The following is a 57,671-nucleotide window of genomic DNA, read 5'->3' on the forward strand; positions in this document are numbered from 1 at the left end:
GCTATTTCAGGACAAGACAAACAAAACACTAAGAACGATTTCAAATTTCTTTCCAGGCTAAAGCCTTCCTTTCTACTTATTTTCAGTGATAGTTACGCTATTCAGCCTGCCCACAGATTGAGGTCTGACAAATTACATATCCAAAACCCCGTTCAAAAGCCATCAGAACGCTTTTAAAATGAGAATTAAAGCCAAGACCTGCCTTCAGCTCCAAACTAGGCCCTGAGGCTTTCATTTTACTTTAAGTTTTTCCAGAAAACTGTAAAGTTATAGGCGTATAAGACCGAGTATTCTTCTAAAAAAGCTTCGACCTGCTGCCATGCCCACATCAATCCAACCTGCCACAGCAAATGAAACAAAATATAATCCGCCTGGATCATGAAACCTATATTTAGTACTCATAACTAAATATAAATGGATTAGAACAGATAATCAATTTGTTTAGTTGGCCTATTATTTAAAAGCACAAGTCAGCCCTGAAACACTATCCTGCCCGCTAAGACTTGCGCTAGTGAGGGCTCTGGTACAAGTCTTAGCACCTATAGCCTGCGCAATGGACTGAATGTACTTCATTAAAACCAATTCCGATCCTACAAAGTACAAGTCAGGCAGCACCATTATCCTACCCGCTAAGACTTGAGCGAGTGAGGGAAATCAAAAAACAGTAACCAATGTAATTGTATCCTTTTCAGCAGAAAACTGAATATGTAAAGTAATTCCATCATAAAAATACTTATCCCACTCAGGTGTTTTCCCATACAAAAAACTAAAATCTCCTCCCCCCATCTTATCTGGAATTCCCAAAAGTTCTCTAGTTTCTTTTTGTGAATAATTAAATGATAAATTATGTGGTAACTCTCCTTTATATTGACTGATATCTTTTTCTGTTCCAGAATAAAAATGTACAGCTTTTACATCATGATTTTCGGTCATAATAATATCTATCCCTAAATCTTTATTAAGTTGCATAAACGTACCAATTCCTGTTTCGACATCAATATCTTTAAAGTATTGCTTATACAGAGCTTCCTTTTTTATCTCCTCTATATTTTTATTTATCCAATTCAAAATCTCCATCTTAATTTTTCTTTTGCTGAAATGGAATAGATAATTTCTTTATCACATTATCTATTTCACTTTGCGTGTGACCCTCTTTTAACAATTGAGGAACATATTTATTTACATTACTTTTAATTGCATCTACAGGATTTTTAGCATCATTTTTCTGCATTACTTTATTGTTCCTTCCTCCATATGTCTCCGAAGACTTTTGATGTAATGATGTACTCACTGTTAGTGTTAATGAACTATTTTTTAACTCTTTTTCTTCTTTTACGGTAAGTGGGCGACCTAATCGTTCTTCTTCTGCAACTTTCAATGAAGCGAAAGATGGTATATGATCTGCAGAATTTCCTGATTTTAAATTCTTTTTTGTTGCTTCTTTATATGTTGTAACTTTTAAAGCTGCTACACCAGCCTCCTCCTCAATCTCAACATGTGGTTGCTGAGGAACTCTTGTATTGATTCTATTAAAAGTTGGGGCATAAGTCGACCCACCTCTATACATATATGCTGTTAACATTGAGGCGGCCGCTGCCTCAAGTCTAGTCACTCCTTGGTAATCTGTTGCCGAGTAAACTTCTTTGGGTTGAATAGCATTTTCTTGCATTGCAAGTGTGTTCTTCATCCAAAAAGGGGCAGGTTCATTAAAATAACTAATGATTTTCCGTGCTTGATCGGGTGTAATTACATTTTGTCCACCCATGGGAGACGCTATCCCCCCCTCTAAACCATCAATATCTATAGCCCAAATCGGCGTATTACTTGCAAACTGATAAGGCGTCAATTCAGGATATTCTGCCGTTATCGGATCCACACTCAGAAACTTCCCTATCCTCGGGTCATAGATCCGCATCCCGTAATCCTGTGTACCCGTTTCGCTGTCGTTTTCTTTACCGTTAAATCCGTAACGGTAAGGCGTATTAGCTAAGGTAGAGCTCCGGCCTGGCATTTGCCCGCCAAAGGCATAATAATCGGTACTGTTAATCACCTCAGGATCGTAACTACCATTAGCAGGAACCTGCTTATCGTTAATTACGGCCATTACATTGCCCAGGTGGTTGTTTAACTCAAAGAACTTTTTGCCGTAAGTACCCCAATCGGCACTGGCATTACCATCAGCTAAGTTAAGGTTCGGGCGCCACATTCCCAAACGGCTGCCGCCGTACAAACTTTGTTCCTGCCAGTGCATGGTTCCGCCCTGGTTATCGTACACTGCTAAATTGTTACCCTGGGCATCGCGTACGTAATAGGTATTTAAGGTATTGGGGTTTTACTTACCCGGTTGCCCGATGGGTCGTAGCTATACGTAATGCTGTCGTTATTGTTCTTAACAATCTGCCTGATTTTGCCATAAACAGACCAATCGATATTGTTAATATCACTTTGTTTATCACCTATCATATTACCTATCAGGTCATAGCGGTAATTATTGTCCGACTGTCCGGCTGCGAGATCAAAATCACCGGCACTTCCACCTACGTCATCAGCAACCTGCTTTAAACGGTTTGATAGTAAACGGCTGGTTTTTAAATCACGCTCGTACTGATACCTTAAGAAATCCATGGCAATACCATTCTGATTAGCGCGCTTTAAAGTATCTATGTTTCCATTTCCATCGTAGCTAAAATCTTCTTTGTATTTACTACCCGCACTACCCGAGTTCCATGGGTTTCCTATGGCTTCGTTATGCCTGAAAGTTTTAATCCGGTTTGGTTCTTTCCTACTTTTGGTTGGACAAGCCAACTTATTTGCCCCTCCTCACCAATCTCTAATTATCTGTAATTTCATTAATAAACAATGCGTTTGAGGAAAATATATTGGTAAGAAGGGGTCAATTGGCTTTGGTTTATCCAATCTTAACCGTAAAAAAGTTTAATTATGTTCAGCCATTTGATGAACTAAGAGAAGGAAAATTTTATCTGTTCTAAACCTTAGAGTTTGTTGCTTACAAAGAATTATTTGAAAAAGTACGGTATTCCCTTAGGAATACCGTACGAATGGGTCGCTGATGGGGCTCGAACCACCCAAATAAATCTTTATGAATACATCAAGTTCTTATAGAATGTTCTTTCTACTTATTTATAGAAATCTGAAACTCTCTTTAATTTTCAATAAAAATAATTCAAAACTGAGAAACAAAATTTCACACCATTCAAATAGTGCGAAAAATTTTTATGAAAGATCTACATAAATCGAAAAACAAATAGTCTTTTTCAATTTATTAGACTCTAAAGGAGAAAAAATAACGGAATATATTGTGGCATTTACAGCCAAAACAAAATAATTCATCTAAATCTTCTCTTACTTCTTGAAAGGAAAAAATCGTTCACAACACCTCAATGTTGTTAAATCTATTTAAACAAATTCAGCAAATTTGTATAAATCAATTGCAATGAAAACGAAGATCAAATTTATCATCAGAAATAAGAGCCCGGGCTGCAATTTTTGACAAGGCAACAGAGAACCTATTAGTCCATGAAACATTGGACGAGCTAGAAACCCTTGATGAGGTTTCAGCAAAAAAGTTTTCCACATCTGTGAAGTCCAAAACTCAAATTTGTCTATAAACATACTTTAAACTGTTTAAACCTGTTTTTTGCTTTACAGGCATAAAAAGTGCTTAAATTTTGATTTCAGGCACATTTAACTAAATTTGGATTATACCAAATCCAAGTTTATGTATCAATTAACAGTACCTGCAAACCGCGTTAGTGAATCTTTAAGTAAGCACATTTTAGCTGATGGTTTCGATCTGACTTACGATATGGAAAAGAGTCAGGGCGCCTATATTTACGATTCGAAACACAATAGAACCCTGCTCGATTTTTTCACCTGTTTTGCATCTGTTCCTTTAGGATACAATCACCCCAAAATGATCAATGATGAGGCTTTTAAGAAAAGTCTTTTCCAGGCTGCTTTGGCCAACCCATCTAACTCTGATGTTTACACACAGCAATACGCTCAATTTGTAGAAACTTTTTCCCAAGTGGGTATCCCCGATTACCTGCACCACGCTTTTTTTATAGCAGGCGGCGGTCTGGCAGTAGAAAATGCTTTAAAAGTGGCAATGGACTGGAAAGTGCAAAAAAACTTTGCCAAAGGTTACACCAGCGAAAAGGGCTTTAAAGTATTGCATTTCGAAAGGGCTTTCCACGGTCGCACGGGTTATACCCTGAGTTTAACCAATACCCTGCCCGATAAAACCAAATGGTTTGCCAAATTCGACTGGCCAAGGGTCTCGGTTCCCGAGGTTAAATTCCCGCTATCGGGCAACAACCTAACCCATGCCGTTGAAACCGAAGAAACATCCATCGCTCAGATTAAAAAGGCTTTTGCCAATCATAAAGACGATATCTGTGCCATTATTGTAGAGCCTATCCAATCGGAGGGTGGCGACAACCATTTACGTGAGGAATTCTTAATCCAGTTAAAAGCCCTTGCCGACGAAAATGAAGCTTGTTTAATTTATGATGAAGTACAAACGGGTGTTGGCTTAACGGGTAAATTCTGGTGTCACCAGCACTTTAGCGAAAAAGCACGTCCTGACATTCTCGCATTCGGCAAAAAAATGCAGGTATGCGGTATTTTAGCAGGAAAAAAAATAGATGAAATAGAAACCAATGTATTTAAAGTACCAAGTCGTATCAACTCTACCTGGGGTGGCAACCTGGTTGATATGGTACGCTCAACTCAAATCCTGCAGATTGTAGAAGAAGATCAGCTTTGCGAAAATGCAACCAAAGTGGGTGCTTATTTAAGAGATCAATTGGAAAGCTTATCGCAAAGGTTTGATCAGATGGCAAATGTACGCGGAAGAGGATTGCTTTGCTCTTTCGATTTCCCAAACAAAGAGATTCGTAATACTTTTATAAGCAAAGGACTGGAAAACAATGTGATGTTTTTGGGATGTGGCGAAAAAACAATTCGCTTCCGCCCGGCACTTTGCATTGAGCAAAAACATATTGACGAAGGCTTGACCATTATGGAAAAAATATTGCCTTTATTGTAGGCATGAGTAGAAAATTTCTTATCTATAGCATTGCAGCAATTGTTTTAATCCTTATTTTCTTTATGGTTAAAGATACTTTTAACCAACCGGGAATTGAGGGAATGAAAGCTGGTTTTAAAGAAATTGCCAAATACAGAAACGATAACAATACCGGACCTGTACAGCGTATTTATGTGGTAACGGTTAAAGACTCGGTTTGGAAAGAGCTGGAAGATTATGGTAATTTAATGCCACATACTAAGTATGGCAATACCAAAGTATATTTCTTTATGCAAAAAGCAAGCGTTCCGCAAAGTTTACAGCCGGGTGAAGTTAATTTCGATCCGGTTTTTAATAAAGCCTGTATTGCTTTGTACGAAAAAAGTGCCATGAGCCAGGTAGCTTTTAACAAACATCCTTTTTAGCCGCCATTGGTCTGTCCGTAGAGTTCTGAAAGGCTCTACGGATTATTGAATGGAAAAGAGTCTTTGACTCGCCTTTGGCCTTAATCCTACCGGTTTGTGTCTTCACAGACCGACCATGATATTTCAATTGACAGAATCGAATCTTGGTTTATAGTAGGTGGTTTGTGAAAAAACAAACCATTAGATCCAGGAACTAACAACCATCACACAAAAGCCGAAAAGCCCGTTATTGCCCGTCCAACTATCAATGTATTGATTTCCTTCGTGCCCTCGTAAGAATAAATGGCTTCGGCATCGGCAACGAAACGGGCCACATTGTATTCCAATAAAATGCCATTGCCACCCATTACCTCACGTGCCCTGCTTACCACATCACGCGTGCGCAGCGAGCAAAAAACCTTGGCCAGCGAAGCATGTTCATCTTTCAGCAAACTCTGATCCTGTAGCTGAGATAAACGAAAACATAACGTTTGCATCGCTGTTAAATTCGATAGCATTTCTACTAAATGGTTTTGGATCAATTGAAAAGAGGCAATCGGTTTACCAAACTGTTTCCGGGTTCGGGTATAATCGAGGGCATTCTCGTATGCACCACGGGCACAACCTACAGCTTGCCAGGCCACACCTGCTCGTGTCATCTGTAAAACCTTTGCAGTATCTTTAAACGAGTTGGCATTTTGCAAACGATCGGCCTCTTCTACTTCGCAATTGGTTAAGGTAATTAAACCATTCTGAACAATCCGGAGTGCCATTTTATTCTGCATTTTTTCTACTGCAAAACCCGGATTGTCTTTTTTAACAATAAAGCCTTTTACCTCACTACTTTCCTCATCGCGTGCCCAAATCACCAATATATCGGCAAAGGTTGCGTTACCAATCCATTTCTTCTGACCGTTTAAAACCCATTTGTCACCTATTTTTTTACAAGCTGTAGTTAAGCCACCTGCTGCGGCCGAACCTACTTCGGGCTCGGTTAAGCCGAATGCTCCGATAATTTTAAACTGCTGCATGAGGGGCAGCCATTGTTGTTTTTGTTCCTCCGATCCACATAAATAAATCGAACCCATGGCCAAACCACTTTGCACACCAAAAAAGGTCGAAATAGAGGTATCAATTCTGGCCATTTCCATCGCTAAGATCCCTTCCATCACGTTCGATTTACCAGGACAGCCATAACCTTTGTAAGTTAACCCGCAAATGTTTAGCTCGGCAAGTTTGGGTATAATTTCGAACGGAAATTCTGCTTTGTTCCAATATTGGTTTACAATAGGCTTAACTTCCTTTTCTAAAAAAGCACGTACTTTTAATTGCAGCTCGCGGTCTTCATCTTTTAAAGCTTCATCGCCCAGGTGATAAAAATCGCCTTCAATAGGTGGCAGTTCTTTCTTTATATGCGATCCACCCATCATCTTCATCATCCCCTGAATCTGTTTATCATCCAGATTTGAGATCGTTTCCACCATTTTAGGCAGATCAACTTTTTTCGACAAGGCATCTAACTTATCGAAATCTACATGCTTAAAGAGCTTATATGCGTTTTTGAGAGAAGAGAATATGTTCGCCATTATGATTTGTTTTTAGCGTAACAAATAAATGGCGGTTTTGTTCAGATGTAGAAGCCCAATGAGGCTCACCGATATATTGTAGTATTATAACAACTTAACCACATAAGTCATAAAAGAACATATAAACTTATGTTACCTTATGTTTCTTATATGGTTAAAATCTGCTTTACTACCGCAAATCAAACAGGTTATCAACACCTAATAATTTCCTCGAGGTAAAGCCCTCGCCGAAAGTTGTGCCAATGCTCTTGCCAAACTCTCTTGCACGAGCGATCACACTCTCAAAAAACTCAGGCGATGAAATATAAGTTTGCAATCCATCAACATCAGGGTTATAAAACTGTGTTTTAAATGCTTGGATCGATTTAATTTTGGCATCCATGTGATCAGAAATATCAACAATAATATCAGGTCTTAAATAACGGTCCTGAATATATTGCAAAAGTAACCTCGGGCGGTGTGCTTCTTGTTTAACACCATTTAAAACTGTCTCCACTTTTGGTAAACCCGATAAAAATACCGAATCAAAAACCAAATCTCCTGCGCGGCCATGATCCGGATGACGATCTTCTAAGGCATTACTTAAAATAATTTCTGGCTGATATTTACGGATAACTTTAACTATCTCTAAACGATGAAACTCATCGTTCTGGAAAAAGCCATCTCGCATACCAAGGTTCTCGCGTACATGCAGCCCCAGTACTTTGGCCGACTGCGCAGCTTCTTCATCCCGGGTTTCGGCGGTACCGCGTGTACCCAATTCGCCACGGGTAAGGTCAACAATGCCAACCTTTTTACCCAATGCAATATGTTTTAAAATTGTTCCTGAACAGCAAAGCTCAGCATCGTCAGGATGAACGGCTATAACTAAAATATCTAATTTCATAGGTTTTATCGGGCATTTTCATTCAGCAACTGCTGAATTTTCTTTTTGATTTTTGTACTTAAAGGTTTGGTAAAAGGCAGATAAAAATCAACTAGTTCACCATTTCTGTTTACCAGGTATTTGTGAAAGTTCCAGCGGGGTTTCGAACTTAATTTACGATTTTGTTTTTTATCGCTCAAAAACTGATAAAGTGGGTGCATAAGCTGTCCACGTATCATAATTTTATCAAAAACCGGGAATTTAACGCCATGGTTAATCTCGCAAAAGGAAGCGATGTCAGTACCAACAAGAGGCTCCTGTTTACCAAAATCGTTGCTGGGGAAGCCTAATACTTCGAAATCGGGATGGTTAATTTCGTCTTTAAGCTGTTGTAATTCTTTTAATTGCGGCGTAAATCCGCAGGCTGATGCTGTATTTACGATAAGTACTACTTTATTCCTGTAGGCAGATAGCAGCTGATCGTCGCCATTGATTTTCTTAACCTTAAACGGATAAATATTCGGAATGCTTTCCTGCATTATTTTTTATTGATAAAAACCCGATGTGCGGATAATAGATTCTATATCCCTATCCTCTGTCGGGTCGTAAGTGCTTTTTAAATTATGGCCAACTACGCGGGCAACAATCTGATATGAAAACGCAGCAAAACCTCCTTTGGTTTGTTTCACAATATCGTAGGTGGTACGCCCAACTTCACGGTCAATCAGTTTCGTTAAAATCTGTCCCTGAGTAATTGTTAGTTCCTTTATTTCTCGGTTAAACATGTCTTTAATTTCTTTATCACATTGTTTAACCAGTTGTTTTTGTTCCTTTTTTTCCGGTGTACGGGCCAGGTCCTGTTCCAGTTGCTCGTATCTGCGTTTGGCAAATAAAGCGTAAGGCATTACTTTTAACACATTGTATCTTAAACGGTTGTAAGCAGCCTGCTCAGCAGGCGACTTCCATATTCTGGCCGCATAAATAGAAACATCTTCCAGCTGCATCCACGGAATCATTACGCCACTATCGTTAGTAGAGGCTACTCTAATTGTATCGTTTCTACCTAATTTAGGAAATACTGGAGCCACCGGTTCCTGCGCCTGCAGTGAAACACCATAAATCATTACAATACAAAGAAAAAAGAGCCCTTTAATTTTCATAAATTTATACTTTTACAAAGTTAGGTGTTATTTCATATATTAGTTGTTTCACAGAACTAATATAAGTTTTATTCATAAATAAGACGCAATTTTTACGCAAAAAATACAAATGAAAACAGAGTTAGTGATTGATTTAGAGGCAGAAAAGCAAGAGATCCTTAAAAGATACAGGGCATTATTACGCGCCAGTAAATCTACTTTACAGAAGGGCGATAAAAAGGAAATCCGCAAAGCTTTTGATATGGCACTCGAAAGCCATAAAGATATGCGCCGTAAATCGGGCGAACCTTACATTTATCATCCTATTGCTGTGGCACAAATTGCCGCCGAAGAAATCGGCTTGGGCACTACCTCTATAGTGTGCGCTTTGTTGCACGATGTGGTAGAAGATACCGATATCACTTTAGAAGATATTGAACGCGAATTTGGCAAAAAAACCGCCAAAATTATAGATGGTTTAACCAAAATTTCAGGTGTTTTTGATACCAACAGCTCTTTACAGGCCGAAAATTTCCGTAAAATGCTGCTTACCCTGGCCGACGACGTAAGGGTAATCCTGATCAAACTTGCGGATAGGTTGCATAACATGCGTACCATGGATTTTATGCCGCGCCACAAGCAGCTTAAAATCGCATCCGAAACCATTTATTTATATGCCCCCCTCGCCCACCGTTTGGGTTTATATGCGATAAAATCAGAATTAGAAGATCTTTCTATGAAATATCTTGATCCTGACACCTATAAATTTATTGCCAAGAAACTGAACGAGAAAAAAACCGAACGGGCGCTGTTTATCAAAAAGTTCGTTGAGCCTATTGATGAAATTGTGCACGAACAAGGACTGGTTGCTGATGTATATGGCAGGCCAAAATCAATCCATTCCATCTGGAACAAGATGAAAAAGAAAAATATCCCTTTCGAAGAGGTGTACGATCTTTTTGCTATCCGAATTATCCTGGATTCGGCACCTGAAAATGAAAAGGCTGATTGCTGGAAAGCTTATTCAATAGTTACAGATTTATACCGCCCTAACCCCGACCGTTTACGCGACTGGGTTTCATCGCCTAAAGGAAATGGTTACGAAAGCTTGCATACTACAGTAATGGGGCCGCGTGGCCAATGGGTAGAAGTACAAATCCGTACGCAAAGAATGAACGAAATTGCCGAAAAAGGTTTCGCTGCACACTGGAAATACAAAGAATCGAGCAATGATAACGGACTTGATCAATGGATCCAGAAAGTACGCGAAATGCTGAATAATCCGGAAGCCAATGCTTTGGATTTTCTCGACGATTTCAAAATGAACCTTTTTTCGGATGAGATTTTCATTTTCACACCAAAAGGAGCTTTAATTCAGTTGCCGTTGGGCGCTACCGCTTTAGATTTCGCTTTCGAAATCCATACCGACGTAGGTGCAACCTGTATTGGTGCCAAGGTTAACCACAAACTTGTACCCATTTCTTACAAGTTGCAAAATGGCGATCAGGTAGAAATCATTACTTCCAGCAAGCAAACACCAAAAGAAGACTGGCTCAATGTAGTGGTTACGGCAAAGGCCAAGTCGAAAATCAAGTCATCATTAAAAGAAGAAAAGCGAAAAATTGCCGAAAATGGCAAGGAGATTTTAGAAAGAAAGCTGAAATCGCTAAAAATCACCTACAATACCGATAACCTTCAAAAACTGAGTTATTTCTTTAAACTGTCTTCAACACAGGAGCTTTTTGTTAATGTTGCCCTAGGCAAAATAGAGCTTAAAGACATCAAGGAATATCTATCAAGCGAAAAAGAAGTAGAAAGCAGGGCACCTGAACGACCAGAAAACCTAACGGTTGATATGGTTAAAACCAAAATTAAAGGCTCTGAAAACGATATTTTATTAATTGGAGAAGACCAGCAAAAAATAGATTATACCCTGGCCGCCTGTTGTAACCCGATTCCGGGCGATGACGTTTTTGGTTTTGTTACCGTAAGTGAAGGGATAAAAATTCACCGTACCAATTGTCCGAATGCAGCACAGCTGATGTCGAATTATGGCTATAGAGTAGTTAAGGCTAAATGGAATAAACAACAGGAACTTACCTTCTTGACTGGCTTACGCATTGTAGGTATTGATGATGTTGGTTTAATTAACAACATTACGAGGGTTATTTCTACTGATTTTAAGGTGAACATGCGGTCGATTACTGTCGACACTAATGAGGGGATATTTGACGGTTCGATTATGATTTTTGTAAACGATACAGAACACTTAGAAAACCTGATTAAAAATTTATTAAAAGTTAGAGGAGTTACCGGGGTTACCAGGTTTGATGCATAATTAGTCCGGAAGTCAGGAGTCCGAAGTCTAGATGGTAAGCTACATGCTATTTTCAGATTGAACTTCGGACCTAAGTCTTGACGACCTCCGGACTTATTACAACATTTCAACAATCTAACCCTCGAACAATCAAACTAATTGACTACCTTTGAATGGAGTTTAAAAACTATGTCTGAACAAAAAACAAATGAGCTCGTTCGCAAGATTTTTGAGGCTTATTTAGAGAACAAAAATCTACGTAAAACACCAGAGCGTTTCGCTATATTGGAAGAAATATATTCAAGAAACGACCACTTTGATGTAGAAACCCTGTACATCCACATGAAAAACCAGAAGTACCGCGTTAGCCGTGCAACGGTTTATAACACGCTGGAGTTATTGGTTTCGTGTGATTTAGTTACCAAGCACCAGTTTGGTAAAAACATGGCGCAATTCGAAAAATCTTATGGTTACCGCCAGCACGATCACGTAATCTGTATCGAATGCGGTAAAGTAGTAGAATTCTGCGACCCCCGGATACACCAAATCCAAACCATGGTTGGTGATCTCTTAAAATTTGATGTTAAACACCACTCGTTAAACCTTTATGGTTTCTGCTCTGATTGCAGTATGGCCAACAAAGTAAACGAGAGTGCCGCTACAACAGCAAATCTGGAAACAAATTAAATTATAATACAAATAAAACCAGCTTAATTTATTAAATAATGACGCAAGTAGATGTACTTCTCGGCCTGCAATGGGGCGATGAAGGAAAGGGAAAAATCGTTGATGTACTAAGTCCAAAATATGATCTTATTGCCCGTTTCCAGGGCGGCCCAAATGCCGGACATACTTTAGAGTTTGATGGCAAAAAATTCGTTTTAAATACCATCCCATCAGGAATTTTTAACGAAAAAACCATGAACCTTATCGGAAATGGTGTAGTAATAGACCCTATTATCTTAAAAAGAGAATTAGATAATTTAAAAAAAGCTGGTCATGATCCGGTTGCCGATGGTAAACTGGTAATTGCCCGTAAAGCACACTTAATTTTACCTAGTCATCAGTTATTAGATGCGGCCAACGAGGCACGCATGGGTAAAAACAAAATTGGTTCTACCTTAAAAGGTATTGGTCCAACTTACATGGATAAAACCGGCCGTAATGGTTTACGTGTTGGCGATACTACCCTACCTGATTTTAAAGAGCGTTATACTAAACTGGTAGAAAAACACACTGAGATTCTTTCTCACTACGAAGGTTTTGAATATGAACTGGCTGAGAAAGAAGCTGCTTTCTTCGAAGCAATTGAGTTCTTGAAAACCATCCCTCATGTAGATAGTGAGCATTTTGTAAACGGTTACCTGAAAGAAGGTAAAGCTGTTTTAGCAGAAGGTGCACAAGGAACTTTACTGGATGTTGATTTCGGATCGTATCCTTTCGTAACATCAAGCAACACCACAACTGCAGGTGCATGTACCGGTTTGGGTATTGCCCCAAATAAAGTTGGTGCTGTTTACGGTATCTTCAAAGCTTACTGCACCCGTGTTGGTGGTGGTCCTTTCCCAACTGAGTTAGACAACGAAGTTGGAGAGAATTTACGTGCCTTAGGTCATGAGTTTGGCGCAACCACAGGCCGTGCCCGTCGTTGTGGCTGGATCGATCTACCTGCATTAAAATATGCCATCATGTTAAACGGTGTTACCGAATTAATTATGATGAAAGCTGATGTTTTAGATACTTTCGATACCATTTATGCATGTACACACTACGAATACAATGGCGAAACGATTGATTATATGCCTTATGATATCATTTCTATCGAACCAAAACCAGTATTAAAAGCAATTGACGGCTGGGCAACTGACGTAACTAAAATTACTTCTGTTGATGAAATTCCGGCTAAATTAACTGAGTACATTGCCTTCTTAGAAAAAGAATTGCAAGTGCCAATCAAATTCCTTTCGGTAGGACCAGACAGGGCACAAACTTTAGAATTACATTAATTAATATCGCCAAACCGATAGATTTCTCCCTGCCTGAACGGGCAGGTACTTCCTTCGAAATGACAGAAATACATTAAAAAGCAATCCAAAACGGATTGCTTTTTTGTTTTACAGTAAGCTAACTCAATTATTTGCTTATCATTTGATTATTTTTGATTAGAAACATTTTATTATGGCAACTACCTTAGAAAACGAAATGCTCAATTATTTTACTCAGCTAGACAATGTTGAAAAAAATTCTGTTGTTAAAATGCTTAAGGTCTTTATGAAAGGCAAAAAAGAAAATTTGAACCTAAGCACAGAGCAATACAATAACGAGCTGTTAGCCGCAGAAAAGGAATTTAAAAATGGCAATTGCATAACCCACGATCAATTATTAAATTCGATTAAAAATTGATAAAAAGCAGTTTGGAAATTGTCTAGACCAAACCAATGCAGAATCAATTATAAGAAATTTTCGAATATATTAGCAATATAATCACTGTCCTCATCAATCCTCGTTGCAACGAAGATTATAGCTTTTCAAAAAGATAAAAATTAATTGCTTACAATTACCAGCGCTATTTTTACCTTTGCCGCAGCTTGGAAACCCTACAAAACATATCAGATTTTAAACAAAAAGCACTACACTGGGCTAACCAGTTCGATGTTTGCTGCTTTCTTGATTCCAATCAATATAAAGACGCTTACTCGGCCTATGATTTTGTTATTGCAGCAGGAGTGCAAAGCGAACTAAAATGCACCTCAGGCACTGCTTTTGATCAATTAAAAACATTTCAATCGATCAATAAGCAATGGCTTTTCGGTTTTTTCAGTTACGATCTTAAAAACGAAACGGAAAATCTGCAATCTAATCATGCTGATCAATTAAACTTCCCGGATTTATATTTCTTTATTCCAGAATACCTGATTGCTTTTAAAAATGGTAAAACTGAAATACTAATTGGTGATCGGACCATTTTAGATGAAATCAGTATTTTTCAGCTCCAAACAGAAAATTCTCCTGTTATATTAAACATCCATCAAAAAATTTCAAAAGCGCAATATATCAGCAAAATTGAAAGCTTAAAAAGCCACATCATTCGTGGCGATATTTATGAGGTTAATTTTTGCCAGGAGTTTTTTGCAGAAAATGCGCAGATCAATCCTATTGGAACTTTTGAAGCGCTGAACCAGCTTTCGCCAACCCCATTTGCCGGTTACTTTAAAGTGTACAACCAGTATATTTTATCGGCTACGCCAGAAAGGTTTATGTGCAAACGCGGCAATCGATTAATATCGCAACCAATTAAAGGAACAGCAAAACGCAGTGCAAATCCCGATACAGATGAGCAGATTAAACAGGCTTTAAGAAACGATATTAAAGAGCAGGCCGAAAATGTAATGATTGTTGATTTGGTACGTCACGATCTTACTAAATCGGCTGTAAAAGGCACGGTGAAGGTTGATGAGCTTTTTGGCATATACAGCTTTCCGCAGGTGCACCAGATGATCTCGACCATTAGCTGTGAGCTCGATCCGGATATTCATTTTATCGATGCCATTAAAAATGCCTTCCCAATGGGCTCTATGACCGGCGCTCCTAAAGTTAAAGCCATGCAGCTTATTGAACAATACGAAGAGGCCAAACGCGGTATTTATTCAGGTTCTTTTGGCTGTATAAGCCCGGATGGAGATTTCGATTTTAACGTGGTTATCCGCAGCATATTATTTAATGCCGAGTCAAAATACCTATCCTTTCAGGTGGGTGGAGCCATCACCTATCAATGCGATGCCGAGAAAGAATATGAAGAATGTTTACTTAAAGCTAGTGCCATTTTGAAGGTTTTAGGTGGGTAGTTGGTTTATTGGCTCAATTGTTCATTAGTTCATAGCTAACTCCAGTCTAATCTGTCAACCGACGCTAAACGCCAAACGAATTAATAAACGCCATTTTTCCCTAAATAAAAAAGGTGGAAAGTTTATGCATCATGCCAAACCTTCCACCTTTCTATCTTCGACCTTAAGCCTTATACCTTACTTCTTATAGTACTGTTGTGCTTCGGGCAAATATTTTTGAATCTGTGCAATACGCGTTTCATCACTAGGGTGTGTGCTTAAAAATTCAGCCGGCTTTTGTGCTCCAGCTGAGGCAGCCGACATCCTGTTCCAGAAACTGGTTGCACTTTGTGGATTATAACCGGCCATAGCCATGAAAATTAAACCTAAACGATCGGCCTCCAACTCCTGGTTACGACTAAATTTAAGCATGGCAACCGGTGTACCTACACCATAAAGCGTATTGAAGATGGATTGTGTTTTTGGATTTTTAGATAAGGCCACACCTGCCGCTGCACCTATACCTTGTGCTACCATTTCCTGCGACATACGCTCGGCCGAGTGACCAGCAATGGCGTGCGCAATTTCATGCCCCATTACCGTAGCTAAACCGGCATCATCTTGCGTTACTGGTAAAATTCCGGTATACACCACAATTTTGCCACCGGGCATGCACCAGGCATTTTTTTCATTGTTTTGTACCACATTCACTTCCCATTGGTAATCGGCAATTAAATTACCATAGTTATTACTGTTCATGTATGATTTTACAGCCGTAATTAAACGGCTACCTATGGTTTTCACCTTTAAGGCCTGCGCATTAGATGCTGGCAAAACCGTCGTTTTATTTTCTGTTAAAAAGGTATTATATGCTTGAAATGCCATTGGCAAAACCTGATCGTTGCTTACCAGATCAAACCTGCTACGACCGGTTAAAGGCACTGTAGAACAAGAGTTAAACAGTAAAACACCAGCTACACTTGCTGTTAAAAATAGCTTTTTCATTTGTTATAAATTTAGTTTTCAATGGTTATTGAACAATCATTCCACTTCCCTTTTTAAACGGGAGTAAGAATTGTTTCAAAAATCTGTCGTTAATGATACCCGTCCCTTATCTGTAATATCCATATTAACAGGAATATTGAAAATAAGTTTTTGATTATGTACTTGTTAATTAATTAGCTTTTTTTCTTAAACAGATACACTTTAGATTCTTTGCCTTTAAGCAATCTTTCGAGGTTTTTTTGGTGGGTGACTAAAATGAGTACACAAACTACCATTCCGTATAGTACTTCCGATTTTATAGAAACCTGAAAAAGAAAAACTACACTGAGCGGAAAGGTAAACCCTGCACAGATGGAGCTTAATGAAACATATTTCGTAATCAGCAATACAATAACAAAAACCAGAACACAAAGCATAGATGCTTCGAAGTTAACTGCCAAAATCATTCCAAAAAGTGTGGCAACTCCTTTCCCTCCGCGAAATCCGGCAAAAACAGGAAATAAATGTCCCATTACTGCGGTTACGCCTAAGGCAAGCTGGTAATTTACAAATGGTGCAGAATTTTGTGGCCCGGTTACAGATAAACCGATTAAGTAAGCCAGATTGGTTGCAGTATAACCTTTTGCAATATCGATAATCATTACGGCAATACCGGCTTTCTTGCCCAATACCCTAAAAGTATTGGTAGCACCCGCATTACCGCTGCCATATTCCCTTACATCAACGCCATAAAAGGCCTGACCAAGCCATACAGCTGTTGGTATCGATCCAAAAAGGTAAGCTAATAATAAAGCACTGAGCGAATAAACCGTAACCATAGCCTACAATGATACAAAAAATAAGCTTTTAATTTTAGCGCAAATCACTTTAGTATGCTTTTAAACTCATATCCAGGCTCTTTACAGAGTGTGTCAGTGCGCCCATTGAAATAAAATCTACTCCGCATGCCGCATACTCGGCAACATTCTCTTCGGTTATGCCTCCTGATGCTTCAGTAGTGAATTCACCATCAATTAATGCTACGGCTGCCCTAAGGTTTTCGAAATTGAAGTTATCGAGCATAATGCGGTCTACACCACCAATGGCTAAAACCTGTTTCAGCTCGTCTAAATTCCGTACTTCAATTTCAATCTGGAGGTTTTTATTTTGATTGGAAAGATATTGTTGAGCTGCCTTAATCGCGTTCGAGATCCCGCCTGCATAATCAACGTGGTTATCTTTAATCAAAATCATATCGTAAAGGCCTATACGGTGATTTACACCTCCACCTATTCTCACAGCCCATTTCTCTAAATAGCGCAGGCCAGGCGTAGTTTTACGGGTATCTAAGATTTTTGTTTTGGTAGCTTTCAGTAAAGCAACAATGTGATTCGTTTTAGTAGCAATGCCACTCATACGTTGCATGCAATTTAACACCAAACGCTCGGCAATCAGGATTGCATGGGTACTTCCGGAAACGGTAAGCGCAATATCTCCAACTTTAACTGCATCGCCGTCGTGCAACAATACATCAACTTTTAATTCAGCATCTACCTCCTTAAAAATGGCTAAAGCAAGCTCTATCCCTGCCAATATACCATCTTCTTTAATAATCAGTTTTGCTTTTCCCTGTGTGCCCGAAGGAATGGTTGATAAGGAGGTATGATCACCATCGCCAACATCTTCAGTAAGGGCGTTTTTTATGAATTGATGTATAAGTTGAGTATCCAAAATGTAGATTTTAATGTCGCAAAAATAAGAATTATTTGTTAGCAGACAATTTACTGATGGATATAAAGATATTCTGAATGGTTGAAAGCAGGAATTTAATCCTTGGCTGGCTCAATTCTCAGCTCAGTAATAGAAAACGCAGTATTAAACTTTTTCATGGTAATCGAAACCCTGAAAGTTTCTTTGGGGGTACTCAAAATAACTACGCCAAAACGGTAATTGGGGTTGGTATTAATTTTATGAAAAATACTTGTTTTGGTGGGCGGATGCTTGATAAAAAAGTCTCTTAAAATCTGTTCACCCTGTGCTTTTGAGTATACATCTTCTTCATCAACAATAATCAGTTCGATGGTAGAGGCAAAATTTTTGGCAATTTCTTTCGCATTGCCCGCCTTAAAATACGACGACAAATCATCAATAATATCAGCCTGCATAGCTGTGGGACGGTATAATGATGATAAACTAAAGATTAATAAGAATAAGCTCCGGATCATTTCTGTATTTTATACAGAAGCGTACAGCTAAAATTATGCCATTAGCATATCAAAAAAAGGATTTCTTAATTTGTATAACATCCAATAAAGTTATATTTGCCATATAAACAAAACACTAAAACAGGTTTAAGGTAAAAATGTTTTAAGCTGATCAATAATTTTTTAAATAAAGATGGTAAACAATAAAAAACTCGCGCTTATAATTCTAGATGGTTGGGGCTACGGAAAACAAGATAATTCTGATGCTGCCTATGCTGCTAACACTCCTTTTTTCGATTCGTTATTACAGAATTATCCAAATTCTAAGCTTGAAGCATCTGGTGAGGCCGTAGGTTTACCAGCCGGACAAATGGGAAACTCGGAAGTGGGTCACATGAATTTAGGTGCCGGCCGCGTGGTTTACCAGGAACTGGGCAGAATAAACAAAGCAATTGCCGACCGCGAGCTGCACAACAGCCCTGTTTTAGTAAACGCATTCGATTACGCTAAAAAGAACAACAAAGCAGTGCATTTTATCGGTTTGGTATCAAACGGTGGTGTACATGCACATATCGAACATTTAAAAGCACTTTGCGATGCTGCGAACGAATCGACCGTAAAAAGTTATGTACACGCCTTTTTAGATGGCCGCGATACTGACCCGAACTCAGGTTTAGGTTTTATTGCCGATTTACAAAACCACATTCAAAATACAGGTGCCAAATTAGCTACTTTAGTTGGCCGTTATTACGCTATGGACCGCGACAACCGTTGGGAACGTGTTAAACAGGCTTATGATGTAATGGTTAACGGTATTGGCGAAAAAACACAGGATGCTTTGGCTGCCATCAAAAAATCGTACGATGAAAATATTACCGACGAGTTCTTAAAACCTGTTGTACTTACACAGGATAACGGTGCTCCGGTAGCTACTATCCAACCTGATGACGTAGTGATTTGCTTTAACTTCCGTACGGATAGAGGTCGTGAAATTACCACTGCGCTAACGCAAAAAGATTTCCCTGAGCAACAAATGCACAAACTGCCATTGTATTATGTAACCATGACTACGTATGATGAAAGTTTTGAAAAAGTAAATGTAATTTTCACCAAAGATGACCTGACCAAAACCATTGGCGAAGTTTTGGCCGATAACAATAAAAACCAGATCCGGATTGCTGAAACAGAAAAGTATCCACACGTTACTTTCTTTTTCTCTGGAGGCAGGGAAGCTGAATTTGCAAACGAAAAACGCATTTTAATTCCTTCGCCAAAAGTGGCAACCTACGATTTACAGCCAGAAATGAGCGCTGCAGGAATTACCGATGCCATTACCAAAGAAATGGAAACCGGTTGGGCAGATTTTATCTGTTTAAATTTTGCAAACCCTGATATGGTTGGTCATACCGGTGTTTTCGAAGCTGTAGTAAAAGCAGTAGAAACTGCCGATAAGTGTGCAGAAACTGTAGTCAAAACCGGACTTGCAAATGGCTATTCATTTATCCTTTTGGCAGATCATGGCAACTCAGAATATATGGTAAATGGCGATGGCTCTGTTAACACTGCCCACACGACTAATCTGGTTCCATGTATTTTAATCGATAATGACTACAAAACCATTGCTGACGGTAAACTAGGCGACATCGCCCCTACTGTCTTAAGGATTTTAGGTGTTGACATTCCTGCAGAAATGACTGGAAACGTTTTAGTATAATGACTAAAAAACGATATATCGCGGTATTTGCCTTGGCTTTGCTTTCCTGTAACCAACGGAAAGCTGCCGAAGCAAATACCAGCTTTTTATATTTTGATATTAAGGGGTATTTTGGAAAGGAAATAGTGCGTTTGCAAAAACTCAATCCAACTGTACAAAAAACAGTAAGTATAAATGGTGAAGCCGAAAATAAATCGACCACTATTACCGACTGGCAGAAAGAGCTGGCTATTTTTGTAAATGCCGATATCAATAAAACATCGTGGAAGGGAAGTTTTAAAATTGTACAGAAAAATCGTGCAGATGTCTATACTTCAGACAATAAAAAGATTCCGGTAAAAAAAATTGTGGTTGAAAAGAGTGATCTAAAAATTAATAAGGTCGAAATTATTATCGATAATAAAAACATCTTATATCGATCGCAGGATACCCTAACCTACTTTCCCGATAGTCTGTACCAGATAAAAAAACAACAAAAAATCAGGCTGTTAAAACTGAAAAAATACCTGATTATTGGAAAACTGAAATAAAAAAGGAGCCTTGATCGAATCGAGGCTCCTTTTTTTACTTTAAAAGCTTTTTTATTTTAAAGTGGCAATTTGTGCCTTATCATAAGTTACCCAATCGATAATATCTTTTCTAAGTGGTTGCAAAGTGAGTACTTTCTGAAAATCGGCAATTGAATTATTAAAAAGAGCTACGCATGCGGCTTTTTCGTCTTTTTTCTTGGCTTTAAACGATTTAAATATTGCATAGTCTTTATAGGCTAAACCACGGTTCTGAAACATCTGGGTATCTTCTTCACCACTAATTTCAATTGCCTTTGTAAAATCTTTAAGCGATGCCTGATAAAAATTGTCGCGCATGGCACTTAACGATTCTTTCGGATCGTTGGCAATTTTTAACCTGGCTATTCCACGGTAGTAGTAAGCCGAAACCTCATTTGGTTTTATCACTAGTAAGCGGCTATAAGTATCAATACACTTTTCATACTCCCGGTTCTGGAAATACGAATAACCAAGCATCTGCAATACATTTGCATTGTCGGGAGTCTTGGCACTGGCTTTTTCCAATTGTGCAGCGGCTGTTTTATAATCACCTTTCATCATTGCCTGCATGCTTCTTTCGTAGTTACCCTGTGCAAAACTGCCTGTTGATGAAAAAATAATAAGTGCTAAAATCGCCTGTTTAAAATAGTTCATGTATGATTAATAAGTTTAACAAATCTAACGCCCAATACAATATATAGGAGAAATTTTTTGCAATATAATCCTATTCTGATAATTTAAAAGTTTTAATTTCTTTTGTTCAGGCACAAAGTGACCAAACATTAGCTTAAACGCAAAAAAATACATTATATGATATTGAGGGAAATATTTAAATTGCCCTGCCTTTTTAACATAACATTAATATAATTTTTACTTTGGCACAAGAGTTGAAATTGTTAACTTAATATAAAAATTAAACAAAGTGAATACGATCAAGCTGCCAGTTTGTCGTTAGCGGAAAATGTGATAATGAGTAAACAAGATATATTTGATTTCCATACAGCTATGCCAATAATCAATGAAGATACAGAGTTTTTTCCCCTAATGTCTCAACAAGACGAGGAGGAAATGAACAATGAGGAAACGCCCGAAACGTTGGCCATATTGCCTTTGCGAAACACCGTTTTATTTCCAGGAGTAGTGATTCCGATTACAGTTGGAAGAGATAAATCGATTAAACTAATTAAAGAAGCTTACAAGGGAAACAAAATTATTGGCGTAGTTTCTCAAAAAGACGTATCGATAGAAGACCCGACTTTTGAGCAGCTAAACACTGTTGGTACCGTTGCAAACATCATTAAATTGTTGCAAATGCCCGATGGTAACACCACCGTAATTATACAGGGCAAGCAACGTTTCAGCTTAATTGAAGAGGTCCAGAACGAGCCTTACATTAAAGCTGTTGTTAAAAAATTCGAAGAGCAGAAGCATAAAGCAGACAAGGAGTTTAAAACCCTTATTGCGTCTATACGCGAGATGTCGGCACAAATTATTCAGCTTTCGCCAAATATTCCGAGCGAAGCCAGTATTGCGCTTAAAAACATCGAAAGCAATTCATTTTTGATCAATTTCATTTCATCAAACATGAATGCCGAAATGGCCGATAAGCAGAAAATCCTGGAAATGGACAAACTGCAGGAAAGAGCACAAAAAGTGATGGAGCTTTTAATGGTAGAGCTGCAGATGCTGGAACTGAGAAACCAGATCCAATCGAAAGTACGTACCGATTTAGATAAGCAACAACGCGATTATTTCTTAAATCAGCAATTAAAAACCATTCAGGAAGAATTGGGTGGTAACTCTGCCGATTTAGAATTTGATGCTTTACAAGAAAGGGCTAAAAAGAAAAAATGGACCAAAGCTGTCGCTGCACATTTTGACAAAGAATTAGACAAGCTGGGTAGAATGAACCCTGCCGCACCAGATTATTCGGTACAGTTAAATTATTTAGAACTCCTTTTGGATTTGCCATGGAGCGAGTTTACCAAAGATAATTTCGATCTGAAAAGAGCACAGCGTATCCTGGATAAAGATCACTTTGGTTTAGAAAAAGTGAAGCAGCGTATTATCGAATACCTTGCTGTACTGAAACTAAAACAAAATATGAAGGCCCCTATTTTATGTTTAGTTGGTCCTCCGGGAGTTGGTAAAACATCATTGGGCAAATCGATTGCAAAAGCTTTAGGCCGTAAATACGTACGTATGGCGTTGGGTGGTATCCGCGATGAAGCTGAAATCCGCGGTCACCGTAAAACCTATATTGGTGCTATGCCTGGACGTATTATTTCTTCTATCAAAAAAGCAGGTGCAGATAATCCAGTATTCGTATTGGATGAGATCGATAAGGTGGGAACCGACCATCGTGGTGATCCATCGTCGGCTTTACTTGAGGTTTTAGATCCTGAACAAAACAATGCTTTCTACGATCATTATGTAGAAATGGATTACGATTTATCGAACATCCTTTTTATTGCTACAGCAAACTCTTTGAGCACCATACAGCCTGCTTTGTTAGATCGTATGGAGATTATTGAAGTAAATGGTTATACTATTGAGGAGAAAATTGAAATCGCCAAAAAATACCTTTTGCCTAAGCAGAAAGAAAATCATGGCTTACAAACCAAAGATATTACCCTTAAACCTGCGCTGATTGAGAAGGTGATTGAAGATTACACCAGAGAATCGGGTGTGCGTGGCTTGGAGAAAAAAATAGGTTCACTGGTTCGTGGTGTGGCTACAAAAATTGCCATGGAAGAAACTTACGATGCGAACTTAAATCCAGAAGATGTAGAGCGTATTTTAGGTGCGCCGATTTATGATAAGGATTTATACGAAGGCAACGAAGTAGCTGGTGTGGTTACAGGTCTGGCCTGGACAAGCGTTGGAGGTGATATTTTATTTATCGAATCGAGCTTAAGTCCCGGAAAAGGCAAACTTACCTTAACCGGTAACCTTGGCGATGTAATGAAAGAATCGGCTGTAATTGCCCTGGCTTACCTACGCGCACATGCTGCAGAATTTGGCATTGAGTATACCTTATTTGATAATTGGGATGTACACGTGCACGTGCCTGCCGGCGCTACGCCAAAGGATGGTCCTTCGGCTGGTGTAACTATGCTTACGGCATTAACTTCGGCCTTTACCCAACGCAAAGTTAAACAACACCTGGCCATGACCGGCGAAATTACTTTACGTGGAAAAGTCCTTCCTGTGGGGGGTATTAAAGAAAAAATCCTGGCTGCAAAAAGAGCAAACATCAAAGAAATTATCCTTTGCAAAAGCAATCGCAAAGATATTTTAGAGATTAAGGAAAGCTATATCAAGGACCTAAAATTCCACTACGTAAGCGAAATGAGCGAAGTGATTGATTTGGCCTTAACAAAAAACAAGGTGAAAAAACCTTTGGATTTAAGTGTTAAAGTTGCACCGATTGTAAACTAATTTATAATCTTTTGACAGAGAACGATTAAAAATCCAATTACAATAAATACTTTTATAGTCCCGATAATCATCGGGACTTTTTTATGAAATCACTTTTAGCTGCTTTAGTTTTTTGTTTGGTTGTATCAACCGGTTTTGCACAATCATTTAAGAATGAATTTGGTTTTAAAACCGAAAATGATGCCTATCTGGCTACTTTAAACGACCGTTATTACACCAATGGGCTATTTATTTATTTCCGCAGGGCTTTAAACACCGAAAAGCTATCGGATAAAATAGAGAAAAAAACCTACGAAATTTCTGCCGGGCAAAAAATGTATACACCTTACTAGGGGCAGGTACCAAACAAAGAGGATCAGGACCGTCCATTTGCCGGTTATTTATACGCAGGTGCGGCCTATTCGGTATTTTATAAAAACGAAAGTGTTTTAAAAACCAGTGTAGAGCTGGGTACAGTAGGCCCTAATTCGCTAGCACAAACGGCTCAACGTTTTTTACATAAAACGGTTGGTTTTTACACTCCGGCTGGTTGGGATTACCAGATTAAAAATGAAGTAGCTGTAAATTTAGCAGCAAATTACAGCAAGCTAATTTTCAGACCCGAAGATCCGATTGCCGATATCAGCGCTCAGGGTTATGCCAATTTAGGTACAACTTTTTCTGGCCTGGGTGCTTCGGTATTATTCAGGGCTGGTAAATTAAATCAGTTATTTAATAGCGCCTACCATAACGCTGTAATTGGAAATTCTAAAACCAAAAGCTTAAACAACTCAGAGTTTTTCTTTTACGTTAAACCGCAACTCAATTTTGTGGCTTACGATGCTACCATTCAAGGAAGTATGTTTAAAGACAATAGTCCATTAACTTTTGGTGTTAAACCCATTGTTTTTGAACAACAGTTTGGGGTAAACTACAGTTCAAGAAGGTTTACTGCCGATTTCAATATCATTTTTAAAACCAAAGAAGTTAAAAGTGTAGCAAAAGCGCAAAATTACGGAGGTTTAAGCTTGTACTATAGGTTTGGGAAGAGCTAATTTATTGCTGAATTGCCAGATTGTTTTATTGTTGTCGGCTATCCATTACCTGATTAAAACGCCTAAAAGGCAAATTGCCATTTGAAAACATGAAAAAAGTAATCCTTTTTACCGTTTTGTTGTTTATTGCCTGTGCTGTAATTTACAATTTATATCCTGAAAAGAAATTACCTTTAAATGCCGAAATCGATTATATCGTTGTTAAAAAATCAGACCGGAAATTATTGGCTTATTCAGAACGCAAACTGATTAAAACGTATCAAATTTCATTAGGCGATAGTCCGCTTGGACATAAAGCGTATGAAGGTGATGAAAAAACGCCAGAAGGCCTGTACACCATCAACGCCAAAAATGCATTTAGCGGCTACCACAAAAACCTTGGGGTTTCTTACCCAAACTCAAAAGATATTACGCATGCAAAACTTTTGGGAAAACCCGTAGGTGGCGATATTAAAATACATGGCATCAGAAACAATTTCGGTTTTATCGGCAAATTTCAAAGATTTTTTGACTGGACCAATGGCTGTATCGCATTAACCAATAGTGAAGTTGATGAGCTATATGCTACCGTAAAAATTGGGACTAAAATTGAAATCAGACCCTGATTAATCTATTGAAGGTTTTTTACGGCTTTCCTTCCGATTTGCAGTAAGAGCTTTATTTTTCAACCTTTTCTCGATGACACCCTTAGGAATTTTGGTTGGCTTTCTTTTTTTCTGAACAATCAGTGCCTTTTTCAGCAAATCGATCAGTTTTGCAATCGTTTTCTCTTTATTGAGCAGCTGGCTTCTATCCTCCTGCGAAACAATATGCAACAATCCTTCACTATCAAGACGGTTTTGCAGCTTTTCTTTAAGCAAAGTCTTTTCCTCATCAGTAAAATACTCAAAGGTTTCTACATTAAATACCAGCTCTACCTTACTCGAAACCTTATTTACATTTTGCCCACCTTTACCTCCGCTACGTGACGTTTTAAAAATGGCTGATCGTAAAATTTCTTCTCTGCTAGGTAACATGCGGCAAAAATATAAAGAATATCGATTTAAAAAAAGTTAGCAAACCCATTGGCTTTTTTTACCTTTGTAACAGAATGAAGAAAAACTTGGTTATAGCTATTGATGGCTATTCATCTTGCGGAAAAAGCACCCTGGCAAAGGCATTGGCTAAAAAATTAGGTTTCATTTATGTAGATAGCGGGGCAATGTACCGTGCCGTTACCCTATATTTTTTGCGTAATCACATTGATATTACCAACGATGCCAAAGTTGAAGATGCTTTACAACATATTGAACTAAATTTCCATTCGCGCGATTACGAATCGCATATTACCCTGAACGGCGAAGAAGTTTCTGAAGAAATCCGTTTAATGCCAGTTTCAGAAAATGTTAGCGAAGTTTCTGCCCACAAAATTGTACGCCATGAAATGGTAAAACAACAGCAGCGCATGGGCAAATCGAAAAACATTGTGATGGATGGCCGCGATATCGGCACTACCGTTTTCCCACATGCATCGGTTAAATTCTTCATGACAGCCGATCCAAAAATAAGAGCCGAACGCCGCTTTAAAGAGCTGGAGAGCAAAGGCAACAACTATACCACTTTGGAAGAAGTTTTTGAAAACCTGGCCCACCGCGATTATGCCGATACCACCCGGAAAGAAAGTCCGCTGATTAGAGCAGAAGATGCTATCATTTTAGACAATACTGATTTAACACAAGAAGAGCAACTTACCTTCGCGCTATACCATGTGGAACCCTTTTTGGCTCATTAGTTAACGTTGTGGTTTTATAGGTTATTAGTCGATAGCCAATAGCCTGATTTAACTGTAAACTAATAATTGCCAGCTGAATACTTTGGAAAAAACATTCTCTATGTTAATCCGTGCATCTGTGGCTAAATAGTTCATTTATCAATAGCCAATTCCAACTGATAAATGCTAACTGTTTACTGTTATTTAGTCAATAGCCTTAATCCAATTGAAAACTGAATTGCCAACTGAATACATTGGAAAAAATAATTTCTGTGTTAATCCGTGCATCAGTGGTTAAATGGTTCATTTATCGATAGTCCTAATCCAGTTGCAAACTGAATTGCCAACTGAATACATTGGAAAAAAATTCATATTTTTAGCACCTAACCCAAATGCAAATATGAAATTAAGATCAATGTGCCTAACGGCATTATTTTTAGTTACTGCAACGTTATGTGCCAATGCCCAAAAAGGCTGGATTAATCTTTTCAACGGAAAAGACTTAAAAGACTGGAACGTTAAAATTTCTAAACACGATTACAAAGAAAATTATGCCAATACTTTCCGTGTTGAAGATGGCTTAATGAAAGTAGGTTATGATGGTTATAAAGAATTTGACGATCAATACGGCCATATTTTTTACAAAAAACCTTTTTCGGCTTATCTTCTAAAAGTAACCTACCGTTTTGTTGGCGAACAGGTAAAAGGTGGTCCTGGATGGGCATTTAGAAACAGTGGCGCTATGTTGCACTGCCAGGATCCGGCAACAATGTTAAAAAACCAGGATTTCCCAATCTCTATTGAAGGACAAATTTTGGGCGGCGACGGCGAACACGAACGTCATACCAGCAATGTTTGTACACCAGGCACCTTAATTAATTATAATGGTAAATTATTTACCCCACATTGTTTAGATTCTAAATCGAAAACCTATGCCGGCGACCAGTGGGTAACCGCAGAGTTTTTAGTTTTAGGCGATTCGGTAATTAAACACATTATAGGTGGTGAGGTAGTTCTAGAATACACTAAACCGCAAATTGGTGGTGGCAGTGTTTCTAATTATGATCCCAAAGCTAAAGTTGATGGCAAACCATTAACCTCAGGTTACATTTCTTTACAAAGCGAGAGCCACCCGATTCACTTTAAATCGGTACAACTTTACGACCTTGAGCCTTACATGAAAGACAAGGCTAAACTGGATAAAGTACTGGCAAAAATTTTAAAAGAGTAATTTTTACAATACCTGATTATAAAATAAGGGTGGTTTTACAGCTAAAGACTGTAGCCACCTTTTTTAATTCTTATCTTAACGTATTAAAAGTATTTCCTAATTTTGGAGCACTTAGCACGATGTTTGCTGTCAATGTCGTTGCCATATTTTTTTATTAAACTGCTTTGCGCAACCCCATACCTATGACCAGAACCTTATTCCTGTTTTTTGCCTTTTTTATGCTCTCGCTTACGGTTAATGCACAAGACATGTACCGTGTTACCGCTGATAAATTAAGGGTTAGGGAAAGTAAAGATGCGAAAAGCAAGATTGTTGGCTTTATTCCAAAAAACGAAAATATTGCCGTTTTAGATGCCAGCGACGCAAAGTTTTACAAGGTAAAATTAAAAAATGGTGAGGGCTGGGCAAGCAAAGACTTTTTAGAGAAAATAGCCCCTGCAGCAAAACCTGCCACACCTGCTACCAATACTCCGACGCCAAATACACAAACACAAACAGCTCCAGGTAGTGACGATATGTATCGGGTAACAGCCGATGATTTACGTGTACGCGAAAAGGCTGATGCCAAAAGCAAAATTGTTGGCTACCTGCCTAAAGATGAAAATGTGGCCGTTATCGATTCTTCTAATACAAGTTTCTACAAAATAAAAGTTACCAATGGCGAAGGATGGGTAAGTAAAGAATTTTTGATTCGGGTTTCTCCTGTAAAAGCTGCAACACAAAAACCTACAATTGCAGCCTCTGTACCGCAATCGAGCAAAGATTATTCGGGTGTTATTTTTATCGCCGTGGTGGCGGTTATTTTGTTTGCTATTTTATACTTTTCATTTAAGTATGCCAGCGGCAACAAATTCATTATTGGCTTCTCAGTAATTGTTATTTTAGTGGTGGGCTATTTTTGCTACATCACATTTGTAGCAGAAAAAGTAGTTACGGGCACATTTGCCAGTGGCGAAGACATTCAGTATAAATCTTTCAATTTTAAATCGAAAGATTCTGTTACTGTGAGCGATGCTTACAACGATTCTATTTTCACCTCTAAATATGTGATTGATGGCGATATGATTAAATTATACGACCAGCAAAACACCATTATGCTATTAATCAGGGATGAACAAACTTTGATTGGTGAGGGTTTTACGAGAGGGACGTTTACCAAGAAATAAATCCGGAATCATCAAACGTTCCTACGGAACGAAAAAACATATCCCCGCACACGCGTTGCTACTACCCGTGATTCGTCCCTCTGGGACGAACTGTTAAAATTTGCTGTATTTTCTTGTACCGTCCCAAAGGGACGAATCACGGGTAGCAAATAACATTTTTCTTATTTGCTTGATGGAAATTTATGCACAACCCATCGTTTGTAAACCCGATAGAGCGGGATAGCCCGCATCCCGATATTTCATCGGGAGAGGACTATAAGCGATAGCGGGACTACACTTACCGATTATTGCTGCACGTTCATTTTCAAATAATTGGCTAATAATTTGTTTGAATTTTTTAAAAAATTGCCTAAGATGCTGAAATAAATCCGATAACCGCCGGATCATGGCGTCGGTAGTTAAGCGATTGTTTTGGATTAAAAAGGTCTGTTATGGTTTAGTTAATTCTTAAATAGCTTAAAATCAGCGATATTTATTAAAAAAAACTTTTCCATAATTAAAAAAAGTATTACCTTTGCAGTCCCTAAATAGGGAAAAAAGGAGATAATTAATTAATGGCTAAAAAACAAGTAGCAGAAAAAGAATTAGCAGCTAAAACAGCTGAACTTCAGGGAGAAGGCGGACGCCTGACTGAAAAAGAAACGATTGAATCAGAAGCTGATTTAGTTTCGATCGAATCAATCAAATCATCATTAGCAACACCAAGCGAAGATTTCGACTGGGATGCAGATGAAAAAGTTTTTGGTAACTACAATGAAGCAGACCGTAAAAAGTTTGAAGATATGTATGCAGGAACATTCAACCAGATCACTAAAGGTGAAATCATCAGCGGTATCGTTGTTTCAATCAACAACAAAGATGTAGTATTAAACGTAGGTTTCAAATCAGACGGTTTAGTTTCTACTTCTGAGTTCCGTGATACACCAGATCTAAAAATCGGCGATTCAGTTGACGTATTCGTTGAAGCACCAGAAGATGCTAACGGTCAATTGATCCTTTCTCGCAAAAGAGCTAAAACCCAAAGATCATGGGAAGCAATTAACGAGGCGCTTGAAAATGATAGAATCATCAATGGTTTCGTTAAGAGCCGTACTAAAGGTGGTTTAATTGTTGACATTATGGGCGTTGAGGCTTTCTTACCAGGATCTCAAATTGATATTAAACCTATCCGCGATTACGATGTATACGTGGGTAAAACAATGGAATTCAAAGTTGTTAAAATTAACCATGAGTTTAAAAACGTAGTAGTTTCTCATAAAGTGTTAATCGAAGACGATTTAGAATCACAAAAAGTAGAAATCGTTTCTAAATTAGAAAAAGGTCAGGTATTAGAAGGTACTGTTAAAAATATTACTGATTTCGGTGTGTTCATCGATTTAGGTGGTGTTGATGGTTTACTTCACATTACTGACATTTCTTGGGGCCGCATAGAGCATCCGAAAGAAGTATTATCATTAGATGAAAAAATCAACGTGGTTGTTTTAGATTTCGATGATGAGAAAAAACGTATCGCTTTAGGCTTGAAACAATTAACTCCACACCCTTGGGAAAACTTAAGCGCTGACATTCAAGTTGGTTCTAAAGTAAAAGGAAAAATCGTAACTGTTGCAGATTACGGTGCTTTCTTAGAAATCATCCCAGGTGTTGAAGGTTTAATCCACGTTTCTGAAATGAGCTGGTCGCAAAACTTAAGAAACCCACAAGAGTTCTTAAAAGTTGGTGACGAGATCGAAGCTGAAGTTTTAACTTTAGACAGAGACGAGCGCAAAATGAGCTTAGGTATTAAACAATTATCTAACGATCCATGGCAAGAAGTTGCTGCTAAATTCCCAGTAGGAAGCAAGCACAAAGCAACTGTTAAAAACATGACTAACTTCGGTGTATTTGTTGAAATCGAAGAAGGTATCGATGGTTTAATCCACATTTCTGACTTATCATGGTCTAAAAAAGTTAACCACCCTAACGAATTCACTAAAGTTGGTGATGTATTAGACGTAGTTGTTTTAGAATTAGACGTTGATAACCGTAAATTAAGCTTAGGTCACAAACAATTAGAAGAAAACCCTTGGGATACTTTCGAAACGATCTTCACTTTAGATTCGGTTCACCAGGGTACTGTTGTTAAAGTAACTGATAAAGGTGCTGTTATTGCTTTACCATATGGTGTAGAAGGTTTCGTACCAACTAAACACATGGTTAAAGAAGATGGTACTTCAGTTAAAGCTGAAGAAACCAATGACTTCAAAATCATTGAATTCAACAAAGAAGCAAAACGTATCGTAGTATCTCATGCCCGTATCTGGGAAGAGGTTAAAGCTGAAGCTGTTGCTGAAGAAAGAGCAACTAAGAAAAAAGAAGCTAAAGCTGCTGTAACTGCGGTTAAAAAAGTTAAAGATTCTGTAGAGAAATCTACTTTAGGAGACTTAGACGTATTGGCTCAATTGAAATCGCAATTAGAAGGCGAAGAAAGCAAAGCTAAAAAAGGCTAGTTCTTTTTAACTGATAAATTAAATCCCGATAGCGAAAGTTATCGGGATTTTTTTTGCCCCATCGAGTTACCGTCATTTCGAGCGGAGTGCAACGAAGTCGAGAAATCTTTGTGGATAGATCTCTCCATTTCGCTGCGCTACAGTCGAGATGACGACCACTCTAATGGAATCTTTCAATGGTTGGCACGAAACATGACAGCATATTTAATGATGCCACAAAAAAAGGATTTCACGATTATCGTGTTTATGTAACAAATACTCCGTTCTTCCATACTTATCTCGTACATCCCTCCTATTATTACTACTTTTGAAAGGCGTAACCTAGCCTTTTCAGTATGAGAAAAATTATCTTTTTGTTTCTGATCCTTATTTCGTTCAAAATTTCGGCACAGGAAGTGAATATCATTCCACAGCCAGCCTACCTGGATATAAAAAAAACTCAGAAACCTTTTATAATCGACGCAAAAACTCAGATTGTAGTTATCGACTCTGCATTAACTCCTTCGGCTGATTTTCTTAACGATTATCTTCAAAAATACTATAAACTAAAACTAAATATCACTAACGTTACCCCTGGCGGAAACTTTATAAAACTGATATCCAATACAAGAATCAGCGAATTTGATGACGCATACAGCCTTATAGCCTCTGATCAAAATTTAGCCATTATTGGCACATCAAAACCGGGGGTATTTTATGGCATCCAATCACTTCTTCAGCTTCTGCCAGCCACAGCAAGCCAGCAAATCGCTGTTCCTTCACTTGTAATTGCCGACCATCCCCGCTTCGATTACCGCGGCATGCATTTGGATGTGAGTCGCCATTTTTTTGATGTAGCCTTTATTAAGCAGTACATTGATTATTTAGCCCTGCATAAAATGAATTACTTCCACTGGCATTTAACAGATGACCATGGCTGGAGGATTGAAATCAAAAAATATCCTAAACTAACCGAAATCGGAGCATGGCGCAATGGCAGCATTATTGGTTTATGGCCCGGAAAAGGCAACGAAAATATTAAATACCAGGTGTTGCCCAACGAAATTAAAATTACGCCAAAAGATGCAGTAATTAAGACCGATGGCATTCGCCATGGTGGCTTTTACACCCAGGAACAGATTAAAGAGGTGGTTGATTACGCCGCAAAACGTTACGTTACCATTATACCTGAAATTGAAATGCCGGCACACAGCATGGCTTTATTAGCGGCTTATCCCGAATTAGGTACCGAACCTAATAAAAAATACGCAGTGGCCGAAACCTGGGGTATGATGAATAAATACAATAATGTATTACAGGCTTCTGATACAACCTTTAAGTTTTTAGAAAATGTTTTAACAGAGGTAATGGCCTTATTCCCCTCCCCTTATATTCACATTGGTGGCGATGAAGCCTCGAAAGTATGGTGGAAGCAATCGACAGCCTCCCAACAGGTAATGAAAGCCAATGGTTTGAAAAATGAGAGTGAATTACAAAGTTATTTCATCCGCAGGATGGAAAAATTTGTTAACAGCAAAGGCAAAACCATTATTGGCTGGAACGAGATTTTACAGGGTGGTCTGGCCCCAAATGCAGTGGTAATGAGCTGGCAGGGCGAAAAAGGTGGTATTGAGGCCGCAATGCAAAACCATAAAGCCATTATGACCCCTGAAAACAAAATGTACTTTAATCACGGTCAGTTTGTAAAAGAAGATAGTTTAACCGCGAGTACACCATCACTCCTTGCAGATGTTTACAACTACGAACCTGTACCAGCAGAATTAAACACCGAACAGGCTAAATACATTTGGGGTGCACAGGGTTGTTTGTGGAGTGAATATATTACCAACCCGGCTAAAGTACAGTACCAGCTTTTCCCCCGACTGGATGCTTTAAGTGAAGTTTTGTGGAGCCCGAAAGAAAAACGCAATTATCCTGATTTCCAAAAACGCTTAAAAGCGCAGTTTAGGCGCTACGATTTGATGGGCATTACCTATTCGAAAAGGTACCTTGCAAATTAATTTTAATTGGCTGTAATTTTTTGAGGCTATTGCTTACTAACTGTTCAAAATTAATTAATCAGTTATTGAAGCAATATGGAAACCAAAACCTCAAAACTCGGAACAACAGCATTTTTAATTTGTGTAGTAAGCTGCACCAATTTACCCTACTTTTTAAAATATCCGTTATTGCTTGTGGCGGCAATATCTTTGGTTATCGGAATCTACCAATATCAGAAAACATTTAAATCGACGGCTAAACCAGCAGACCAAGCTAAATAAGGTATGATAGCAAAATCTTATCTCGATAAACTTGAAGCGCATAAAGGCATTATCTATAAAATGGTAAACCTATATGCCGATGATGAGGAAGACCGTAAAGATTTGTACCAGGAAATTGTTTTCCAAAGCTGGCAGGCCTACTCCCGGTTTAAAGGCAATGCCCAATTTTCGACCTGGCTATATAAGCTAAGCTTAAATGTATCGCTCTCTTTTTTAAGCAAACAGCAAAAACAAACACAGCTTAAATCAAGCGAAACATTCAATCATTATTTTGAACCACCCGAACTATCTGAACGAGCCGATTGGTTATACCGTTGCATTAAACAATTAACCGAGATTGACCGTAGTATCGTAATGCTCCACCTCGATGGTTTCGATAATACCGAAATAAGTGAAATGATGGGTATCTCCAGAAACCATACCAACGTGAAATTACACCGCATTAAACAACAATTAACCACACTCTTAGCAGGTAAATAATATGAATTTAGAACAAGAATGGCAAAACCTGAGTGTAGAATTTAACTCAAAAGCCAACCAGATAGAAACCTCAAAGCTCACCATCGATGAAAAAGCGCATAGCCTTTTACAGGAACTGATTTTTAAACTGAGGTGGAAATTGAGGTGGATCAGAATCATTGACCTCCCGCTTTTAGCACTGGCCATATTTGTTAGCGGAGATTTAAAAATATTGTTACTGCTCATCGTGGTTACCTATGAGATTTGCAGATTCCTCGGTCTGCGCGATTTCAACAAAATTAAAACGGCCGTAGATTACAATGCCAATGCCAGGCAGGTACTTACCGATAATTTTAATGCCATAAGAAAGATTTTACGGGGTGAAACCATTTTCGGGTATATCTTTTTGCCATTGGCTGGCCCCATCGGCTTGCTGGCATACCGCTTATATGTACACCATACCTTTGAACAAGTAATTCACCTACCTAATTTTTTTATCCAAATGGCCTTGCTGGCACTGGTTGGTATTCCTTTTATCTGGCTTACCAAGCGAATGAACAACAGTATTTTTGCCAAACCCTTAAAACAGCTGAGCGATAAGCTAAATAATTTAATGGATTAACTGATTGGCCACCTGTAATTGATAAGCACCTGGAGTAATGCCCACAATCTTTTTAAACGTGCGGATAAAATAATTAGCATCGCTAAAGCCCAGTTCGTAGCTAATAGACGCTACTTTACCTCCCGGCTGCGATAAAAGGATTTTGGCTTTATTAATTTTTTCAGTCAGAATAAAATCGTTCGGGCTTATGCCCAACTCACGTTTAAACAGGCGGTAAAAGGTAGCTTTGCTCATGCAGGCCTTATCGCTTAAACTGTTAATGTTAATCTTTTCGTTTAAATTAGCCTTAATGTAGTTCAGCACAAAAGCCAGTGGATTATGGTTAGGGTTATGGGCATCGCTACTTAAAATATTCAGGTTCTGGGTCTGCATAATCCTCACCAACAGCTCTTTTAGGGTTAAATCGGCCAGAATATCTTTTTCCTTTGAACGTTCGGAGCAAATGCGAATCACTTTGTTAATCAGGTAAGCAATTTCCTCATTGTTGTAGAAATGATATTGATCGTAATTTAACAACCACTTTTCGTTACTCCCTTCTTTCGGAAAAAACTCGTTTAAATAAGCAATGGTTTTCTTAATCTGATCCTGATCTATAGCCAGTGCAATACACTGGGTAGGGTTTACACTGGTGGCTTCAGGAAAATCGATTTTCATGGTTACTGCTGGCGGAACGATAACCGTTTGGCCCGGAAAGTAGTCAAATCCTTTTTTATCGAACAAGTGCATTACCTTTTTGCCCCTAAGCATACTGGTAATCACAAAATCGTTAAAAGTAAGGGGAACTCTGTACGATTCGGTATAGGTTTCAAAAACATTTAGCTCGCAACGCTCTAGGGTATAAGAAGTACGATTCTCCACCAACGTTTGCAAACTTTCCGTTTTACTTAAACTTACCTGATCCAATACATGTGCCATAACAATAAAGATTTGGTTAGTGAGCATTACTCTACTCAAATATAAAGGTATTTCGGCAAGCTTTGCCACACTGCAACAATAATGCTATTGGTTGAGGCAATTATACTATCATCGCCACACAATTGCCAGTAGGTTTGTATTAACCAAATCTTAAAACCGCAAAGAAAACAGAAAGGGTATTTTTTTTCAAAAACACCAAAAGTTGTTTTCGAACCACAAAAATTCAATAATAATTATGGAAAACTTAATTGAAAAACCGGTATTCAAATCCCACTACGATAATTACATCGGCGGAAAATTTGTAGCGCCGGTAAAAGGTGCATATTTCGACAATGTCTCTCCTATTGATGGAAAAGTATTTACCAAAGCCGCACATTCTACCAAAGAAGATTTAGCCCTTGCTGTTGATGCTGCACATGAAGCATTTAAAACCTGGAGCAAAACCTCTTCAACCGAAAGGAGCATTATACTCAATAAAATTGCCCAGCGGATGGAAGATAATCTTGAATACCTGGCAACAGTTGAAACGATTGATAACGGTAAAGCCGTGCGCGAAACCCTGGCTGCTGATTTACCCCTGGGTATCGATCATTTCAGGTATTTTGCCGGTGTAATCCGCGCAGAAGAAGGTTCACTTTCCGAGTTAGATCATAATACTGTATCCTTAATTGTGCACGAGCCCATTGGTGTGGTAGCACAAATTATCCCATGGAATTTCCCGCTGTTAATGGGAATCTGGAAACTCGCTCCTGCCCTTGCTGCCGGTAATTGCGTGGTTTTAAAACCTGCCGAAAGTACACCGGTATCGATTATGATATTAATGGAGCTGATAGGCGATTTACTGCCTCCAGGGGTAGTTAATGTAGTAAACGGTTTTGGCGCAGAACTTGGCCGTGCGCTGGTTACCAATCCAAAAGTATCCAAAGCTGCCTTTACAGGCTCTACCCCAACCGGACGCCTGGTAATGCAGTATGCAACTGAAAATATCATCCCGGTTACCTTAGAATTGGGTGGTAAATCGCCCAATATCTTCTTCAGTTCGGTAATGGCCGAAGATGATGCCTTTTTAGATAAAGCTATTGAAGGTGCGGTAATGTTCGCTTTAAATCAGGGCGAAATCTGTACCTGCCCTTCCCGTTTGCTGGTACAGGAAGATATTTATGAAAAATTTATCGCCAAAGTAATTGAGCGTACAAAGGCCATTAAAATTGGTAGTCCATTAGATCGTACTGTAATGATGGGCGCACAGGCTTCGAAAATACAATACGAAAAGATTGCAGCATACATTAAACTAGGTAAGGAAGAAGGTGCTGAGGTATTAACCGGAGGTGAAGTAAATGAGTTAAGCGGCGACTTAGGTGGTGGTTACTACATTAAACCCACCATTTTTAAGGGCCACAACAAAATGCGGATTTTCCAGGAAGAAATTTTTGGGCCGGTGCTGGCTGTTACAACTTTTAAAACTGTTGAGGAAGCCATTGAGCTCGCAAACGATACCTTATATGGTCTCGGCGCCGGCGTTTGGACCCGCGATGCGCACGAACTTTATCAGGTACCGAGAGCCATTCAGGCAGGCCGTGTTTGGGTAAACCAATATCATGCCTACCCTGCAGGCGCGCCTTTCGGGGGCTACAAGCAATCGGGTGTAGGTCGCGAAAACCACAAAATGATGCTAGGCCATTACCGCCAGAGTAAAAACATGCTTATTTCTTACGATAAAAATAAACTAGGTTTCTTTTAGCGAAAACATTAAATCTCACCGTTGGTTAATTTGATTGCGGCAGGTTTATAACTGGATCTGCCGTAATTTTTACTCTAGAGAATTTTACCCCAAAAGCTATCATGATCAATCGGATTGAAAGTACAACAAAAGCAAAGGAACTAATTGCAATACTTAAAGAAAAATATGGTGAACTGATGTTTTACCAGGCGGGTGGTTGTTGTGAAGGTACACAGCCACAATGTTTCGAAAAAGGGGGGTATTATTTGCGGATGAATGATGTTTGTCTTGGAGAAGTAGAGGCTTGCGAATTTTGGGTAGACCGCGACCTTTTCGAATACTGGCAGTTTTCGCACTTTACACTCGATGTGCTCGACGGTTTTGGTGTGGGTGGCTTTTCATTAGAAACCCCACTTCAAAAAACATTTAAAATACATTACCGCTTATTTACCGAAGCGGAATTAAAAAATTTAGCTCCAGTAAAAACGGCAGAGTAATTTTTGGTTTATTTGGTTTAAATAGAGTCAGTTTGGAGCTTTCCGGCTGACTTTTTTGTTTTGTGTTATGTCATCCTGAATTTATTTCAGGGTCTTTTAATTCGATAAATATTGATCTCGATCTTAAATCTTGACCGCATGTGGTACACGACTCTGGAGAATTCATGCATAATTTTAAAAATAAATGCAATATTTGCATTCAAATTCAAACCATGAGGAAAGTATTTGCTGTAATCTGCACCCTTATTACACTTTTTGCCATTAAAGAAGCGGTATATGTATTTACATCTACTGAGCCAGATATGATTAAACAAAAAGCAATCATGATTGTAATTGCATTAAGCATCTGCATTCCTTTAATTATTCTCTCGTTGTGGCTTTGGTCGCCACGCAAAAAGAATAGTGGCCAGTAGCAACTACGAATAAAATTTACTTTTTAAGCCGGACGTTGGTACCCAACAGCTTTCTTCTTTGCCCCACCACTTGTATCGGTTTTGGGCTACGATATTATAAAACCAGTCTCGTACAAACTTAGGGATGATAATAAAACCATAAAGCAATGGCCAGGCCCCATTTAATTTTTTGGCAATTCTTAATGCTGCAGAAGATTTGGTATACAATTTCCCTTCTTCTAAAAGTAACACAGTATTGAGTTGAGTTAGATCGACATTAAATTTTGGAAGTACTTCTTTGGCCAATTCGCCCTGAATAGCTGTAAAACAAAACTGATCATTTTTATCGTGCGCAATAACAAACTGAACCGATGCATTGCAAAGGTTACACACACCATCAAAAAAGATTATGGGTTTGTTAAACATGGTTAAAATTAACAATTAACGTCGGTATAAAAATCAGGCTTTTGTATTATTAACGTGTATTTCTGCCGAAAGTTTAGTAATTAAAGTTTAATTTTAAATATCTTATTCAATATAAGCAGTGCGATGTATATTTCTATAAACAACAAATTGTATCCGGCAGAAGAGGCCAGTATTTCAGTCTCCGACTTATCTGTACAAAGGGGTTTTGGTATTTTCGATTTCCTTAAAACGATAAATCATAAGCCAATTTTTATCGACAATTATTTCGACCGCTTTTACCATTCGGCAGAGGAAATGAATATGGAAGTGGGTTTTGACCGCTCGAAACTGCGCGAAAGCATAAACCAGCTAATGGAGAAAAACAATATCCCCAACTCCGGTATCAAAATAATTTTAACCGGTGGTTTTGCTGACGATGGCTATACCATGAGCAAACCCAACCTGGTTATTACGCAAACACCATTAGAGGTTAATCCTGATCCTTTTAAAAACCCCTTGAAACTGCTTACCTACAACCACCAGCGCCAGTTGCCCATGGTTAAAACAATCGATTATCTGCAGGCCATCAGGCTGCAATCTTTTGTTAAAAACAGTGGTGCAGAAGATTTATTGTACCATAATAACGGCCTCATCAGGGAGTGCCCCAGGGCAAATTTCTTTATTGTAACCGACCACCATATCGTTACGCCTAAAACTGAAATTTTAAAAGGAATTACGCGGAGCAAAATTTTAAGTCTCGAAATTGAAGGCTACAAAATAGTTGAACGAGATTTTCAGCTCGAAGAATTGTACACTGCAAAAGAGGCCTTTATTAGCAGCTCGACCAAAAATGCCTGGCCCGTGGGTGTAATTGATGGCAAAGAAATTGGCAATGGCAATTTTGAAGTGGTAAAAGAGATAAACAGCAAGCTACTCGAACTGATTGACCAATATCAGCAACAGTGAGTATAAAATATTGCAATTGATAATAACTGAAACTTAATAATTTAGCAAACGAAAGCTAAAACAATCAGCATCCGGCTTTACAACCTTAAAACATTTTTATATATTTGCCCAATCCTTCTTCAATGCAAAAGAAAACACTTCTTGACGGACAAAAAATTCAGATTACAATTAAGAGGCTATGCCATCAGTTAATTGAAAACCACGACGATTTCTCGAATACCGTTTTAATTGGCATTCAGCCGAGGGGTATCTTTTTGGCCGACCGTATTCACCAGGAATTACAAACCATCCTTAAAAACAAGAAAATACTAAAGGGTAACCTTGATATTACTTTCTTCAGGGATGATTTTCGCCGTAAAGACGGACTGGTTACCGCAAGCAGCAATTCTATCGATTTTATTATCGAAGGCAAAAAAGTAATCTTAATTGATGACGTACTTTGGACCGGCAGAACCATCAGGGCAGCACTTGATGCGCTGTTAGCTTATGGCCGCCCAGAAAAAGTAGAACTTTTGGTTTTAATCGACCGCAGGTTCAGCAGGCATTTACCAATCGAGCCCGATTATATTGGCCATCAGGTAGACAGCCTCAATTCGCAACAGGTAAAAGTAACCTGGACAAGCGAAGGAAGTGAAGACAAAGTAGTTTTATTATCGGAAAAACAATAAATAAAAAATGGCAGCAGAAAAATTATCAACCCGACATCTTTTAGGCATTAAAGATATTAACCGGAATGATATCGAATTGATTTTCGAAACTGCAGATAATTTTAAGGAAGTGATAAACAGGCCCATTAAAAAGGTCCCTTCACTTCGTGATATTACTATTGCCAACATTTTTTTCGAAAACTCTACCCGAACCAAGCTTTCTTTCGAGCTTGCAGAAAAAAGACTTTCGGCCGATGTAGTTAATTTTGCTGCTTCATCTTCGTCGGTAAGCAAAGGCGAAACCCTGATTGATACGGTAAACAACATTCTATCTATGAAGGTAGATATGGTGGTAATGCGTCATCCTTACGCAGGTGCCGGTCAGTTTTTAAGCAAACACGTTAAAGCCCAGATTGTAAATGCAGGTGATGGTGCACACGAGCACCCTACACAAGCTTTGCTTGATGCTTTCTCTATCCGCCAGAAACTGGGTGATGTGGCAGGCAAAAAAGTAGTCATTGTGGGCGATATCCTGCACTCACGCGTAGCCATTTCCAACATCCTTTGCTTACAGCGTTTAGGCGCCGAGGTAATGGTATGCGGCCCTACCACGCTAATTCCTAAACACATTCACCAGCTGGGTGTAAAAGTAGAACATAACCTGATTAAAGCCCTAAACTGGTGCGATGTAGCCAACATGCTACGCATTCAGCTGGAGCGCCAGGATATTAAATATTTCCCTTCGCTAAGAGAGTATGCCATGATGTATGGCTTAAATAAACAGATCTTAGATAACCTCGATAAAGAAATTATCGTAATGCACCCAGGCCCGATTAACAGAGGTGTGGAGATTACCAGCGATGTAGCTGACAGTAAACAATCCATTATCCTGGAGCAGGTAGAAAACGGCGTTGCCATCCGGATGGCAGTATTGTATCTGCTGGCAAGCCAGGGTTAGGTTTGGCGGTTAGCGTCTGGAGTCTAGTCACTAGTCTGGAGTCGGTTTTCGTTACAATTAACCGATTTAACCAGTTAACCAATTAATGAGGTTAAACTGTTAAGCAATTTCGTTTACACGATAAACCTACCAATAAACCAATAGCAAACGGTTACTTTTCCACATTCGTCACCCACACGATACCAAACCTAAAAACCTATCGTTTATTGCTGTTATTAACAGATGTTAATTACTTCTGTTGATAAGCTTTGATACTATTTCTAATTTAGTACCAACCATATTTGAAACCAATGCAGAAAAAATACTTACTAATTCCGCTATTTGTAGCAGGAGGTTTTGGCGCCTACGCCCAGGTTAGCGCCGTGCAAAACCTTAACAAAAACTATCAAACCGGCTTAGAATTATTAGACAAAGAAAAATATACGGCTGCCGCACAACAGTTTAAACTGGTTGAGCTACAACGTTATAAACCTTCTACCCAAACCGAGAGCAATGCCGAACTTTCGCTTTTAAAAGAGAATGCAAAATTCTATGCTGCAGTTTGTGCACTCGAATTAACCAATAGCGATGCTGAAAGTCTGTTTCAGGCGTTTATCCGCGATTATCCGCTAAACCCGAACACCAAACTGGCTTATTTTTATGTTGGAAAAACTTATTTCAACCAAAAAAACTATAAAAAAGCTTTAGAGTGGTTCGAAAAAACCGATCCTTCTACCCTTTCGGGCAAGCAAAGAAACGAATACCAGTTTAAGCAGGGTTATGCCTATTTCGAGCTTAAAGATTTCGAAAAAGCAGAGCCTTTATTCGAGAAAGTTAAAAAAGAAGAAGGTGCTTTTCAGGAAAGTGCCACCTACTATTTTGCTTACATCAATTATTTAAACAAAGAGTATAAAACTGCCCTTGCCAATTTCGAAAAGTTAAAAGGCTCGCCAACTTACGAAGCCAGCTATCCGTATTACATCACTTCGATGTATTATTTAGATGAGCGTTACGATGATGTAATTAGCTATGCTTTACCGGTTATGCAAAAAACCAAGCAACAGTTCGAACCAGAAATGCTGAGTTTGGTTGCTGCTTCTTACTTTGCAAAATCTGAATTTAAAAATGCAGAAAAGTACTTTGCTGAGTTTTATGCAAAAGATAAAAGCGAGACTAAAAACAATCTTTTCATTTACCAGTATGGCTACTCTTTGTTCCAAAACAAGAAATACAAAGAATCGGTAACAGTTTTAGAAAAGCTAAATACGGATGATATTTACCTGCAAAACGGTATGCATACCCTGGGTAAAGCTTTTATCCAGTTAAATGATAAACCAAAAGCCCAAAGTGCCTTTTTCAGGGCTTCGCGTTTAGATTTCGATAAGGCGATTCAGGAAGAAGCCTGGTTAAACTATGCCAAATTAAGCTACGAGCTGGAGTTTCACCAGCAAGCGCTTGAAGCAACACAGGGTTTCTTAAAAACTTTCCCTAAATCGCGCAAAATAAACGAAGCCAAAACTTTATTGGGTGAAGTATTGCTTACGACCAAAAACTACCAGGCGGCAGTTGATATTTTGGAATCGATTCCGGATAAAACTTTAGAAGCTAAAGAAGCTTACCAGAAAGTTACCTATTTCCGTGGATTGGAGTTTTACAACGAGAGGGCATTCCCTAATGCATTATCGATGTTCTTACGTTCGGAGAAATTTGCTGAGGACAATGAAATACATGCTTTAAGCACCTACTGGAAAGCCGAATCCATGTACGAGCTACGCAAATATGGCGAAGCTGTAAGTACTTTTGAGAAGTTTTTGAAAATGCCTGATGCCGACAAGACCGGAGTTTACAATTTTGCGAACTACGCGCTGGCTTATGCAGCTTTTGAAGATGAAAAGTACAGCAAAGCCGCCAACTATTTCGAGAAATTTTTAGCCGGTAACGATAAAGACCAGAAAACCATCGATGATGCCACCATCCGTTTAGCGGATTCTTATTTCGTAAATAAGAACTACGGCGATGCGATGGCTAATTATAACAAAATTATAAACAGGCACACCAGTGCTGAAGATTATGCCACTTTCCAGAAAGGGATGATCCAGGGATTGGAAAACCAGTACGATGCTAAAATTGGCACCATGCAGAGTTTGCTTTCTAAATTCCCGAATTCGAATTATGCCGATGATGCTGGTTTCGAAACGGCCTATACCTATTTCAACAAAGGCGACTTCGATAAATCGAAATCCGATCTGGTTGCCCTGGTAGCCAAATACCCGCGCAGCAGTTATGTACCGAAAGCTTTGGTAACAATTGGTTTGGTCCAGTATAACCAGGATCAGGACGATGCCGCTTTAGAATCATTTAAAAAAGTAATTACCGATTATCCAACTGCTGATGAAGCTAAACAGGCAATGGAATCGATCAAAAACATTTATGTAGATCGTGGCGATGCCAATGGTTTCATTACTTATGCCAACACTACCCCGCTGGGTAATTACTCGAGCAATGAACAGGATAATATCGTTTTTGCTGCCGTTAATAACTTGTACTTAAAAGGCGATGCCAACGGTGCTTTCCAGGCAGTTAATGCTTATTTTGATAAATTCCCTAAAGCCAACCACGAGAAAGAAGCCAAATTTATCAGAGCCGAATCGCTGGTAAAATTAAAACGTCCGGATGAAGCTATTCCGGATTACGAGTTTATCTTAAACGACTGGACCAGCGATTACACGGAACGTTCATTGGTTAGCATTTCGCAGTTGTTCCTCGATCAGAAAAAGTACAACGAAGCCATTGTTTACTTAAAAAGACTAGAAACTACTACTGATTATAAATCGCACTATAGTTTTGCCATCAACAACCTGTTAAAGGCTTATACGGCCTTAAACATGCCAGATGACATGCTAAAATATGCGCAGCTGACTAAAGATTCGGAAAAAGCCTCTGAAGAAGAGAAAAACAGCTCGGGCTTATTCTCTGGTAAAGCTTATTTATTAAAAGGAGATACCACAACAGCCGTGAAAGAATTTAAAAATGTAGTGGCAAAAACCAAAACGATTGCTGCTGCTGAGGCAAAATACAATCTGGCTTTGGTAGAGTATAACAAAGGCGATTACAAAACCTCATCTAAAACCTGTTTCGATCTGATCAACAATATGGCCTCTTATGATTATTGGGTAGCTAAATCATTCATCCTGCTATCTGATAACTATGTGGCCCTGAAAGATAATTTACAGGCAAAAAGTACACTTCTCAGTATCATTGATAATTACGACGGTAAGGATGACATCATCCCTACAGCCAAAGAAAAACTGGAAAAACTAAACAAGAAGAAGTAGCAATATGAAATCGATTAAATATATATATAGTTCACTGTTTTTTTTAGCTGCTGGATTAATGACTGCACAGGCGCAGGATAAAAAGCCTGAAGAAAAAACTGCCGTAAACGAGGAGATTGAAGTGGTTCGCCCCTATAAGCCAATTTTGGCAGAGGCAGTAAAACTGAGAAGAAGTCCGAACCTGGATGATGTTAAAACCTACAAGGCCAAACTGAACTACAGCATTACCGATAGAAAACTGGAATTGAACAGTGATATCCAAAAGCTACAAGCCCAGGCCCTTGCCGAAGAAAAAGCAAGTATATTGGTAAATAATTATGTTAAAGGTGCCTTTGGTTCGCTGGCTACACTTTTGGGCGAAGCTTACTTTAATACAGGCAAAGACGAAGGCTTACAACTTGGTGGCTATTTCAGGCATTTTAGTCAGGAAGGAAAGCTGAATAAACAGAACAGCAGCAGTCAGCAACTGAGTGTTTTTGGCCGCAGCATATTAGATGAAAATACTTTTAGCGGCAAGCTTAATTTCGAGCGCAATGGCACCTATTTTTACGGTATTGATGATGCGCGCCCAACGTTAAACCCTAACCCTGAAAAGCAGGCGCTAACCTTTGTAGAGTTGGAAGGCGAAATGGTAAAAAACTTTACCGAAGACCAGGATGCCTTTAGCTATGCTTTAAAAGCTAATGGTTATATCTGGGGCGATAAGTTTAGCGCCAAAGAAAACTATTTTAGCCTGAATGGTTATTTAAACAAGCGTATCAGCTCGTTCAATTTAGGCTTGGCGGCTTCAACCGAATTTGGCAATACCAAAGATGCTTTAACCAGTGTGGGCAACAATTTATTGCGCTTAAACCCTTATATCCGTTTGCAGGTTAATGGTGCAAAAATTACAGCAGGTATTAATTTTGTGCAGGAATTTGGTGCTTTTAGCAGTTCGAGGATTTTCCCTGCCGTTACTGCCGATTTTACGCTGATTCCAGATTATCTGCAGGTTTTTGGTGAGGTAAAGGGCGATGTAAACAGAAACTCACTTAAAGGTTTAACCGATGAAAACCCATGGTTAAACAGCAATATCAATATTAGAAATACTGTCGAAAAATTAAGCTTTAGTGCAGGTATTAAAGGAACCGGCGGACCAGGTTTTGGTTACAAAGCCCGTATTTATGTAAAGCAGTTTGATGATATGCCACTGTTTGTAAACAACTATACCGACTTTAATAAGTTTGATGTGATTTACGATTTCGGTAAAACCAAACTTACCGGTTTAGAGGGCGAAATCTCGGTGCAGGTAAGCGACGCCCTGAAATGGACTGGAAAACTAAACATCGACGATTGGAAACCTGCTCAGGAAACTTATTCGTGGTTTAAACCAGGCTTAAAAGTAAGCTCTAACTTTGTTTATACTTACAACAAAAAATTAAGCTTTAACGCTGCTGTGGTTATTCAAGACGATGTAAAAGCGAAATTATATATTGCTAACCCGGTTAACCCGCAACAGTATGTGGTGCCGAATACTTCGATCGAATCAATTGAAACCATTAAAGGTTTTGTTGATCTGGGTATTGGAGCAGATTACAGGATTAACAATAAATTCTCTGTTTTTGCTAAAGCAAACAACATTTTGAATAAAAATTACAACAGATACCTGTTTTATCAGGTAAATGGGTTTAACATTTTTGGTGGATTGACTTATTCTTTTTAGGATAGGAAACTCCTGATGTCTGCCAAGGTAATGCCTAGCAAAACTTCAGAAATTTAACCATAACAAAAAATGCCTTCCGCAATCGGGAGGCATTTTTTGTTATGGCTGTTTAGTAAAAGCCAGATTGCAAAAGGTCTGTTATCGAAGAACAAAATAGTTGGAATGACAGATATCAGTGAGTTAAAAACATTATCTTTCAATTTTTTAACTGATCAAATAATAAACCATGTTAAACCGATTATTAGCCTGCGCACTTATCTCAATTGTTTTTTCGGCATGCGTACAAAAAGATATAAAACAATTTGTAGCAGATGAGCGGGTTGATATTAAAACCATATCACCGGATTCGACTAATTTTTCTGAATTGCAGGCCATTGGAAAAGCAATTGGAGATTCGAGGGTGGTGATGATGGGCGAACAGGATCATGGCGACTCACCAGCTTTTATGGCGAAAACAAGATTAGTCAAATATCTTCACGAAGAGAAAGGATTTAATGTTTTGGCATTTGAAAGTGACTTTTTTGCATTAAATGAAGGCTGGGATCGATTGGAAAAACAAAAGTCTAAAATTGATCCTTTCCTATCGGGCAATGTATTTAGTATGTGGAGCAAATGTAATTCTTGCGAGGATTTATTGTACAATTATGTGCCAAAAACTTTTAGAGATAAAAATCCACTAATCATATCTGGTTTCGATAATCAGATAACTGGCAGCTACAGCGATATAAATTTGAAAACATTTATCAACAATTATTTAAAAGGAAAAAAGATAAACTACACTAACACTGAAAAATATAAAGTAGATTTTCTTTCTTTTATCGATTCTATAACGTACAATAAAAACCTTCAAAAACAGCGAAAATTTAAGGAAGCACTACAACAAATCAGCCACGAACTTTCTGCAGCTGATCCTACGTCTTTTGAAACGATGCTACTTAAAAGTTTAATGGCATTAACTGAAAGTGAGATTTCTTTTTTAAGCAAAAAAAGTGATGATTCTGAAATTAGGGATAATCAAATGGCAGAGAATTTAAAATGGCTCTTAAAATACAAGTTTCCAAAAGAAAAAATAATTATTTGGGCACATAATGCGCATATTATTAAACACCCCGAACTAATCAAAAACTCAAAATGGCACAATAGTAAAGAGACGAAAATTATGGGCAATTTATTCACAGCCGATCCACAGCTTAACGAACAAACTTATATTCTGGGTTTTAACTCCAGGATTGGAAGCTCTGGCATAATTAACCACAAAAAGTATGCTGTAGAGCCACCAGCTAAGAACAGTTTCGAAACCTGGATTCCTGAAACGGTACCCTATACTTTTGTAAACTTTAAGCAGTTTCGTAAAGAAAATCCGGGCAATAAAAAACCTTTCCTTATGAAGGGCGTGTATCATTTTACTGAATCGGCATCATGGACGGATATTTACGATGGCATTTTTTATATCCGGGAGATGTATCCTTGTGCCTCAGTGGTTAAATAAATTATAGGTAAAATACTTTTTCACATCAGCATCCGCTATCCTGGCCACAGTATCTTTATAATACTGAGAGCTGTTCAGGACTCCGCTTAACGGGTAAATCACCCTTCTGAAAATTGTACCATTGGTTATATTACCTTTATAATTTACCGGAAAAGCTTTAGTCATTTGCTTGCAGGTATACCATTTCTCTATTTATCTACGTTATGTTTGGGTAGATACAGGTATGATTTTTGCGAAAAGATAATTTAAATCGTTATCATCCATAAAAAATCATATCTTTCTTGTATTCAATTTTTTAACCGAAAATTAAAAATATGGCCATTGCTACATTTGAAGGTAGAATTAACAAATTAAAATAAAAACGCTAATTTTACCCGAATGGATATCTTATCATACCTTTTAGAGCTCTTGCAGCAACGCAAAGAAGTTGGTATTACCGGCTTGGGAACTTTTTATAAAAAGAAATATCCCGGTAGATACGATAAGGAAAAACAAACGTTTTTACCTCCTGGCTACACCCTTCAGTTTGCTACGGATATTACCGAAGAAAAAGCGCTAACCGATTTTATTGCGGCGAAAAGAAATATCTCTGCCGAAAGTGCTCAATATTACATCGCTCAGTTTGTTGAAGAAGTTAACCAGAAACTGGAGCAGGATCATGAAATTGAGCTAGAAAATACCGGTCGTTTGTTTTTTACCGAACAGGGATTGGATTTCGAACCGATTAAAAACATGAACTACGGTTCGGAGTTTTACGGATTGCCCTCGCTTACCGATACTGTGGTTGAAGAAACACAGGCAGAGCCTGCCAAAGAAGATGAAGCTGTTTATGATGAAATTGCCGAAGCACCAGTTGCCCCTGCACCTTTTCAAAATAAATCGTATCAACAACCGGTAATAGAAAATGTTGAGTTAGACGAGGTAAAAGACGATCTTAAAAAAACCTTACAACATACCGAACAGGCAGTTGAAAAAAGCGTAGAAACTCCTGTGACTACTGTTTCTAACCCAACGTTAATTGAAACGCCCGAATCAGAAGAAGCAACTGCGATTGATGAGCATCACGAAGTTGAAGTTCCGGAGGCCATTATACATCAGCACGAAGAGCATCCTAATCGTTTTGGACATACACCAGAACCAGAAGAAGCCAGTAAAGCTGCCGAAGCACACGAAGTAGAAGTTCCGCCAGCAGTTGTACACCAGCATGAAGAGCATCCAAACCGTTTTGGGCATACACCAGAATCAGAACAGCCAAAAACCTATATTCCACTCGAAGAAGAGGTTAAACCAGCTGAACCTGTTATAGAAGCTCCTGCTTTTATTAAACATCAGCACGAAGAACATCCAAACCGTTTTGGTCACGATCCTATTGAGCACAACGAGCAGTCGCAAGGCATGTCTACCTGGTTAAAAGTGGTTATTGTAGTCTTGATTATCGTTATTGCAGCTGCCATTACCTATTTGGTTAAACCCGAATTATTTAACGGGCAATCTGAACCTGTAAAAACAAATCAGGTAATTATCGATTCGCCAAAAGTGGCAATCGATACCCTAAAAGATAAGCAGGATTCGATCGCCAAAACCGATAGTATTTTAAAAGCCAATCAGGTACAGCAAAAAAAATCTGATACGGTAAAAAAAATAACTCCAAAGGCAAGTCCGGTAGCGCCAAAAGCTGAAGTAGTACCTGCTAACCCAGAAACGGAATCAAAAAAAACAGGCCCTGCTACATTTGAAGTAATTGGAGCATCGTTTGGAAGCGTAGAAAAAGCAGAACAATACATTAAAACCTTAAAAAAGGTGGGTATTACCGCTAAAATTGCAAAAATGCCCGGCAAACGCCAAAACGTAAGCTTAGGTACTTTTACCAACGAGAAAGAAGCTTTGGCCCAAAAAGATTTATTGCAGAAGAAACTCAAAGGAAAGGGTTACTATGTACAACAAATATTTAACAACACACAACCATAATGATAACTTTATTAATTCAAGACACCACACAAGCATTACAAGACACAGCAAATGCCATTAACCAGGCCGTAACACAGCCTGCACCAGAACTACATTTTATTGATTTATTGTTTAAAGGCGGCTGGGTAATGATTCCCCTGGCATTTTTAGCCTTTCTAGCCCTGATTATATTTGTAGAACGTTACTTAACCATCAAAAAAGCAACTAAGGATGAGTCGAACCTAATGGGGCAGATCAGATCATATATCCAATCGGGTAATTTAGATGGCGCCATGTCGCTTTTAAGAAACAATAACTCTCCGCTTTCGCGCATGTTGCAAAAAGGTTTAAGACGCATTGGTCGCCCGATTAAGGAAATTGAAGGTGCTATTGAAAACGTTGGTAAATTAGAGGTTTCTAAGCTAGAAAAAAACATCAGCATATTGGGTATTGTTGCAGGTATTGCGCCAATGCTTGGTTTCGTAGGTACGATTGTGGGGGTAATTACCATCTTCCACCAGGTATCAATTAAAGGCGCTATCGAAATCGGAACCATTTCGGGCGGTCTATATACTAAAATGATTACCTCAGCAACCGGGTTAATTATCGGTATCATTGCCTATGTGCTTTACCATATCTTAAACATTATGGTCGAGAAAATCATCCTTAAGATGGAAACTGACGCAATTGACTTTATTGATTTATTAGAAGAACCAGGCAAATAATGAATTTACGCAAAAGAACAAAAGGAGGTGTAGAAGTACATACATCGGCACTGAACGACATTATGTTCTTCCTGATGCTGTTTTTCCTGTTGGCATCTGCTGTGGTAAATCCCCAGGTAGTTAAATTGTTATTGCCCCAATCATCAAGCGGACAACAATCTACAGCCAAAAAAGCAGTTACCGTAACTATAGACGAAAAGTTAAATTATTTCGTTGATAAGAAACCGACACCAGAAGATCAGTTACAACCGGTTATTGAAGGCTTCCAAAAACTGGCACCAGATTTAACCATCATTTTGTACGTAGCTAAAAATGTACCTGCCGAAAATATTATGGTAGCCTATGATGTTGCCAATAAACTGAAATTAAAACTTGTTTTAGCTGTTGAGCCTAAAAAATAATGAATACTGCAGAAGAAAATAATTACCCAAAAGCAGTTGCCATTTCTACCGGGATAATGGCTTTTCTGCTTGCGATCAGCTTTTTCATTGTAATCGGCTCATTCCAACCGCCAGAAGATATTGGCATGGGTGGCATGGTAGTAAATTACGGCACAGCGGCTGAAGGTATGGGCGATGATTATACCAGTATTGAAGAGCCATCTGCCGACCCGAATGCTAATGCTAAAGTACCAGACAAGGTTACCCCAGAAGAAAAAGTTACCCCTAATAAATCAACAGAATCAACTGATAAAGAAATACAAACCCAGAATACAGAGGATGCCTTAGCGGTAAATACTAAACCCACCAAGGTTAAAACCACTACCCCAACGGCACAAACTGAAGAAAAGCCGGCCAAGCCTACCATTAACCAGGCAGCCTTATATAAAGGTAAAAAAAGTACAGGCCAGGGTCAGGGCGATGGAACTGGAAGTACACCAGGTAATCAGGGTTCTGTAAATGGCGATCCGTTAGCAAATAATTATGGCGAAGGTGGTTCCGGTTTTGGTAACAAGCCCATTGCACTTAGACATTTTTCTAACCTGGTAGTTCCGCAAGATGATGGACAAAAAACGGGGAGGGTAGCTATTCGCATTTATTTTAATAAAAACGGAGATATTATTCGTGCCAATCAAGAACTAAAAGGCTCTACCATTACCGATACTGAACTGGTAAACAAATGTATTAAAGCAGTTCTAGAATCTTCATTAAGTAAAACTGAAGTTGGTGGAGATAATCAAACAGGAGTTGTAGTTTTTAACTTTAAAGTGAAATAATAATTTCAATCAATAACTCAAAAGCACAGGTACATTTACCTGTGCTTTTTTGTTATAGGCCCAATCGATTGTTTACGGCACCACTCTAAAGATTTCAGATCTTCAAAATGAAATTTATCTGATTAAAGTTACTGATCCTTTTTTGATGATTTTTTTATTCTCCTGGGTGGTAAAAGATGCAACCCAAAAATACGTACCTACAGGAGCTGGTTCTCCTTTAAAATCACCATTCCAGGCATCATATAATTTATTTGACGAAAAAATAATTGCTCCTCTCCTATCAAAAATCTGCATTTGAAAATTAAAAGCTCTGCTCCCTTCTTTTGCCTTAAAGTTATCATTTACACCATCAAAATTTGGGCTAAAGGCTGTTGGAAATGAAATATCGTTACAAGCTTCAGTTTCCAGAGCAACATTGAGTTTATCAACAATACATCCATTTAACTTGAGAATAGAGAATGAATAGTTTCCCTCATAAAGACCAGAAAAAACGTAATTACCGGGATAAACCATCCCATTATATCTAATATTATAATCTGCCGAACGGTTTCCTATAGAAAATGATATCTCACCAGTTAAATCGCAAACAGGATTCCTGGCATTAACGATAGTAATTGGCTTTGTTAACGAATAATCAGGCACTACAACCGTTCGGTACGCAGATGGTGCACCTCCTGAAGCTTTTACTTCAATTTCGTAAATACCAACATCAAGCATATTAAAAACTCCGGTATTGTTCGAAATAGAATTATTAAGCGTAAATGTATAAGTTTCGGGAATTGGCGGACAGTTAACTTTTAGAAAAGCTTTCCCCAGAACATTACATTCGGGCATAATTTCAATGTTACTAATTATAATTGGACAGGGTTCATATACCAATTTCTTATTTAACTCATCAACTATGCAACCATTAAGTTTTAATATTGTAAAATTATAATCTCCTTCAATTAAATCAGAAAAAACGTGGCCGCCCGGATAAATTGCCTCTTTATATTTTATATTATAATCAGCAGTGTTGTTACCAATAGAAAACGAAATTTCACCTTTACGCTCGCAAGCAGGGTTTTTAGCATTAATTTTGGAAACAGGTTTACTTAAAGAATAATCGGGTACTACTACTGTTCTATTAACTGAGCTTGCACCACCAGATGCTTTAACCTCAATTGTATAACTACCTGGGTCAAGCATATTAAAAGTACCTGTACTATTTGATACCGAATTATTAAGGGTAAATGTGTAGGTTTCAGGAATTGACGGGCAATTAATTTTAATAAATCCTTTACCTAAAACATTACATTCTTGCAGGATTTCGATATTATTTATTACAATTGGGCAGGGTTCATATACCAATTCTACATCAAACTCATCAATTAGACAGCCCACTTTACTAAGAACAGTGAAATGATATTTACCTATCTCGAGGTTATTAAATGTATAATCGTATGGTAAAATGTCATTTTTAAGCTTAATTTGATAATTGTCACTACCAGTGAAAGAATTAAACTGGATACGCCCCTTATTGGCGCAGGCAGGATTAATTTTGACGAAAGAAAAATTTGGCTGCAGCTGCTTATAATCAGGTACGATTACATTGGTTTCAAATACATCTTCGTCAGAACTAATTTTAACCTGATAAGAGCCCGCAACTAAATTTTTAAATACCCCGGTTACATTACTAATGCTATTATTTAAAGTATAGGTATAAGCAGCGGTATGCGCCTTAGTTAAGATATTGATGATTCCCTGATGAAAAACATCGCATTGTTGCACCACATCAACCCTATCAAATTGAATTTTACACTGATCCCGTCCAACGGCAATATCCTGTTCATCAACCTTACATCCATATTTATTTACAATTTCGAAATGATTTGATTTGCCAATCAACAAATTAGAAAAGGTATTGTTAAATGGATATAATTTCCCACTATACCTGATTTGATAGCTGCTATTCTGTTCGGGCGTACTAAAAGTAATTTCACCAGGGGTTTCGCAAAGCTGATTTTTGATCTGCCAACTATAAACCGGTTTTATCAAGCTCATTTCAGGCACATCAATTGTTGTTGTATACGAATCCGATGCAGAATTTATAGAAAGCGTATACTGTCCTTTGGGCAAGCCGGTAAATTTACCAGTGCTATTAGAAACACCATTTAATGTATAAGTAAAATCTTCAATATGTGGTGCCGTACTGATATCAACATTTGCAGTATTACCAGAAATACAATCCTGATAAATATCAATTTTCTCCAATTCTATCCCGATAATACTGCCATCTTCCACCATACTGGCAGCATCCAAAACATTAAATGGAAGTTTCCCGACTACACCTACCATTTTTTGATTCTCTATGTCAAATTCTATAATATCTGTTTGTGAATTACCTACATTCGATAATCCATAAACAGTATTTTTCCTTGTGCCTGTTGAAACACTTACAATTCCATAAAGGAATAAATCTCCAGGTAAAGGGATATGGAGTGTGCTTTTATTAGGCTGTTTAAGGTTCACCTTAACTATCCCCTGAGTGGTGGCCATATAGAGTTCTTTTTTATAAAAACAGATATCACCGCTAGGTAAATAATTAAGTGGCCCTAATATGTCTGTTTTTCCTGTGTTAACATCAGCCTCAAATAAAAAAGTTGAGCAATAATATAATTTGTTATTATAACCGAGTGTTAGGGAATTTGAAAAAGCCATGCTTGGAAATAATCTTCTACAATTTTCCAGGCTGTTTTCTTTCATGTTTGCAGTGTAGATTTCAGAATCTCTCAACCAAAATAAATTATCTTTATTCATTGCTATGGAAAAGAACTTGTCGCCTGTTAAACATTCCTGTATTTTAGTATACTTTACTCCTTCATTTGTAAGCTCAACCTTATAAATATAACTCCCGCCTGGAACATATAAAGGATTAATTAAAGAACTAACGTAAAAGGTTTGTGCCAAGAGTTTAGACACAAATAAAGATAATACTAGAAGCGTTAAACTGATTTTTTTAATCACTATAATGAGAATCGTTAGATAATCAACAAATATAATCAGATATTATTCAAAACTTCAGGTTTTAAATAATGAGTCATATAATATCTTTATTCTGTTTATAACGTCTTTTATAATTTAGTATAATCTTCATTATTTCATTTCAGAATAGCAATACTCAGCTTATATTTGACCTGTAATATGAACTACCAACAAACACTCGATTATTTATACAGTAAACTGCCCATGTTTACACGTGTAGGTGCTTCGGCCTTTAAAAAAGATTTAACCAATACCATCATTTTCTGCGAAGCTTTAGGAAATCCACAACATCAGTTTAAAAGCATACATGTAGGTGGTACCAATGGCAAGGGCTCAACCTCGCATATGCTGGCATCTGTTTTACAGGCGCAAGGTTATAAAACAGGTTTATACACTTCACCGCATTTAAAAGATTTTCGCGAGCGGATCCGGATCAATGGAAAAATGATCAGTAAAACGGAAGTGATTTCGTTTGTTAAAAATCAGCAAAAACTGATTGAAAAGGTCGAACCTTCGTTTTTTGAAGTCACTGTTGCCTTAGCCTTCGATTGTTTTGCCAGACATCAGGTAAATATCGCAATCATTGAAGTAGGTTTAGGCGGCCGCCTCGATTCGACTAATATCATCAATCCGCTTATTTCGGTAATTACCAATATCAGTTTAGACCACACCAACATGCTGGGCAATACCCTGACCGAAATTGCAGGTGAAAAGGCGGGAATAATTAAAAAAAACACACCAGTTGTAATTGGCGAAACCCATCCCGAATCGGCTCCGGTTTTCGAAAAAAAGGCAGAGCAAGAAAATGCTCCAATTATTTTTGCTGACGTAGTTTTAAGGGCGCAGAATTTTAAAATCAAAAACAATAAACTTTCGTTGTCAGTTTATCAGGGAGAGGAAATCAAATATAAAAACCTACAAAGCGACCTCACTGGTATTTACCAGCACAAAAATATTTTAACCGTTTTAGAAACACTAGCTGTGCTTAATGAGAAAACGGAAATCAAAACTGATGAAGCCAGTATTTTTAAGGGAATAAGTCAGGTTAAAAAACAGACAGGCCTACAGGGGCGTTGGCAAACACTAAGTAAAAACCCTTTGGTAATCTGCGATACCGGGCATAATGAAGCCGGAATTAACGAGGTAATCAAAAACATCAGCCAAACGCCTTATCAAAACCTCCATATCGTTTTCGGAATGGTTAAAGACAAGGATATTTCTAAAGTTTTATCGCTAATGCCTAAAAATGCTACTTATTATTTTTGTAAGCCCGATTTGGAACGGGGTTTAGCAGCCAGTGATCTTGCTGCACAGGCGGCTGTATTTAACTTAAAAGGAAATACCTATTCTTCGGTAACTGAAGCCAAAGCAACAGCCATTCAATCGGCAGGTGCAAAAGACCTGGTTTATATTGGTGGAAGCACATTTGTGGTGGCCGAAGCGATATAAAATCTTTACAAAAAGTTCAAAATATCTTCATTCAAAAATGGTTACTTTAGCCGCATTAATAAAAATAAAATGAGAAAAATTCCTTGTCTGATCTTTTCAGTTTCTATTCTTTCTATTTCAATTGCTTTCGGGCAATCTAAAAAGGTAACACCCGCATCAGCTAAAGCATTTCCAGCCGAAGTAGCCCGCCCTAAACTGGTGGTTGGCCTGGTAGTAGATCAAATGCGTTGGGATTATCTGTACCGCTTTTACAACCGTTACACCAATGGTGGATTGAAAAGATTAGTAAACGAGGGTTTCTCAGTCGAAAATACATTTATTCCCTATACGCCAACCTATACTGCTTGTGGTCATACTTGTATTTATACTGGTTCTGTACCAGCTGTACATGGTATTATTGGTAACGATTGGTACGATCCGGAGACCAAAAAGAACGTTTATTGTACCGAAGATTCGACTGTAACTACGGTTGGTAGCACACCTTCTTCAGAAGGAAACATGTCGCCAAAAAATATGTTAACCACCACCATTACCGATGAGTTGAGGTTAGCCACCAATTTTAAAGGGAAAGTAATCGGTATTTCCTTAAAAGACAGAGGTTCTATCCTTCCTGCTGGTCATGCTGCAAATGCAGCTTACTGGTACCAGGGCAGTACCGGCAACTGGATTACCAGTAGCTATTACATGAAAGAAGTGCCAACCTGGATTGCCGATTATAACAAATTAAAACTGGCCAATAAGTTTTATACCAAAAACTGGGAAACACTATACCCGATTAACACTTACGTAAACAGTACTGCTGATGCCAAAGAATATGAAGGCAAAAACAATACGTTCCCGCACCAGTTAACCCAAAATATCGATAAAAACTTCGATGCGATTAGAAGTACGCCTTACGGTAACACCATTACTTTAGATTTGGCTAAATTGGCTATTTTATCAGAAGATTTAGGTCAGGATAATATTACCGATTTCTTAGCTGTTAGTTGCTCTTCTACCGATTATGTTGGTCACGCTTACGGTCCTAACTCTATTGAAGCAGAAGATACCTACCTGCGTTTAGATAAGGACATTGAAGAATTCTTTAACTATCTGGATAAAAAAGTAGGTAAAGGCAGCTATACTGTATTCTTAACTGCCGATCACGGTGCTGCACATGTTCCGGGCTTTATGCAAGAAAACAAAATGCCTTCTGGTATTGTAAGCGACAGAGACAT

The 57,671-nt window shown here is 38.4% G+C and carries 50 protein-coding genes and 1 pseudogene (1 of these 51 running past the window's edge); 34 read left to right on the top strand and 17 right to left on the bottom strand.

Annotation, left to right across the window (positions count from 1 at the left end):
• Window positions 1-654: 654 nt before the first annotated feature.
• From DBR40_RS23260 to DBR40_RS23270, 3 genes are read right to left on the bottom strand one after another with little or no spacing between them, the layout of a single operon-like run.
• Window positions 655-1,077 (bottom strand): hypothetical protein, encoded by a 423-nt coding sequence (locus DBR40_RS23260; RefSeq protein ID WP_124562136.1) that lies wholly within the window; start codon window positions 1,075-1,077, stop codon window positions 655-657.
• 1 nt (window position 1,078) lies between these two features.
• The gene (locus tag DBR40_RS23265; RefSeq protein WP_124562137.1) at window positions 1,079-2,275 is read right to left on the bottom strand and encodes an RHS repeat domain-containing protein; all 1,197 of its coding nucleotides are present in this window, start codon (window positions 2,273-2,275) and stop codon (window positions 1,079-1,081) included.
• 41 nt (window positions 2,276-2,316) lie between these two features.
• Complete coding sequence (locus DBR40_RS23270; protein ID WP_124562138.1) at window positions 2,317-2,805, bottom strand: hypothetical protein; 489 nt, start codon at window positions 2,803-2,805, stop codon at window positions 2,317-2,319.
• Between the two features lie 934 nt (window positions 2,806-3,739).
• Between DBR40_RS23270 and lat the strand changes: the two genes are divergently transcribed.
• Complete coding sequence (lat, locus tag DBR40_RS23275) at window positions 3,740-5,071, top strand: L-lysine 6-transaminase (protein ID WP_124562139.1); 1,332 nt, start codon at window positions 3,740-3,742, stop codon at window positions 5,069-5,071.
• Window positions 5,072-5,073: 2 nt separating this feature from the next.
• Window positions 5,074-5,475, top strand: coding sequence for a hypothetical protein (locus DBR40_RS23280; RefSeq protein ID WP_124562140.1), 402 nt, complete (start codon window positions 5,074-5,076; stop codon window positions 5,473-5,475).
• Between the two features lie 203 nt (window positions 5,476-5,678).
• On the opposite strand, the gene DBR40_RS23285 is transcribed toward DBR40_RS23280, so the two are convergent.
• The 4 genes from DBR40_RS23285 to DBR40_RS23300 form a co-directional block, all read right to left on the bottom strand.
• On the bottom strand, window positions 5,679-7,040 hold the full coding sequence (locus tag DBR40_RS23285) for an acyl-CoA dehydrogenase family protein (protein ID WP_124562141.1): 1,362 nt from the start codon (window positions 7,038-7,040) through the stop codon (window positions 5,679-5,681).
• Between the two features lie 169 nt (window positions 7,041-7,209).
• A complete protein-coding gene (gene bshB1 / locus DBR40_RS23290; RefSeq protein WP_124562142.1) occupies window positions 7,210-7,926 on the bottom strand; it encodes a bacillithiol biosynthesis deacetylase BshB1 in 717 nt (238 codons plus the stop codon).
• A gap of 5 nt (window positions 7,927-7,931) precedes the next feature.
• Window positions 7,932-8,444 carry a glutathione peroxidase gene (locus tag DBR40_RS23295; RefSeq protein WP_124562143.1) on the bottom strand — a complete coding sequence of 171 codons (513 nt, stop codon included), beginning with the start codon at window positions 8,442-8,444 and terminating at the stop codon, window positions 7,932-7,934.
• 6 nt (window positions 8,445-8,450) lie between these two features.
• Entirely contained in the window at window positions 8,451-9,065 is a 615-nt protein-coding gene (locus DBR40_RS23300; protein ID WP_124562144.1) for a DUF4294 domain-containing protein, read from the bottom strand.
• Window positions 9,066-9,174: 109 nt separating this feature from the next.
• Here DBR40_RS23300 and DBR40_RS23305 point away from each other — a divergent pair, with 109 nt between their 5' ends.
• The 5 genes from DBR40_RS23305 to DBR40_RS23320 all read left to right on the top strand — a co-directional run bounded on the left by DBR40_RS23305 (window position 9,175) and on the right by DBR40_RS23320 (window position 15,206).
• The gene (locus tag DBR40_RS23305) at window positions 9,175-11,382 is read left to right on the top strand and encodes a RelA/SpoT family protein (RefSeq protein WP_124562145.1); all 2,208 of its coding nucleotides are present in this window, start codon (window positions 9,175-9,177) and stop codon (window positions 11,380-11,382) included.
• Window positions 11,383-11,550: 168 nt separating this feature from the next.
• Window positions 11,551-12,048: a Fur family transcriptional regulator gene (locus DBR40_RS23310; RefSeq protein ID WP_124562146.1), complete on the top strand. Its 498-nt coding sequence runs from the start codon at window positions 11,551-11,553 to the stop codon at window positions 12,046-12,048.
• A 38-nt stretch (window positions 12,049-12,086) separates the two neighbouring features.
• Entirely contained in the window at window positions 12,087-13,367 is a 1,281-nt protein-coding gene (locus DBR40_RS23315) for an adenylosuccinate synthase (RefSeq protein ID WP_124562147.1), read from the top strand.
• Window positions 13,368-13,539: 172 nt separating this feature from the next.
• Window positions 13,540-13,764 carry a hypothetical protein gene (locus tag DBR40_RS26770; protein ID WP_158674120.1) on the top strand — a complete coding sequence of 75 codons (225 nt, stop codon included), beginning with the start codon at window positions 13,540-13,542 and terminating at the stop codon, window positions 13,762-13,764.
• Window positions 13,765-13,949: 185 nt separating this feature from the next.
• Window positions 13,950-15,206, top strand: a complete 1,257-nt coding sequence (locus DBR40_RS23320) for an anthranilate synthase component I family protein (protein ID WP_124562148.1) — start codon at window positions 13,950-13,952, stop codon at window positions 15,204-15,206.
• Between the two features lie 177 nt (window positions 15,207-15,383).
• Here the strand turns inward: DBR40_RS23320 and DBR40_RS23325 are convergent, their stop codons facing one another.
• The 4 genes from DBR40_RS23325 to DBR40_RS23340 form a co-directional block, all read right to left on the bottom strand.
• Window positions 15,384-16,190, bottom strand: coding sequence for a M48 family metallopeptidase (locus tag DBR40_RS23325; protein WP_124562149.1), 807 nt, complete (start codon window positions 16,188-16,190; stop codon window positions 15,384-15,386).
• Between the two features lie 173 nt (window positions 16,191-16,363).
• Window positions 16,364-17,008: a glycerol-3-phosphate 1-O-acyltransferase PlsY gene (plsY, locus tag DBR40_RS23330; RefSeq protein WP_090772588.1), complete on the bottom strand. Its 645-nt coding sequence runs from the start codon at window positions 17,006-17,008 to the stop codon at window positions 16,364-16,366.
• Window positions 17,009-17,057: 49 nt separating this feature from the next.
• Window positions 17,058-17,900 (bottom strand): carboxylating nicotinate-nucleotide diphosphorylase, encoded by an 843-nt coding sequence (gene nadC, locus DBR40_RS23335; RefSeq protein ID WP_124562150.1) that lies wholly within the window; start codon window positions 17,898-17,900, stop codon window positions 17,058-17,060.
• 95 nt (window positions 17,901-17,995) lie between these two features.
• Window positions 17,996-18,394 carry a DUF4783 domain-containing protein gene (locus tag DBR40_RS23340; protein WP_124562151.1) on the bottom strand — a complete coding sequence of 133 codons (399 nt, stop codon included), beginning with the start codon at window positions 18,392-18,394 and terminating at the stop codon, window positions 17,996-17,998.
• A gap of 172 nt (window positions 18,395-18,566) precedes the next feature.
• On the opposite strand from DBR40_RS23340, the gene gpmI reads away from it, so the two are divergent.
• Window positions 18,567-20,087, top strand: coding sequence for a 2,3-bisphosphoglycerate-independent phosphoglycerate mutase (gpmI, locus tag DBR40_RS23345; protein WP_124562152.1), 1,521 nt, complete (start codon window positions 18,567-18,569; stop codon window positions 20,085-20,087).
• Window positions 20,087-20,617 carry a hypothetical protein gene (locus DBR40_RS23350; protein WP_124562153.1) on the top strand — a complete coding sequence of 177 codons (531 nt, stop codon included), beginning with the start codon at window positions 20,087-20,089 and terminating at the stop codon, window positions 20,615-20,617. Before gpmI ends, DBR40_RS23350 begins: the two co-directional genes overlap by 1 nt.
• Window positions 20,618-20,668: 51 nt before the next feature.
• Here DBR40_RS23350 and DBR40_RS23355 read toward each other — a convergent pair whose 3' ends face one another.
• Complete coding sequence (locus DBR40_RS23355) at window positions 20,669-21,289, bottom strand: tetratricopeptide repeat protein (RefSeq protein WP_124562154.1); 621 nt, start codon at window positions 21,287-21,289, stop codon at window positions 20,669-20,671.
• Window positions 21,290-21,604: 315 nt separating this feature from the next.
• Between DBR40_RS23355 and lon the strand changes: the two genes are divergently transcribed.
• The 3 genes and pseudogenes from lon (at window position 21,605) to DBR40_RS23370 (ending at window position 25,715) form a co-directional block, all read left to right on the top strand.
• On the top strand, window positions 21,605-24,076 hold the full coding sequence (gene lon, locus DBR40_RS23360) for an endopeptidase La (protein ID WP_124562155.1): 2,472 nt from the start codon (window positions 21,605-21,607) through the stop codon (window positions 24,074-24,076).
• An 83-nt stretch (window positions 24,077-24,159) separates the two neighbouring features.
• Window positions 24,160-25,110 (top strand): annotated as a pseudogene (locus tag DBR40_RS23365) (lipid A deacylase LpxR family protein).
• A gap of 89 nt (window positions 25,111-25,199) precedes the next feature.
• Window positions 25,200-25,715 carry a murein L,D-transpeptidase family protein gene (locus tag DBR40_RS23370; protein ID WP_124562156.1) on the top strand — a complete coding sequence of 172 codons (516 nt, stop codon included), beginning with the start codon at window positions 25,200-25,202 and terminating at the stop codon, window positions 25,713-25,715.
• Here the strand turns inward: DBR40_RS23370 and arfB are convergent, their stop codons facing one another.
• A complete protein-coding gene (gene arfB, locus DBR40_RS23375; protein WP_124562157.1) occupies window positions 25,716-26,126 on the bottom strand; it encodes an alternative ribosome rescue aminoacyl-tRNA hydrolase ArfB in 411 nt (136 codons plus the stop codon).
• A 74-nt stretch (window positions 26,127-26,200) separates the two neighbouring features.
• On the opposite strand from arfB, the gene cmk reads away from it, so the two are divergent.
• The 7 genes from cmk to DBR40_RS23410 all read left to right on the top strand — a co-directional run bounded on the left by cmk (window position 26,201) and on the right by DBR40_RS23410 (window position 35,088).
• Window positions 26,201-26,881 (top strand): (d)CMP kinase, encoded by a 681-nt coding sequence (gene cmk / locus DBR40_RS23380; protein ID WP_124562158.1) that lies wholly within the window; start codon window positions 26,201-26,203, stop codon window positions 26,879-26,881.
• A 379-nt stretch (window positions 26,882-27,260) separates the two neighbouring features.
• Complete coding sequence (locus DBR40_RS23385) at window positions 27,261-28,091, top strand: DUF1080 domain-containing protein (RefSeq protein ID WP_124562159.1); 831 nt, start codon at window positions 27,261-27,263, stop codon at window positions 28,089-28,091.
• 182 nt (window positions 28,092-28,273) lie between these two features.
• A complete protein-coding gene (locus DBR40_RS23390) occupies window positions 28,274-29,257 on the top strand; it encodes an SH3 domain-containing protein (RefSeq protein ID WP_124562160.1) in 984 nt (327 codons plus the stop codon).
• Window positions 29,258-29,811: 554 nt separating this feature from the next.
• Window positions 29,812-31,746 carry a 30S ribosomal protein S1 gene (rpsA, locus tag DBR40_RS23395; RefSeq protein ID WP_124562161.1) on the top strand — a complete coding sequence of 645 codons (1,935 nt, stop codon included), beginning with the start codon at window positions 29,812-29,814 and terminating at the stop codon, window positions 31,744-31,746.
• A 335-nt stretch (window positions 31,747-32,081) separates the two neighbouring features.
• Window positions 32,082-33,746, top strand: a complete 1,665-nt coding sequence (locus DBR40_RS23400; protein WP_124562162.1) for a beta-N-acetylhexosaminidase — start codon at window positions 32,082-32,084, stop codon at window positions 33,744-33,746.
• 264 nt (window positions 33,747-34,010) lie between these two features.
• Window positions 34,011-34,487 carry an RNA polymerase sigma factor gene (locus tag DBR40_RS23405; protein ID WP_124562163.1) on the top strand — a complete coding sequence of 159 codons (477 nt, stop codon included), beginning with the start codon at window positions 34,011-34,013 and terminating at the stop codon, window positions 34,485-34,487.
• Between the two features lies 1 nt (window position 34,488).
• Window positions 34,489-35,088 carry a hypothetical protein gene (locus tag DBR40_RS23410; RefSeq protein ID WP_124562164.1) on the top strand — a complete coding sequence of 200 codons (600 nt, stop codon included), beginning with the start codon at window positions 34,489-34,491 and terminating at the stop codon, window positions 35,086-35,088.
• Here DBR40_RS23410 and DBR40_RS23415 read toward each other — a convergent pair.
• Window positions 35,077-36,003 (bottom strand): AraC family transcriptional regulator, encoded by a 927-nt coding sequence (locus DBR40_RS23415; protein ID WP_124562165.1) that lies wholly within the window; start codon window positions 36,001-36,003, stop codon window positions 35,077-35,079. The two genes, DBR40_RS23410 and DBR40_RS23415, sit on opposite strands and share 12 nt — an antisense overlap.
• Window positions 36,004-36,238: 235 nt before the next feature.
• On the opposite strand from DBR40_RS23415, the gene DBR40_RS23420 reads away from it, so the two are divergent.
• From DBR40_RS23420 to DBR40_RS23430, 3 genes are all read left to right on the top strand, one after another.
• Window positions 36,239-37,744, top strand: coding sequence for an aldehyde dehydrogenase family protein (locus tag DBR40_RS23420; protein WP_124562166.1), 1,506 nt, complete (start codon window positions 36,239-36,241; stop codon window positions 37,742-37,744).
• A 101-nt stretch (window positions 37,745-37,845) separates the two neighbouring features.
• Window positions 37,846-38,220, top strand: a complete 375-nt coding sequence (locus DBR40_RS23425; RefSeq protein ID WP_124562167.1) for a DUF779 domain-containing protein — start codon at window positions 37,846-37,848, stop codon at window positions 38,218-38,220.
• A gap of 212 nt (window positions 38,221-38,432) precedes the next feature.
• Complete coding sequence (locus tag DBR40_RS23430) at window positions 38,433-38,633, top strand: hypothetical protein (RefSeq protein WP_124562168.1); 201 nt, start codon at window positions 38,433-38,435, stop codon at window positions 38,631-38,633.
• A 3-nt stretch (window positions 38,634-38,636) separates the two neighbouring features.
• Here DBR40_RS23430 and DBR40_RS23435 read toward each other — a convergent pair whose 3' ends face one another.
• Entirely contained in the window at window positions 38,637-39,038 is a 402-nt protein-coding gene (locus DBR40_RS23435) for a thiol-disulfide oxidoreductase DCC family protein (protein WP_124562169.1), read from the bottom strand.
• A gap of 123 nt (window positions 39,039-39,161) precedes the next feature.
• On the opposite strand from DBR40_RS23435, the gene DBR40_RS23440 reads away from it, so the two are divergent.
• From DBR40_RS23440 to DBR40_RS23465, 6 genes are all read left to right on the top strand, one after another.
• Window positions 39,162-39,983, top strand: coding sequence for an aminotransferase class IV (locus DBR40_RS23440; RefSeq protein WP_124562170.1), 822 nt, complete (start codon window positions 39,162-39,164; stop codon window positions 39,981-39,983).
• A 122-nt stretch (window positions 39,984-40,105) separates the two neighbouring features.
• Window positions 40,106-40,651, top strand: a complete 546-nt coding sequence (pyrR, locus tag DBR40_RS23445) for a bifunctional pyr operon transcriptional regulator/uracil phosphoribosyltransferase PyrR (protein WP_124562171.1) — start codon at window positions 40,106-40,108, stop codon at window positions 40,649-40,651.
• 7 nt (window positions 40,652-40,658) lie between these two features.
• Window positions 40,659-41,588, top strand: a complete 930-nt coding sequence (locus DBR40_RS23450; protein ID WP_057933671.1) for an aspartate carbamoyltransferase catalytic subunit — start codon at window positions 40,659-40,661, stop codon at window positions 41,586-41,588.
• Between the two features lie 290 nt (window positions 41,589-41,878).
• Window positions 41,879-44,902: a tetratricopeptide repeat protein gene (locus DBR40_RS23455; RefSeq protein ID WP_124562172.1), complete on the top strand. Its 3,024-nt coding sequence runs from the start codon at window positions 41,879-41,881 to the stop codon at window positions 44,900-44,902.
• A gap of 58 nt (window positions 44,903-44,960) precedes the next feature.
• Window positions 44,961-46,604 carry a TonB-dependent receptor gene (locus DBR40_RS23460; RefSeq protein ID WP_233603971.1) on the top strand — a complete coding sequence of 548 codons (1,644 nt, stop codon included), beginning with the start codon at window positions 44,961-44,963 and terminating at the stop codon, window positions 46,602-46,604.
• A 226-nt stretch (window positions 46,605-46,830) separates the two neighbouring features.
• Window positions 46,831-48,093 carry an erythromycin esterase family protein gene (locus DBR40_RS23465; protein ID WP_124562174.1) on the top strand — a complete coding sequence of 421 codons (1,263 nt, stop codon included), beginning with the start codon at window positions 46,831-46,833 and terminating at the stop codon, window positions 48,091-48,093.
• On the opposite strand, the gene DBR40_RS23470 is transcribed toward DBR40_RS23465, so the two are convergent.
• Window positions 48,079-48,258 carry a hypothetical protein gene (locus tag DBR40_RS23470; protein ID WP_124562175.1) on the bottom strand — a complete coding sequence of 60 codons (180 nt, stop codon included), beginning with the start codon at window positions 48,256-48,258 and terminating at the stop codon, window positions 48,079-48,081. The two genes, DBR40_RS23465 and DBR40_RS23470, sit on opposite strands and share 15 nt — an antisense overlap.
• A 213-nt stretch (window positions 48,259-48,471) precedes the next feature.
• Here DBR40_RS23470 and DBR40_RS23475 point away from each other — a divergent pair, with 213 nt between their 5' ends.
• Genes DBR40_RS23475 through DBR40_RS23490 form a run of 4 tightly spaced genes read left to right on the top strand, consistent with a single transcriptional unit; the run spans window position 48,472 to window position 51,981 of the window.
• Window positions 48,472-50,061: an SPOR domain-containing protein gene (locus tag DBR40_RS23475; RefSeq protein ID WP_124562176.1), complete on the top strand. Its 1,590-nt coding sequence runs from the start codon at window positions 48,472-48,474 to the stop codon at window positions 50,059-50,061.
• Window positions 50,061-50,765, top strand: coding sequence for a MotA/TolQ/ExbB proton channel family protein (locus DBR40_RS23480; RefSeq protein WP_124562177.1), 705 nt, complete (start codon window positions 50,061-50,063; stop codon window positions 50,763-50,765). The genes DBR40_RS23475 and DBR40_RS23480 overlap by 1 nt, the downstream gene beginning before the upstream one ends.
• Window positions 50,765-51,166 (top strand): ExbD/TolR family protein, encoded by a 402-nt coding sequence (locus tag DBR40_RS23485; protein ID WP_039482209.1) that lies wholly within the window; start codon window positions 50,765-50,767, stop codon window positions 51,164-51,166. The genes DBR40_RS23480 and DBR40_RS23485 overlap by 1 nt, the downstream gene beginning before the upstream one ends.
• Complete coding sequence (locus DBR40_RS23490) at window positions 51,166-51,981, top strand: energy transducer TonB (RefSeq protein ID WP_124562178.1); 816 nt, start codon at window positions 51,166-51,168, stop codon at window positions 51,979-51,981. Before DBR40_RS23485 ends, DBR40_RS23490 begins: the two co-directional genes overlap by 1 nt.
• A gap of 114 nt (window positions 51,982-52,095) precedes the next feature.
• Here DBR40_RS23490 and DBR40_RS23495 read toward each other — a convergent pair whose 3' ends face one another.
• The gene (locus tag DBR40_RS23495; protein ID WP_124562179.1) at window positions 52,096-54,942 is read right to left on the bottom strand and encodes a gliding motility-associated C-terminal domain-containing protein; all 2,847 of its coding nucleotides are present in this window, start codon (window positions 54,940-54,942) and stop codon (window positions 52,096-52,098) included.
• Between the two features lie 222 nt (window positions 54,943-55,164).
• Between DBR40_RS23495 and DBR40_RS23500 the strand changes: the two genes are divergently transcribed.
• A complete protein-coding gene (locus tag DBR40_RS23500; protein WP_124562180.1) occupies window positions 55,165-56,454 on the top strand; it encodes a bifunctional folylpolyglutamate synthase/dihydrofolate synthase in 1,290 nt (429 codons plus the stop codon).
• A gap of 69 nt (window positions 56,455-56,523) precedes the next feature.
• Window positions 56,524-57,671 carry the 5' portion of an alkaline phosphatase PafA gene (gene pafA / locus DBR40_RS23505; protein ID WP_124562181.1) on the top strand. Its footprint extends 511 nt past the window's final position, so 1,148 of the gene's 1,659 nt are visible here — the first part of the coding sequence; its start codon is at window positions 56,524-56,526; its stop codon lies beyond the right edge, outside the window.

The sequence above is a fragment of the Pedobacter sp. KBW01 genome, from assembly GCF_003852395.1.
Taxonomy (GTDB): Bacteria; Bacteroidota; Bacteroidia; order Sphingobacteriales; family Sphingobacteriaceae; genus Pedobacter.

Coding starts and splice junctions, on each gene's coding strand:
- DBR40_RS23325 (WP_124562149.1), bottom strand. CDS start 16,190: ATGAAAAAGCTATTTTTAACAGCAAGTGTAGCTGGTGTTTTACTGTTT.
- DBR40_RS23300 (WP_124562144.1), bottom strand. CDS start 9,065: ATGAAAATTAAAGGGCTCTTTTTTCTTTGTATTGTAATGATTTATGGT.
- DBR40_RS23485 (WP_039482209.1), top strand. CDS start 50,765: ATGAATTTACGCAAAAGAACAAAAGGAGGTGTAGAAGTACATACATCG.
- DBR40_RS23475 (WP_124562176.1), top strand. CDS start 48,472: ATGGATATCTTATCATACCTTTTAGAGCTCTTGCAGCAACGCAAAGAA.
- DBR40_RS23280 (WP_124562140.1), top strand. CDS start 5,074: ATGAGTAGAAAATTTCTTATCTATAGCATTGCAGCAATTGTTTTAATC.
- DBR40_RS23405 (WP_124562163.1), top strand. CDS start 34,011: ATGATAGCAAAATCTTATCTCGATAAACTTGAAGCGCATAAAGGCATT.
- lon (WP_124562155.1), top strand. CDS start 21,605: ATGAGTAAACAAGATATATTTGATTTCCATACAGCTATGCCAATAATC.
- DBR40_RS23410 (WP_124562164.1), top strand. CDS start 34,489: ATGAATTTAGAACAAGAATGGCAAAACCTGAGTGTAGAATTTAACTCA.
- lat (WP_124562139.1), top strand. CDS start 3,740: ATGTATCAATTAACAGTACCTGCAAACCGCGTTAGTGAATCTTTAAGT.
- DBR40_RS23470 (WP_124562175.1), bottom strand. CDS start 48,258: ATGACTAAAGCTTTTCCGGTAAATTATAAAGGTAATATAACCAATGGT.
- DBR40_RS23310 (WP_124562146.1), top strand. CDS start 11,551: ATGTCTGAACAAAAAACAAATGAGCTCGTTCGCAAGATTTTTGAGGCT.
- DBR40_RS23420 (WP_124562166.1), top strand. CDS start 36,239: ATGGAAAACTTAATTGAAAAACCGGTATTCAAATCCCACTACGATAAT.
- cmk (WP_124562158.1), top strand. CDS start 26,201: ATGAAGAAAAACTTGGTTATAGCTATTGATGGCTATTCATCTTGCGGA.
- DBR40_RS23285 (WP_124562141.1), bottom strand. CDS start 7,040: ATGGCGAACATATTCTCTTCTCTCAAAAACGCATATAAGCTCTTTAAG.
- DBR40_RS23315 (WP_124562147.1), top strand. CDS start 12,087: ATGACGCAAGTAGATGTACTTCTCGGCCTGCAATGGGGCGATGAAGGA.
- arfB (WP_124562157.1), bottom strand. CDS start 26,126: ATGTTACCTAGCAGAGAAGAAATTTTACGATCAGCCATTTTTAAAACG.
- DBR40_RS23465 (WP_124562174.1), top strand. CDS start 46,831: ATGTTAAACCGATTATTAGCCTGCGCACTTATCTCAATTGTTTTTTCG.
- DBR40_RS23425 (WP_124562167.1), top strand. CDS start 37,846: ATGATCAATCGGATTGAAAGTACAACAAAAGCAAAGGAACTAATTGCA.
- DBR40_RS23400 (WP_124562162.1), top strand. CDS start 32,082: ATGAGAAAAATTATCTTTTTGTTTCTGATCCTTATTTCGTTCAAAATT.
- DBR40_RS23305 (WP_124562145.1), top strand. CDS start 9,175: ATGAAAACAGAGTTAGTGATTGATTTAGAGGCAGAAAAGCAAGAGATC.
- DBR40_RS23440 (WP_124562170.1), top strand. CDS start 39,162: ATGTATATTTCTATAAACAACAAATTGTATCCGGCAGAAGAGGCCAGT.
- rpsA (WP_124562161.1), top strand. CDS start 29,812: ATGGCTAAAAAACAAGTAGCAGAAAAAGAATTAGCAGCTAAAACAGCT.
- DBR40_RS23460 (WP_233603971.1), top strand. CDS start 44,961: ATGACTGCACAGGCGCAGGATAAAAAGCCTGAAGAAAAAACTGCCGTA.
- DBR40_RS23260 (WP_124562136.1), bottom strand. CDS start 1,077: ATGGAGATTTTGAATTGGATAAATAAAAATATAGAGGAGATAAAAAAG.
- DBR40_RS23500 (WP_124562180.1), top strand. CDS start 55,165: ATGAACTACCAACAAACACTCGATTATTTATACAGTAAACTGCCCATG.
- DBR40_RS23385 (WP_124562159.1), top strand. CDS start 27,261: ATGAAATTAAGATCAATGTGCCTAACGGCATTATTTTTAGTTACTGCA.
- DBR40_RS23350 (WP_124562153.1), top strand. CDS start 20,087: ATGACTAAAAAACGATATATCGCGGTATTTGCCTTGGCTTTGCTTTCC.
- DBR40_RS23435 (WP_124562169.1), bottom strand. CDS start 39,038: ATGTTTAACAAACCCATAATCTTTTTTGATGGTGTGTGTAACCTTTGC.
- DBR40_RS23490 (WP_124562178.1), top strand. CDS start 51,166: ATGAATACTGCAGAAGAAAATAATTACCCAAAAGCAGTTGCCATTTCT.
- DBR40_RS23430 (WP_124562168.1), top strand. CDS start 38,433: ATGAGGAAAGTATTTGCTGTAATCTGCACCCTTATTACACTTTTTGCC.
- bshB1 (WP_124562142.1), bottom strand. CDS start 7,926: ATGAAATTAGATATTTTAGTTATAGCCGTTCATCCTGACGATGCTGAG.
- DBR40_RS23340 (WP_124562151.1), bottom strand. CDS start 18,394: ATGATCCGGAGCTTATTCTTATTAATCTTTAGTTTATCATCATTATAC.
- gpmI (WP_124562152.1), top strand. CDS start 18,567: ATGGTAAACAATAAAAAACTCGCGCTTATAATTCTAGATGGTTGGGGC.
- DBR40_RS23390 (WP_124562160.1), top strand. CDS start 28,274: ATGACCAGAACCTTATTCCTGTTTTTTGCCTTTTTTATGCTCTCGCTT.
- pyrR (WP_124562171.1), top strand. CDS start 40,106: ATGCAAAAGAAAACACTTCTTGACGGACAAAAAATTCAGATTACAATT.
- DBR40_RS26770 (WP_158674120.1), top strand. CDS start 13,540: ATGGCAACTACCTTAGAAAACGAAATGCTCAATTATTTTACTCAGCTA.
- DBR40_RS23450 (WP_057933671.1), top strand. CDS start 40,659: ATGGCAGCAGAAAAATTATCAACCCGACATCTTTTAGGCATTAAAGAT.
- DBR40_RS23295 (WP_124562143.1), bottom strand. CDS start 8,444: ATGCAGGAAAGCATTCCGAATATTTATCCGTTTAAGGTTAAGAAAATC.
- plsY (WP_090772588.1), bottom strand. CDS start 17,008: ATGGTTACGGTTTATTCGCTCAGTGCTTTATTATTAGCTTACCTTTTT.
- DBR40_RS23455 (WP_124562172.1), top strand. CDS start 41,879: ATGCAGAAAAAATACTTACTAATTCCGCTATTTGTAGCAGGAGGTTTT.
- DBR40_RS23355 (WP_124562154.1), bottom strand. CDS start 21,289: ATGAACTATTTTAAACAGGCGATTTTAGCACTTATTATTTTTTCATCA.
- DBR40_RS23370 (WP_124562156.1), top strand. CDS start 25,200: ATGAAAAAAGTAATCCTTTTTACCGTTTTGTTGTTTATTGCCTGTGCT.
- DBR40_RS23480 (WP_124562177.1), top strand. CDS start 50,061: ATGATAACTTTATTAATTCAAGACACCACACAAGCATTACAAGACACA.
- DBR40_RS23415 (WP_124562165.1), bottom strand. CDS start 36,003: ATGGCACATGTATTGGATCAGGTAAGTTTAAGTAAAACGGAAAGTTTG.